General features: G+C 67.4%; 53 protein-coding genes and 1 pseudogene. 6 read left to right on the forward strand and 48 right to left on the reverse strand.

The window, feature by feature from the left end; genetic code table 11:
• Window positions 1–252: 252 nt before the first annotated feature.
• The 3 genes from ACFWGJ_RS10220 to ACFWGJ_RS10230 all read right to left on the reverse strand — a co-directional run bounded on the left by ACFWGJ_RS10220 (window position 253) and on the right by ACFWGJ_RS10230 (window position 2,114).
• Entirely contained in the window at window positions 253–624 is a 372-nt protein-coding gene (locus ACFWGJ_RS10220; protein ID WP_381832499.1) for a holo-ACP synthase, read from the reverse strand.
• Window positions 625–657: 33 nt separating this feature from the next.
• A complete protein-coding gene (locus ACFWGJ_RS10225) occupies window positions 658–1,611 on the reverse strand; it encodes a hypothetical protein (RefSeq protein WP_387322362.1) in 954 nt (317 codons plus the stop codon).
• An 80-nt stretch (window positions 1,612–1,691) separates the two neighbouring features.
• Window positions 1,692–2,114: an ATP-binding protein gene (locus ACFWGJ_RS10230; protein WP_381832493.1), complete on the reverse strand. Its 423-nt coding sequence runs from the start codon at window positions 2,112–2,114 to the stop codon at window positions 1,692–1,694.
• A 234-nt stretch (window positions 2,115–2,348) separates the two neighbouring features.
• Here ACFWGJ_RS10230 and ACFWGJ_RS10235 point away from each other — a divergent pair, with 234 nt between their 5' ends.
• Genes ACFWGJ_RS10235 through ACFWGJ_RS10245 form a run of 3 tightly spaced genes read left to right on the forward strand, consistent with a single transcriptional unit; the run spans window position 2,349 to window position 3,612 of the window.
• Window positions 2,349–3,200 (forward strand): helix-turn-helix domain-containing protein, encoded by an 852-nt coding sequence (locus tag ACFWGJ_RS10235; protein WP_387322363.1) that lies wholly within the window; start codon window positions 2,349–2,351, stop codon window positions 3,198–3,200.
• Window positions 3,201–3,208: 8 nt separating this feature from the next.
• A complete protein-coding gene (locus tag ACFWGJ_RS10240) occupies window positions 3,209–3,394 on the forward strand; it encodes a DUF397 domain-containing protein (protein WP_387322365.1) in 186 nt (61 codons plus the stop codon).
• Window positions 3,391–3,612, forward strand: coding sequence for a DUF397 domain-containing protein (locus ACFWGJ_RS10245; RefSeq protein ID WP_387322367.1), 222 nt, complete (start codon window positions 3,391–3,393; stop codon window positions 3,610–3,612). Before ACFWGJ_RS10240 ends, ACFWGJ_RS10245 begins: the two co-directional genes overlap by 4 nt.
• Here ACFWGJ_RS10245 and glmS read toward each other — a convergent pair.
• Window positions 3,573–5,420 (reverse strand): glutamine--fructose-6-phosphate transaminase (isomerizing), encoded by a 1,848-nt coding sequence (gene glmS / locus ACFWGJ_RS10250; protein ID WP_387322368.1) that lies wholly within the window; start codon window positions 5,418–5,420, stop codon window positions 3,573–3,575. The two genes, ACFWGJ_RS10245 and glmS, sit on opposite strands and share 40 nt — an antisense overlap.
• A gap of 127 nt (window positions 5,421–5,547) precedes the next feature.
• A complete protein-coding gene (locus tag ACFWGJ_RS10255; protein WP_387322369.1) occupies window positions 5,548–5,799 on the reverse strand; it encodes a hypothetical protein in 252 nt (83 codons plus the stop codon).
• Window positions 5,800–5,964: 165 nt separating this feature from the next.
• Here ACFWGJ_RS10255 and coaA point away from each other — a divergent pair, with 165 nt between their 5' ends.
• Both coaA and ACFWGJ_RS10265 read left to right on the forward strand, forming a co-directional pair.
• Complete coding sequence (gene coaA / locus ACFWGJ_RS10260) at window positions 5,965–6,954, forward strand: type I pantothenate kinase (protein WP_387322371.1); 990 nt, start codon at window positions 5,965–5,967, stop codon at window positions 6,952–6,954.
• A gap of 84 nt (window positions 6,955–7,038) precedes the next feature.
• Window positions 7,039–7,962 (forward strand): DUF389 domain-containing protein, encoded by a 924-nt coding sequence (locus tag ACFWGJ_RS10265; protein ID WP_387322372.1) that lies wholly within the window; start codon window positions 7,039–7,041, stop codon window positions 7,960–7,962.
• A gap of 163 nt (window positions 7,963–8,125) precedes the next feature.
• Here ACFWGJ_RS10265 and glmM read toward each other — a convergent pair whose 3' ends face one another.
• The 3 genes from glmM to rplM form a co-directional block, all read right to left on the reverse strand.
• Window positions 8,126–9,484: a phosphoglucosamine mutase gene (gene glmM / locus ACFWGJ_RS10270; protein WP_387322373.1), complete on the reverse strand. Its 1,359-nt coding sequence runs from the start codon at window positions 9,482–9,484 to the stop codon at window positions 8,126–8,128.
• Between the two features lie 386 nt (window positions 9,485–9,870).
• A complete protein-coding gene (gene rpsI, locus ACFWGJ_RS10275) occupies window positions 9,871–10,395 on the reverse strand; it encodes a 30S ribosomal protein S9 (protein ID WP_107022214.1) in 525 nt (174 codons plus the stop codon).
• A 45-nt stretch (window positions 10,396–10,440) separates the two neighbouring features.
• Entirely contained in the window at window positions 10,441–10,884 is a 444-nt protein-coding gene (gene rplM, locus ACFWGJ_RS10280; protein WP_381833791.1) for a 50S ribosomal protein L13, read from the reverse strand.
• A gap of 379 nt (window positions 10,885–11,263) precedes the next feature.
• On the opposite strand from rplM, the gene ACFWGJ_RS10285 reads away from it, so the two are divergent.
• Window positions 11,264–12,133, forward strand: coding sequence for a hypothetical protein (locus ACFWGJ_RS10285; RefSeq protein ID WP_387322375.1), 870 nt, complete (start codon window positions 11,264–11,266; stop codon window positions 12,131–12,133).
• Between the two features lie 124 nt (window positions 12,134–12,257).
• On the opposite strand, the gene ACFWGJ_RS10290 is transcribed toward ACFWGJ_RS10285, so the two are convergent.
• The 40 genes and pseudogenes from ACFWGJ_RS10290 to ACFWGJ_RS10485 all read right to left on the reverse strand — a co-directional run bounded on the left by ACFWGJ_RS10290 (window position 12,258) and on the right by ACFWGJ_RS10485 (window position 44,355).
• Complete coding sequence (locus ACFWGJ_RS10290) at window positions 12,258–13,010, reverse strand: polyprenol monophosphomannose synthase (RefSeq protein ID WP_381834434.1); 753 nt, start codon at window positions 13,008–13,010, stop codon at window positions 12,258–12,260.
• Window positions 13,011–13,014: 4 nt separating this feature from the next.
• The gene (locus tag ACFWGJ_RS10295) at window positions 13,015–14,319 is read right to left on the reverse strand and encodes a UDP-glucose dehydrogenase family protein (RefSeq protein WP_387322376.1); all 1,305 of its coding nucleotides are present in this window, start codon (window positions 14,317–14,319) and stop codon (window positions 13,015–13,017) included.
• A 108-nt stretch (window positions 14,320–14,427) separates the two neighbouring features.
• Window positions 14,428–16,308, reverse strand: coding sequence for an ArnT family glycosyltransferase (locus ACFWGJ_RS10300; RefSeq protein WP_387322378.1), 1,881 nt, complete (start codon window positions 16,306–16,308; stop codon window positions 14,428–14,430).
• Window positions 16,308–17,333 (reverse strand): glycoside hydrolase family 26 protein, encoded by a 1,026-nt coding sequence (locus tag ACFWGJ_RS10305; protein WP_387322379.1) that lies wholly within the window; start codon window positions 17,331–17,333, stop codon window positions 16,308–16,310. Before ACFWGJ_RS10305 ends, ACFWGJ_RS10300 begins: the two co-directional genes overlap by 1 nt.
• Window positions 17,333–18,943 (reverse strand): glycosyltransferase family 2 protein, encoded by a 1,611-nt coding sequence (locus ACFWGJ_RS10310; RefSeq protein ID WP_387322380.1) that lies wholly within the window; start codon window positions 18,941–18,943, stop codon window positions 17,333–17,335. The genes ACFWGJ_RS10305 and ACFWGJ_RS10310 overlap by 1 nt, the downstream gene beginning before the upstream one ends.
• A gap of 310 nt (window positions 18,944–19,253) precedes the next feature.
• Entirely contained in the window at window positions 19,254–20,111 is an 858-nt protein-coding gene (gene truA / locus ACFWGJ_RS10315) for a tRNA pseudouridine(38-40) synthase TruA (RefSeq protein ID WP_387322382.1), read from the reverse strand.
• A gap of 145 nt (window positions 20,112–20,256) precedes the next feature.
• The gene (gene rplQ, locus ACFWGJ_RS10320) at window positions 20,257–20,772 is read right to left on the reverse strand and encodes a 50S ribosomal protein L17 (protein ID WP_387322383.1); all 516 of its coding nucleotides are present in this window, start codon (window positions 20,770–20,772) and stop codon (window positions 20,257–20,259) included.
• 179 nt (window positions 20,773–20,951) lie between these two features.
• On the reverse strand, window positions 20,952–21,974 hold the full coding sequence (locus ACFWGJ_RS10325) for a DNA-directed RNA polymerase subunit alpha (RefSeq protein WP_003966937.1): 1,023 nt from the start codon (window positions 21,972–21,974) through the stop codon (window positions 20,952–20,954).
• Window positions 21,975–22,119: 145 nt separating this feature from the next.
• Window positions 22,120–22,524, reverse strand: coding sequence for a 30S ribosomal protein S11 (gene rpsK / locus ACFWGJ_RS10330; protein ID WP_003956432.1), 405 nt, complete (start codon window positions 22,522–22,524; stop codon window positions 22,120–22,122).
• 69 nt (window positions 22,525–22,593) lie between these two features.
• Window positions 22,594–22,974: a 30S ribosomal protein S13 gene (rpsM, locus tag ACFWGJ_RS10335; RefSeq protein ID WP_107022207.1), complete on the reverse strand. Its 381-nt coding sequence runs from the start codon at window positions 22,972–22,974 to the stop codon at window positions 22,594–22,596.
• Window positions 22,975–23,190: 216 nt separating this feature from the next.
• Complete coding sequence (rpmJ, locus tag ACFWGJ_RS10340; RefSeq protein WP_003998809.1) at window positions 23,191–23,304, reverse strand: 50S ribosomal protein L36; 114 nt, start codon at window positions 23,302–23,304, stop codon at window positions 23,191–23,193.
• A gap of 57 nt (window positions 23,305–23,361) precedes the next feature.
• On the reverse strand, window positions 23,362–23,583 hold the full coding sequence (gene infA / locus ACFWGJ_RS10345; protein WP_003948620.1) for a translation initiation factor IF-1: 222 nt from the start codon (window positions 23,581–23,583) through the stop codon (window positions 23,362–23,364).
• Window positions 23,584–23,924: 341 nt separating this feature from the next.
• Window positions 23,925–24,761 (reverse strand): type I methionyl aminopeptidase, encoded by an 837-nt coding sequence (map, locus tag ACFWGJ_RS10350; RefSeq protein WP_387322384.1) that lies wholly within the window; start codon window positions 24,759–24,761, stop codon window positions 23,925–23,927.
• Between the two features lie 101 nt (window positions 24,762–24,862).
• On the reverse strand, window positions 24,863–25,552 hold the full coding sequence (locus ACFWGJ_RS10355) for an adenylate kinase (RefSeq protein ID WP_387322385.1): 690 nt from the start codon (window positions 25,550–25,552) through the stop codon (window positions 24,863–24,865).
• Window positions 25,552–26,868 (reverse strand): preprotein translocase subunit SecY, encoded by a 1,317-nt coding sequence (gene secY, locus ACFWGJ_RS10360; protein WP_107022204.1) that lies wholly within the window; start codon window positions 26,866–26,868, stop codon window positions 25,552–25,554. Before secY ends, ACFWGJ_RS10355 begins: the two co-directional genes overlap by 1 nt.
• A 248-nt stretch (window positions 26,869–27,116) precedes the next feature.
• Window positions 27,117–27,572, reverse strand: coding sequence for a 50S ribosomal protein L15 (gene rplO, locus ACFWGJ_RS10365; RefSeq protein WP_107022203.1), 456 nt, complete (start codon window positions 27,570–27,572; stop codon window positions 27,117–27,119).
• Window positions 27,573–27,574: 2 nt separating this feature from the next.
• Complete coding sequence (rpmD, locus tag ACFWGJ_RS10370) at window positions 27,575–27,757, reverse strand: 50S ribosomal protein L30 (protein ID WP_033319647.1); 183 nt, start codon at window positions 27,755–27,757, stop codon at window positions 27,575–27,577.
• 2 nt (window positions 27,758–27,759) lie between these two features.
• Window positions 27,760–28,362, reverse strand: coding sequence for a 30S ribosomal protein S5 (gene rpsE, locus ACFWGJ_RS10375; protein ID WP_055513610.1), 603 nt, complete (start codon window positions 28,360–28,362; stop codon window positions 27,760–27,762).
• A gap of 43 nt (window positions 28,363–28,405) precedes the next feature.
• Window positions 28,406–28,789 (reverse strand): 50S ribosomal protein L18, encoded by a 384-nt coding sequence (rplR, locus tag ACFWGJ_RS10380; protein WP_189776125.1) that lies wholly within the window; start codon window positions 28,787–28,789, stop codon window positions 28,406–28,408.
• Between the two features lie 3 nt (window positions 28,790–28,792).
• Window positions 28,793–29,332 carry a 50S ribosomal protein L6 gene (gene rplF / locus ACFWGJ_RS10385; protein WP_387322386.1) on the reverse strand — a complete coding sequence of 180 codons (540 nt, stop codon included), beginning with the start codon at window positions 29,330–29,332 and terminating at the stop codon, window positions 28,793–28,795.
• A gap of 24 nt (window positions 29,333–29,356) precedes the next feature.
• Window positions 29,357–29,755, reverse strand: a complete 399-nt coding sequence (gene rpsH, locus ACFWGJ_RS10390; protein WP_055614920.1) for a 30S ribosomal protein S8 — start codon at window positions 29,753–29,755, stop codon at window positions 29,357–29,359.
• Between the two features lie 235 nt (window positions 29,756–29,990).
• On the reverse strand, window positions 29,991–30,176 hold the full coding sequence (locus tag ACFWGJ_RS10395) for a type Z 30S ribosomal protein S14 (RefSeq protein ID WP_003948630.1): 186 nt from the start codon (window positions 30,174–30,176) through the stop codon (window positions 29,991–29,993).
• A 5-nt stretch (window positions 30,177–30,181) separates the two neighbouring features.
• The gene (gene rplE, locus ACFWGJ_RS10400; protein ID WP_107022199.1) at window positions 30,182–30,739 is read right to left on the reverse strand and encodes a 50S ribosomal protein L5; all 558 of its coding nucleotides are present in this window, start codon (window positions 30,737–30,739) and stop codon (window positions 30,182–30,184) included.
• Window positions 30,739–31,062, reverse strand: a complete 324-nt coding sequence (gene rplX / locus ACFWGJ_RS10405) for a 50S ribosomal protein L24 (protein ID WP_107022198.1) — start codon at window positions 31,060–31,062, stop codon at window positions 30,739–30,741. The genes rplE and rplX overlap by 1 nt, the downstream gene beginning before the upstream one ends.
• Before the next feature lie 2 nt (window positions 31,063–31,064).
• Window positions 31,065–31,433, reverse strand: a complete 369-nt coding sequence (rplN, locus tag ACFWGJ_RS10410; protein ID WP_003992364.1) for a 50S ribosomal protein L14 — start codon at window positions 31,431–31,433, stop codon at window positions 31,065–31,067.
• A 102-nt stretch (window positions 31,434–31,535) separates the two neighbouring features.
• Entirely contained in the window at window positions 31,536–31,823 is a 288-nt protein-coding gene (gene rpsQ / locus ACFWGJ_RS10415) for a 30S ribosomal protein S17 (RefSeq protein ID WP_107022197.1), read from the reverse strand.
• On the reverse strand, window positions 31,823–32,047 hold the full coding sequence (rpmC, locus tag ACFWGJ_RS10420) for a 50S ribosomal protein L29 (RefSeq protein ID WP_003998824.1): 225 nt from the start codon (window positions 32,045–32,047) through the stop codon (window positions 31,823–31,825). The genes rpsQ and rpmC overlap by 1 nt, the downstream gene beginning before the upstream one ends.
• Window positions 32,047–32,466: a 50S ribosomal protein L16 gene (rplP, locus tag ACFWGJ_RS10425; protein ID WP_010986348.1), complete on the reverse strand. Its 420-nt coding sequence runs from the start codon at window positions 32,464–32,466 to the stop codon at window positions 32,047–32,049. Before rplP ends, rpmC begins: the two co-directional genes overlap by 1 nt.
• A 5-nt stretch (window positions 32,467–32,471) precedes the next feature.
• A complete protein-coding gene (gene rpsC / locus ACFWGJ_RS10430; protein ID WP_107022196.1) occupies window positions 32,472–33,323 on the reverse strand; it encodes a 30S ribosomal protein S3 in 852 nt (283 codons plus the stop codon).
• Window positions 33,323–33,670 carry a 50S ribosomal protein L22 gene (gene rplV, locus ACFWGJ_RS10435; protein ID WP_030619142.1) on the reverse strand — a complete coding sequence of 116 codons (348 nt, stop codon included), beginning with the start codon at window positions 33,668–33,670 and terminating at the stop codon, window positions 33,323–33,325. The genes rpsC and rplV overlap by 1 nt, the downstream gene beginning before the upstream one ends.
• Before the next feature lie 42 nt (window positions 33,671–33,712).
• Window positions 33,713–33,994 (reverse strand): 30S ribosomal protein S19, encoded by a 282-nt coding sequence (gene rpsS / locus ACFWGJ_RS10440; protein WP_006376029.1) that lies wholly within the window; start codon window positions 33,992–33,994, stop codon window positions 33,713–33,715.
• A 12-nt stretch (window positions 33,995–34,006) separates the two neighbouring features.
• A complete protein-coding gene (gene rplB, locus ACFWGJ_RS10445) occupies window positions 34,007–34,843 on the reverse strand; it encodes a 50S ribosomal protein L2 (protein WP_028805741.1) in 837 nt (278 codons plus the stop codon).
• A gap of 39 nt (window positions 34,844–34,882) precedes the next feature.
• On the reverse strand, window positions 34,883–35,299 hold the full coding sequence (rplW, locus tag ACFWGJ_RS10450) for a 50S ribosomal protein L23 (RefSeq protein WP_107022195.1): 417 nt from the start codon (window positions 35,297–35,299) through the stop codon (window positions 34,883–34,885).
• Entirely contained in the window at window positions 35,299–35,955 is a 657-nt protein-coding gene (gene rplD / locus ACFWGJ_RS10455; protein WP_366782590.1) for a 50S ribosomal protein L4, read from the reverse strand. The genes rplW and rplD overlap by 1 nt, the downstream gene beginning before the upstream one ends.
• A gap of 7 nt (window positions 35,956–35,962) precedes the next feature.
• On the reverse strand, window positions 35,963–36,607 hold the full coding sequence (rplC, locus tag ACFWGJ_RS10460; RefSeq protein WP_210882045.1) for a 50S ribosomal protein L3: 645 nt from the start codon (window positions 36,605–36,607) through the stop codon (window positions 35,963–35,965).
• A 16-nt stretch (window positions 36,608–36,623) separates the two neighbouring features.
• Window positions 36,624–36,932 carry a 30S ribosomal protein S10 gene (rpsJ, locus tag ACFWGJ_RS10465; protein WP_003948644.1) on the reverse strand — a complete coding sequence of 103 codons (309 nt, stop codon included), beginning with the start codon at window positions 36,930–36,932 and terminating at the stop codon, window positions 36,624–36,626.
• A 481-nt stretch (window positions 36,933–37,413) separates the two neighbouring features.
• Window positions 37,414–38,136 carry a hypothetical protein gene (locus tag ACFWGJ_RS10470; RefSeq protein ID WP_387322389.1) on the reverse strand — a complete coding sequence of 241 codons (723 nt, stop codon included), beginning with the start codon at window positions 38,134–38,136 and terminating at the stop codon, window positions 37,414–37,416.
• 574 nt (window positions 38,137–38,710) lie between these two features.
• A pseudogene (locus ACFWGJ_RS10475) lies at window positions 38,711–39,739 on the reverse strand (putative T7SS-secreted protein); the annotation flags it as partial.
• Between the two features lie 105 nt (window positions 39,740–39,844).
• Window positions 39,845–40,387: a hypothetical protein gene (locus ACFWGJ_RS10480; RefSeq protein WP_381832424.1), complete on the reverse strand. Its 543-nt coding sequence runs from the start codon at window positions 40,385–40,387 to the stop codon at window positions 39,845–39,847.
• Window positions 40,388–40,392: 5 nt separating this feature from the next.
• Entirely contained in the window at window positions 40,393–44,355 is a 3,963-nt protein-coding gene (locus ACFWGJ_RS10485) for an RHS repeat-associated core domain-containing protein (RefSeq protein ID WP_387322391.1), read from the reverse strand.
• Between the last annotated feature and the right edge of the window lie 30 nt (window positions 44,356–44,385).

The raw sequence follows: 44,385 nt of genomic DNA on the forward strand, positions 1-44,385 counted from the left end.
ATGTCCCGTCGCGCCCCCGAACCCGAGGACGAAACCCCCGCCCCCACCCACCCAGGGGCGCGGGGAACTGCGCGACCAGCCCCCACCGGCCCGCACTCCGAACGCGACAGCCACCCCCACCCCTCAGGGGCGCGGGGAACGGCGCAATCCTTTGTCTTCCGCCCAGATAGGGGCAGCGCCCCTGAAGGGGCGCGGGGAACTGCGCGGCCAGCCACGACGCACCCGCAGACGAACACCACCCCCGCGGAGCGGCTACCCCTCCGCGATCACCACCGCGGACGCCACCCCCGCATCATGGCTGAGCGATACGTGCCAGGACCGCACCCCCAACTCCGCCGCCCGCGCAGCAACGGTCCCCGAAACCCGAAGCCGAGGCTGCCCACTCTCCTCGACAAAGACCTCCGCATCGGTCCACCGCAGCCCCCCGGGCGCCCCCAACGCCTTGGCCAGCGCCTCCTTCGCGGCGAAGCGAGCGGCAAGAGAGGCAATCCCTCGCCGCTCCCCACTGCCCAGCAGCAGCTCGCTCTCCAGAAACAGCCGCTCGGCCATCCCCGGCGTCCGCTCCAACGACGTAGCGAACCGCTCGATCTCGGCCACATCAATACCGACCCCGATGATGCTCATCAGGGCACCCTATGGCCAGGTCGGCTACTTCCGTCAGCCCTGTTCTGGAGTGCTCGACGGGACCTCCAGGTCCTCGGAGAACAGATCCGCGACCCGCTCGGCCGTAAGGGAACGCTGCAGCCAAGCGTCCATTTGGTCGAGATCGATGCAGCTGGTGATGCGCTCACGCACGCTGTCCGGTACGGGAATGCCGCGAACCTCAAGCACGGACAGAATGCTCTTGGCCTCACCCTCCGCGATGCCTGCGGCCTTGCCTTCCGCCTTGCCCTCCGCCTTGCCCTCCAAGTACGCCGTCTCACGGACGGTCCCCCGGCCCGGGAAGTAGCTGACGAACGTCATGTCTTTCCTCCATTGATCTCCGGCTGGGGAGTTCCCCAGGGTGATGTCCAGGAACTCGGCGAAGTACCCGGCGGTTACGGGGTCCGTTTGGTGAAGTTCCTGAACGGCGCGGGCGATCGCCTTCAGTATGGCGCCGCCCTGCGGGCCGCGGGCGTGTGCCACGGCTGAGAACACTGCCAGCGCGAGGTTCTTCGACGCGGTCCTCGCATCAGTGATCACCGGCAAGTTGTCCGGCCCGGCGACCAGCGGATACGTCCGCTGAGCGGTCCAGCCACGCGTGCCGCAGTCGAAGGGGCCGACCGCCCACTTGGCCGTGGCCCTGTCCTGGCAGACCACCACGAGCAGCACGGGCAGACCGAACTTCGACTGCAGGTACGCGACGTAGTACGCCCAACTCGCCGCCTTCTCCTTGTTCTTGCCCGACTGCGACTCGATGGCGAGCAGGAAGTCCTCGCCGTCGGAGGGCCCGATACGCAGGACGGTGTCCACGCGGCGTTCCAGTGGCCGGGCCTCCGTCACGTCCGTGGTGACAGCGTCCACGGTCGCCTTCGGGGCGAACGGGACACCCAGCACCCCGAACACGGGTGCCAGGATCTCGGGCCGCTCCTGGAAGATCCGGTGCATGCCCTCGTGAGCTGATGTGACCATGTGTCCAACCTTGATGGAGTAAAAGGCTGAAGATCCAGACAATTGAGCTGCGTTCACTCATTCGAGCTGCGATGAAACGTTCACGCCGTAGAGGCCAGCTCGCACCACACGTACTTGCCGCCGTTGCCGTTGGCCGTCAGGGGGTGCCAGCCCCAGGTGTCGGCGCAGGACTTGACCAGGGCCAGCCCGCGGCCCTCTTCCGAGAGGTCCAGCAAGTCGCCCGTCGGGCACGGCGGTTCCGGCGGGCCGGGGTCCGCGTCCCAGGCACCGATCCGGAGTACGCCGGCCGCCCAGCGGACGCGGAGGGCGGCGGGGCCCTTGGTGTGGCGTACGGCGTTGCTCACCAGCTCGGCGGCGAGGAGTTCGGCCACGTCGACGTGCCGGATCAGGCCGTGCATGGTGAGGATCAGCCGAAGGGTACGGCGGCTGACCGTGACCGCTCTGAGGTCGTTGGGGATGTAGAGGGAGTACTCCCACGGCACGTCGGTCTCGATTCCAGGCATGCGTCAACTCCGGCTCAATGGTGGGGTTTCGGAGATCTGCGGCCGATCACGGGCGGTGGGCATGCCGCAGCCGTCCCGGCAGGACGGAGTGGTGCACTTCCGGAGCCCCGGAGTGGCGCAGAGTGTGCGTCGCGTGACTGAAGGTAGGCCTTAGATTTAAGCTTTTGCAACTGGACCACGTAATCTGACCCCGAACGAGTCACAGCAGCAGGCGCCTTGCGCCGAGGAGCAGCCATGAGTGCACGACGCGAACCAACAGCACGACAGATGCGCTTGGCGGTCGAACTGCGCAGACTCCGTGAGGCAGCAGGACTCAGCGCCCGCGAGGCAGGAGCACTGCTCGGCGTGAACTCCGTCCAGATCAGCCAGATCGAGCTGGGCACTTCCGGGGTGAGCGAGAAACGACTCCGCCGCCTCGCGTCCCACTACGCGTGCACGGACACGGAGTTCATCGACGCCCTGGTCGCCATGGCCACGGACCGGACACAGGGCTGGTGGGAGGAGTACCGGGGCCTACTGCCCACGTCGTTCCTGGACCTGTCCGAGCTGGATCACCATGCCCGATGCCGACGCGACGTGGCCGTCCTGTTCGTCCCGGGACCACTTCAGACCGAGAACTACGCCCGCGCGATTTTCTCCAACCGGATCCCCGAACTCACCGAGGACGAGCGGGAGCTGCGCGTCCGCCATCGCATGGCCCGCCGGGTGATCATCGAGGGCCCCAGCCCCGTCTCGTACGAACTGGTGATCCACGAGGCTGCGCTGCGCATCATGGTCGACGACCGGGCCACCACAAGGGCCCAACTCTCGCGGCTCCTCGATCTCTCAGAAGCCGATCACATCACGGTCCGCGTCCTCCCTTTCACCCTGGAAGGCTTCGCCAGGGCCGGAAGCACCATGACGTACGTCGGTGGCCGCGTTCCCAAGCTCGACACCGTGGTGCGCGACGTGCCCCACGGCTCGGTCTTCATCGATTCCGAAGCCATGCTCGGCGTCTTTCGAACGCGCTTCCGTAAGATTGAGGAAGTCGCACTCGCCCCGGACCGATCGCGCGACTTCATTCACGAACTGGCCAACGAACTGTGAGGCACCCGGTGACCACCCCCCTCAACTGGCGCAAGTCGTCCTACTCCGACGGCGACGACGGCAACGACTGCGTGGAAGTTGCGAACTGCCCCGCCCACATCTCCGTACGCGACTCGAAGACCCCTGACGACGGCACCCTGACCTTTCCCACGCAGGCCTTCACCGCCTTCGTCGACGCCCTGAAAAACACATGACCGCCCCCGGCGCCTGGCGGAAGTCCTCCTACTCGGGCGAGGGCGACGGCAACGAGTGCGTGGAGGTCGCCACCACCCCCGCCCACATAGGCGTCCGAGACTCAAAAGCCCCGGCCAGGGGAACCCTCACCTTCACGGCCGAGGCCTACACCCCCTTCGTCGACGCCCTCGCGCAGCGCTACTCCACCGTCACCGACTTCGCCAAGTTGCGCGGCTGATCCACCTCGTTGCCGCGGGCGGTCGCCAGTTCGCAGGCGAAGACCTGGAGCGGCACCGTCGCGACCAGCGGCTGCAACAGCACCGGTGTCGCGGGGATCCGGATCAGGTGGTCCGCGTACGGGACCACCGTCTCGTCCCCCTCCTCCGCGATCACGATCGTCCGCGCACCCCGGGCCCGGATCTCCTGGATGTTGGAGACGATCTTGTCGTGCAACACCGAGCGCCCCTTCGGCGACGGCACCACCACGACCACCGGCAGGTCGTCCTCGATCAGGGCGATCGGCCCGTGCTTCAGCTCGCCCGCCGCGAAGCCCTCGGCGTGCATGTAGGCGAGTTCCTTGAGCTTGAGCGCGCCCTCCAGGGCGACCGGGTAGCCCACGTGCCGGCCCAGGAACAGCACGGTGTTCTTCGCGGCCAGGGAGCGCGCCAGCTCCCGTACCGGCTCCATCGTCTCCAGGACCTGCTCGACCTCCTCGGAGATCCGGGACAGGTCGCGTACGACGGCCCGGATCTCGTCGCCCCACTTCGTGCCGCGCACCTGGCCCAGGTACAGGGCGACCAGGTAGCAGGCCACGAGCTGGGTGAGGAACGCCTTCGTGGAGGCGACCGCCACCTCGGGTCCGGCGTGCGTGTACAACACCGCGTCCGACTCGCGCGGGATCGTCGAACCGTTCGTGTTGCAGACGGCCAGGACCTTCGCGCCCTGCTCCCGCGCGTGCCGCAGCGCCATCAGCGTGTCCATGGTCTCCCCGGACTGGGAGATCGCGATGACCAGCGTCTGCGCGTCCAGGATCGGGTCCCGGTACCGGAACTCGCTCGCCAGCTCCACCTCGCACGGGATCCGCGTCCAGTGCTCGATGGCGTACTTGGCGATGAGCCCGGCGTGGAAGGCGGTCCCGCAGGCCACCACCACGACCTTGTCGACCTCCCGCAGCGTCCCGGGCGCGATCCGCACCTCGTCGAGCGTCAGCGATCCGCTCGCGTCGATGCGGCCGAGCAGCGTGTCGGCGACCGCCTTCGGCTGTTCGGCGATCTCCTTGAGCATGAAGTAGTCGTAGCCGCCCTTCTCGGCGGCGGACACGTCCCAGTCGACGTGGTACGAGCGGGTCTCGGCCGGCGAGCCGTCGAACCCGGTGACGTGCACGCCGTCACGCCGCAGTTCGACGACCTGGTCCTGCCCCAGTTCGATCGCGGACCGGGTGTGCGCGATGAACGCGGCGACGTCCGAGGCGAGGAAGGCCTCACCCTCCCCGACGCCCACGACGAGCGGCGAGTTGCGCCGGGCGCCCACGACCACGTCCGGCTCGTCGGCGTGCGCGGCCACCAGCGTGAAGGCGCCTTCGAGGCGCCGGCACACCAGCCGCATGGACTCGGCGAGGTCGGCGCACGCGGAGAACTCCTCGGCGAGGAGGTGCGCGACGACCTCGGTGTCCGTCTCGGAGGAGAGCGCGTGTCCCCGCTCGGCCAGTTCGGCCCGCAGCTCCGCGAAGTTCTCGATGATGCCGTTGTGGACGACCGCGACCCGCCCCGCGTTGTCGAGATGCGGGTGCGCGTTCGCGTCCGTCGGGCCGCCGTGCGTGGCCCAGCGCGTGTGTCCGATCCCGGTCGAACCGGCCGGCAACGGCCGCTCGACCAGCTCTTTCTCCAGGTTGGCGAGCTTGCCGGCCTTCTTCGCCGCCGCCATCCCGCCGTCCGCGAGCACCGCGATGCCCGCCGAGTCGTACCCCCGGTACTCCAGCCGCTTCAGTCCGGCGACCACGACATCGAGCGCCGACTGCGACCCCACGTATCCCACGATTCCGCACATGACGGCAGCCTAGGTGCCGACCGGCGCCCGGCCGAGGCACCGCGTGCCCGATATCGGAAATTGCCGGGCCACGGGCCGGGGCGCGGGCCGGGGCGCGGGCCGGGGCGCGGGCCAAGGCGTTCGCCGGCTACTGCTCCCCGCGCTCGATCCGGTCGATCGCGTCCTGCACCATCCCGAGGTACTCGACCTCCTCGCAGCGCGGTTTGCTGCCCATCCGGTAGAGGTCGATGCAGTCGTAGAGGTACTCCCCCAGGTCCTCGTCCGGCAGATCGAGCGCCAGTTCACTGCACACCTGGCCCGCCACGTCGGCCGGAGCCGGCCCGCCTCGGCGGCCGGCTCTTGGACCCGCCAGGCCACGCACTCGGAAACGTACGGTCATGCCGACCATCCCCACCACCGGCGTCCCGGAAGGCGGCTCGCTCCCGGGTGGGCGGCACGCTATGCCCATGCGCCCCACCGGTCCAGGGTTCGGACGCGCTCGAACACAGGCACGGCGTGACGGACTCCACCCGACGGTTCGTTCAAACTCCCGTAACAATGGACTGTGATCTCATCGGTCTCCTCGTTGCCGCGGAGCGCCCACCGGCCCAGGCCGGAGGCGACTCCCTACGTCGACCTCACCCGTGCCCAGTGGAGCGCGCTGCGTGAGAAGACACCTCTTCCGCTGACCGCCGAGGAGGTGGAGAGACTGCGCGGTCTCGGCGATGTCATCGACCTCGACGAGGTACGGGACATCTATCTGCCGCTGTCCCGGCTCCTCAATCTCTACGTGGGCGCGACCGACGGCCTGCGCGGCGCCCTGAACACCTTCCTGGGCGAGAAGGGCTCGCAGTCCGGTACGCCGTTCGTGATAGGCGTGGCGGGTTCGGTCGCCGTCGGCAAGTCCACCGTCGCCCGCCTCCTCCAGGCCCTGCTGTCCCGCTGGCCGGAGCATCCACGGGTCGAGCGGGTCACCACGGACGGTTTCCTGCTCCCCACGAAGGAACTGCAGGCGCGCGGTCTGATGTCCAGGAAGGGGTTCCCGGAGTCGTACGACCGCCGGGCGCTGACCCGGTTCGTCGCCGACATCAAGGCGGGCAAGGACGAGGTGACGGCCCCGGTCTACTCCCACCTCATCTACGACATCGTCCCGGACGAGCGCCTCACCGTCCGCCGCCCGGACATCCTGATCGTCGAGGGCCTGAACGTCCTGCAGCCCGCCCTCCCCGGCAAGGATGGCCGCACCCGCGTCGGCCTCGCCGACTACTTCGACTTCAGCGTGTACGTGGACGCGCGCGCCGAGGACATCGAGAGCTGGTACCTCAACCGCTTCCGCCGGCTGCGCGAGACGGCGTTCCAGAACCCGTCCTCGTACTTCCGCAAGTACACGCAGGTCTCCGAGGAGGAGGCCCTCGACTACGCCCGTACGACCTGGCGGACCGTCAACAAGGTCAATCTCCTGGAGAACGTGGCCCCCACCCGGGGCCGCGCCACCCTCGTCGTCCGCAAGGGCCAGGACCACAAGGTCCAGAAGCTCAGCCTGCGCAAGCTCTGACCGTCACCCCGTCCCCCCTTACCCGGTCGCCCCGTCACTGCCACCGCCACCGGTCGCCGTCACCGGCACGGCTACCCTGCCCCCATGCTGCACCTGCGCCTGATCACCCCGCCCGACCGGACCGAGGCGGTGATCCGCCTGATCGAGAAGACCGTCGGCACGACCCATCTGGCGGTCGTGCCGGGTGCCGCCCGCAACCCCGCCGGTGACCTCGTGCTCGTCGACGTGGCACGCGAGGCGGGCGACGAACTGATCGGCGGGCTGCGCGAGCTGGAGATCGACACGGACGGTTCGATCGCCGTCGAGGACATCGACCTGTCGCTGTCGAAGCGCGCGGACCAGGCGGAGGCCGACGCACCCGGCGAGGGCGTCGACGCGGTCCTGTGGGAGCAGCTGACGGACGCGACGCACGAGGAGTCGACGCTCTCGGTCACCTACCTGGCGTTCATCACGCTCGCCACGATGATCGCGGCCTGCGGTGTGGTTCTCGACAACGCGATCCTGATCGTGGGCGCGATGGCGGTGGGCCCGGAGTTCGGCCCGCTGGCGGGATTCAGCACGGCCGTGGTCCGGCGCCGGCCGCGCCTGGCGCTGCGCTCGCTGACCGCCCTGCTCGTGGGCTTCGCGGTGGCGATGGCCGTGACCGTGCTGTTCAGCCTGCTGATGGACGGGCTGGGCCTGTTCACCGAGGAGATGCTGGAGGGCGACCGGCCCAACACGGCCTTCGTCTACGCCCCCGACGCGTTCTCGTTCGTCGTGGCGGTCCTCGCGGGCATCGCCGGCACGCTCTCCCTGACCTCGGCCAAGTCGGGCCTCCTGGTGGGCGTGGCCATCTCCGTCACCACGGTCCCGGCCGCCGCCAACGCGGCGGTCGCCCTCAGCTACGGAGACACGTCCCAGACAGCCGGCTCCACGAACCAACTCCTCCTGAACCTGGCAGGCATCATCCTGGCAGGCACCCTGACCCTCCTGACCCAAAAATGGCTCTGGTCAAGACAGAGACGCTAAGGGCTCCAGAAAGGGGCGCGGGGAACGGCGCAGTCTTTTGCCTTCGGAGGGGCGCAGCCCCTTCAGGGGCGCGGGGAACGGCGCGACCAGCCACAACGCACCCGCACCCCGCAACACCCCCCAAGCCCCCACCCCGGGACCGGGCCCAAAAAAGAACCCCGGTTCACCCGAGCGCGGACTTCACCGCATCAGCAAGCCGCCCCGCCACAGACCGAGCCTGATCGATATCAGCGGCCTCCACCATGACCCGCACAAGCGGCTCGGTCCCGGAAGGCCGCAACAGCACCCGCCCGGTCGCCCCGAGCTCCCGCTCGGCCTCCCCCACCGCCGCGGCAAGCTCCGCGGACGTCGACACCCGCGACCGATCGACATCGGGCACATTGATCAGCACCTGCGGCAGCCGCTCCATCACGGACGCCAGCTCCCGCAACGTACGCCCGGTCTGCGCGACCCTGGCCGCCAGCAGCAGCCCGGTCAGCGTCCCGTCACCGGTCGTCGCGTGATCCAGGATGATCACGTGCCCGGACTGCTCGCCGCCGAGCGCGTAGTTGTGGTTCTTCATCTCCTCCAGCACGTACCGGTCACCGACCCCGGTCTGTACGAGGGACACGCCTTCACGCTCCATGGCCAGCTTGAACCCGAGGTTCGACATGACCGTGGCGACAACGGTGTCGGACCGCAGCTCCGACCGCTCCCGCATCGCGAGCGCGAGCACGGCCAGGATCTGGTCCCCGTCGACCTCCGCGCCGGTGTGGTCCACGGCGAGGCACCGGTCGGCGTCACCGTCGTGCGCGATGCCGAGATCGGCGCCGTGCTCGATGACGGCGGCCTTCAGCAGCCCGAGGTGGGTGGAGCCGCAGCCGTCGTTGATGTTGAGGCCGTCGGGCTCGGCGCCGATCGTGACGATCTCGGCGCCCGCGCGCGTGAAGACCTCGGGCGAGACCCGCGCGGCAGCGCCGTGCGCCTCGTCGAGGACGATCTTCAGACCGTCCAGCCGGTTCGGGACGGCGGCGAGGAGGTGGGTGACGTACTTCTCGAAGCCCTCCTCGTACGAGCGGACGCGTCCGACGCCGGAGCCGGTCGGCCGGTCCCAGGGGGCGCCGGTGCGGTGCTCCTCGTAGACGGACTCGATCCGGTCCTCCAGCTCGTCGGCGAGCTTGTGGCCGCCGCGGGCGAAGAACTTGACGCCGTTGTCGGGCATGGCGTTGTGGCTCGCGGAGAGCATCACACCGAGGTCGGCGCCGAGGGCGCCCGTGAGGTACGCCACGGCGGGGGTCGGCAGGACGCCGACGAGCAGCACGTCCACGCCGGCGCTGGCGAGGCCCGCGACCACCGCGGCTTCCAGGAACTCCCCGGACGCTCGCGGGTCCCGTCCGACCACCGCCGTCGGCCGGTGGCCTTCGAAGGTTCCCGCTTCGGCCAGTACGTGCGCCGCCGCCACGGAGAGGCCGAGCGTGAGCTCTGCCGTCAGATCCGCGTTGGCGACACCACGTACGCCGTCCGTCCCGAAGAGTCGTCCCACTGGTGTCCTCCGAACTTGCTCAGGCTCGATCAGTCTTGATCAGAATGTGCGACACGGCGTGCAACACAACGTGCTGCACGTACGCCACGTACGCCACCATGTGCGGCTCGGCCGGAGGTCCCGTCCCGGCCCGGCACACGTCAGGTATATCCCCCGGGCCTGTATATCTCCCACGCCTGTTCCAAGGCTGTGGCCGAAAGGCCGCGGCACGCGGCTGCGACACCCGATCACGGCACGCGACGCGTACCGCACCGAGTACCCCACAGCCTCTGACCCACAAGCGGTGCCACAGGTTGTGCCACAGATCGCGATAAACGAACGCCCCGGCGACACAGAACGTGCCGTCGGGGCGATTCGTGCAGAAAGCGAGCGAAAATCGCTGGGATTTAGCGCTTGCTGTACTGCGGGGCCTTACGGGCCTTCTTGAGACCGGCCTTCTTGCGCTCGACCGCACGGTCGTCACGCTTGAGGTAACCGGCCTTCTTGAGGGCGCCGCGGTTGTTGTCCACGTCGGCCTCGTTCAGCGCGCGGGCCACGCCGAGGCGCAGGGCACCGGCCTGACCGGAGACGCCGCCGCCCGAGATACGGGCGACCACGTCGTAGCGGCCGTCGAGTTCGAGCACCTTGAAGGGCTCGTTGACTTCCTGCTGGTGCACCTTGTTCGGGAAGTAGTCCTCAAGCGTGCGCCCGTTGACCTTCCACTTGCCGGTGCCCGGGACGATCCGGACGCGGGCGATCGCGTTCTTGCGACGGCCCAGGCCGGCGGCCGGCTGCGGGTCGCCGAAGCGGCCCGCGAGCGACTCCGAGGTGTACTCGCCCTCGACGACGGGGGCCTCGGACTCGGTGGTGTAGCTCTCGATGTCGACAGCCTCGGTCTCTTCGACCGGCTGCTCAACGGTGGTCTCGGCCACGATTCTCCTCAGATTCTGTTCAGTCTTAGGGGGTGGTGGCCGGAACTACTGCGCGACCTGGGTGATCTCGAACGGCACCGGCTGCTGTGCAGCGTGCGGGTGCTGGTCGCCCGAGTAGACCTTCAGCTTCGAGAGCACCTGACGGCCCAGGGAGTTCTTGGGGATCATGCCCTTGATGGCCTTCTCGACGGCCTTCTCGGGGTTCTTCGCCAGCAGCTCGTCGTAACGGACGGAGCGCAGACCACCCGGGTAACCGGAGTGGCGGTACGCCAGCTTCTGGGTCTTCTTGTTGCCGGAGAGGTGCACCTTGTCGGCGTTGATGATGATGACGAAGTCACCAGCGTCGACGTGGGGGGCGTAAATCGGCTTGTGCTTGCCCCGCAGAATGTTCGCGGCAGTGGTGGCCAGACGACCCAGGACGACATCCTGGGCGTCGATGACGTACCACTGGCGAGTGATGTCGCCGGGCTTGGGGCTGAACGTACGCACGGTCATGCCTTCGCTTCTTCAGTGAGTGGGTCCTGACAATGGGCCACCACGGACGATGTACGACAGCCCTGGCGGACATCGGGACGCAACCGAGTCCTGCCGCTGGTCATCGGCCCGGTGGACCGGTGTAAGGGCCCCTCACGTGAGAATGAGCAAGCCAATACACATAACGAACCGCAAGAATACCTTCGGTGGCCCGTACGGGTCAAAACGCGTGCCGGAGGGCAGGCGCGCACCGGGTTCGAGCGTACCCGAGCCCTCTGAGATGCCCCCTTGCTCTCATTTTGCTCTCATTCGGGCTTGACACATCGGCGCTTCGAGTGCTGCGGGAGAGGACCAGCGGATCCCTTGTCCCCTTGTCCCGTCTAAGATGCGGCCCATGAGCTTTGGGCAGGGGGGACCCCAGTGGGGTTCCGGGGGATCGGGTTCTCAGCCGCCGCAGTGGAGCAGTCAGTCTCCCGACTGGGCGGCACTGGCGGAGGCGTCCGAGACGCGCAACCGGCGCCGCAGGTGGCTGCTGGTCGGCGGCGGCGCCCTGGCCACCATCGCCGTGGGCGCGGCCGTCGCGGTGGCCGTGGTCTCGGCGGACGGCAAGGACCAGGCGTCGAACAAACCCGCCTCCGAGCTGCCCGCCTCCGCGGACATCCCGTCGGACACCGCAGGGACCGGCCCGTCCTTCGAGGCGACCTCCGCGCCGCCGCCGCTGGACCCGAAGGACTTCATATCCGATGTGAAGAAGGACACCGCGCCGCTCGCGCCGGACACCCTCTTCCCGGGCACCCAGCTGACGATGGGCGAGACGGTCTACAAGAAGGGCGCGCTGGCGTCCACGAAGAACTGCGCCTCGGCCGCCCAGGGCACGCTCGGCCCGGTCCTCACGAAGAACGACTGCACCCGCCTCATGCGCGTCACGTACGCGAAGGACGGGGTGGCCGTCACCGTCGGGGTGGCCGTCTTCGACAACGAGGCCAAGGCGCTCAGGGCGAAGACCGACGCCGACAAGCAGAGCGTCGTCCAGTCCCTGACCGGTGAGGGCGTCCCCGTCTTCTGCCGCTCGGCCATCTGCCGCTCGACGACGAACTCGTACGGCCGCTACGCCTACTTCACGGTCGCCGGCTTCACCAACGGCAAGGACGTCACGGAGAAGGACGCCAAGGTCTTCACCACGGGCGACGACCTGGCCGAATTCACCTTCCGCCAAATCCGCCGCAGAGGCGAGGCCCAGGCATCGGCAGCGGCCAACGGATAAGGGGCGCGGGGAACGGCGCAATCTTTCAGGGGGGCGCAGCCCCCCGAGGGGCGCGGGGAACGGCGCGACCAGCCCCCACCGGCCCGCAGCCAACGACCCACCCCCGGCCCCCCCCGACCGGAGGTCAGTCCCGCTTGAGTCGCAACCTGACCGGCACCAACGCCGACTCAAGCTGCGTACGAAGAGTCATCTTCGAAACCCCTTCGGTCCGCTCCTCGAACCGAATGGGAATCTCCACCGCACTGTGCCCGGCCCGAACGGCCTTGTACTTCAGCTCGACCTGAAAGCTGTACCCCGCGCTGTCCAGCGAGTGCAGATCCACATCGTTCAACGCCCGCGCGGACCACAGATTGAACCCCGCGGTGATGTCCCGGATCTTCGTCCCGAGCACAGTCCGCGCGTACCGGTTCGCGAACCGCGACAACAGCACGCGATGCGCCCCCCAGTCCTCGTCGAGCGAGCCCCCCTCGACGTACCGGCTCCCGATGACCAGCCCGACCCCCGAGGCCACGGCGGTGCCCAGCATGCGCGGCACGGCCTCCACGGGATGACTGCCGTCGGCGTCCATCTGCACGACGTACTGCGCGCCCTCGTCGACCGCCGCGCTCATGCCCGCCACGTACGCGCGCCCGAGCCCGTCCTTCTCGGTGCGGTGCAGCACGCTCATCCGGCGCCGCCCGTCCGCGTTGTACTTCTCGGCCAGCTCCTCGGCGATCCGGCCCGTGCCGTCCGGGCTGGAGTCGTCCACCACCTTCAGGTGCAGCCCGTTCAGGGGCAGTTGGAGCACCGCCTCGGCCATTCTCGGCAGATTGGCGGCCTCGTTGTACGTGGGCATCACGATCGTGACGTCCACGTCGTCGAATGTCTCGTACGTCATGTCCTTACCCCTCCCCACCGGGCGCGGGTCTGCCCAGCGCCCGGAACTCCCAGCCCGCCGCGGCCCAGGTGGCCCCGTCGAGCGTCCCCCTGCCGTCCACGATCCGTGGACGGGAGACCAAGGCGCGGGCACGCTCGGGAGCGAGCTCGCGGAACTGCGGCCATTCGGTCAGGTGCAGCACGAGATCGGCTCCGCGCAGCGCCTCCTCGGCCGACAGCGCGTACCCGAGCAGCGGAAACGCCTTGCGGGCGTTGTCCATCGCCTCCGGGTCGTAGACCGTGACATCGGCGCCGTCGAGGCGCAGGCGCGCGGACACGTTCAGCGCGGGCGAGTCGCGGATGTCGTCGGAGTCCGGTTTGAAGGCCGCGCCGAGCACGGCGATCCGCGCGCCGAGAACCGCGCCCCCGCACAGTTCGCGGGCCAGCTCGACGACCCGGTCGCGGCGCCGCATGTTGATGGCGTCGACCTCGCGCAGGAACGCCAGGGACACCCCCAGCTCGTCGGCGCGGTGGGCGAAGGCCCGGATGTCCTTGGGCAGACAGCCGCCGCCGAAGCCGACGCCGGCCCGCAGGAACTTCTTGCCGATGCGGTCGTCGTGGCCGATCGCCTCCGCGAGTACGGAGACGTCGCCGCCGGTGGCCTCGCACACCTCCGCCATGGCGTTGATGAACGAGATCTTGGTGGCGAGGAACGCGTTGGCGGCCGTCTTGACCAGTTCGGCGGTCGGGAAGTCGGCGGTGACCACGGGGGTTCCCGCGTCGATGACAGGCGCGTACACCGCGCGCAGCAACGTTTCGGCACGGTCGGATCCGATGCCGAGGACCAGCCGGTCGGGCCGCAGGGTGTCCTCGACGGCGAAGCCCTCCCGCAGGAACTCCGGGTTCCAGGCGATCTCCACACCGGTGTGGGTGTCCGCGAGGCGCCGGGCCGTGCCCACGGGCACGGTCGACTTGCCGACCAGGAGCGCGCCCTCGCCCGCGTACCGGGCCAGCGACGCGAACGCCGAGTCCACGTACCGCAGGTCGGCGCCCTCGGAGTCCTTGCGCTGCGGGGTGCCCACGCAGAGGAAGTGCACCTCGCCGAAGGCCGCGGCCTCCTCGTAGGACGTGGTGAAGCGCAGGCGCCCGCTCGCGGTGTGCCGGGCGAGCAGCTCCGGCAGCACGGGTTCGTGGAACGGCACCCGCCCCGCCTGCAGCGCGGCGACCTTGTCCGGGTCGACGTCGACCCCGAGCACCTCGTGCCCGAGCTCCGCCATACAGGCGGCGTGGGTGGCACCGAGATAGCCGGTGCCGATGACAGTGAGCCGCATGGCACTGCCTTTCGTACGGAAGATTCAGCTGGTGGACCCAGCGCGGAAAAGCGGGACACGGAAAACGGCCGTGTTCCGGACGTGACGGCGATCAGGACATGACGTCCTTCAGGACGTCTTGATCCAGATGCGGTAGGTCCCCGTGCCGCTGGAGTTGCGCCACGGCACGTCGGCGAGCAGCCGGTAGTGCGGGTTGCCCCTGACGGCCCCGGCGACGACGTCGTCGATCCGCGGGTTGGTGATCCCGTCGAGGACGATCAGGTCGAACTCGCCGTCGCGCAGCGCCGCGCGATAGGCCTCGTCGCCGGTGTAGTACTTACCCTTCTTGCCCTTGTAGTCCATGCCGAAGACGCCCTGCCACTGACTGTGGTCGGTCTTCTCGCGCAGGTAGTAGACGGGCACCTCGGGCGTGGAGCTGAGGTAGTGCCCCTTGGAGTCCACGTGCGACTGGATGGTGCGGATCATCTTCGAGGAGTCCGGCCAGACGCCGAAGCGCCAGTCCGCCTGCGAGATGCCCAGGCACAGCACGGCCGTCCACAGCATGATGCCGAGCTGCGGGTAGCGGAAGTGCGCGCCGACGAGCCGCGTCACGCCCACGCCGGCCATCGGGGCGGCGAAGAGCAGGCCGAAGCCGACGTGCTTGAACAGCGAGACGACGGTGCCCAGATGGATCTGGTACGCCGACGCCAGCACGGCCGTGCCGCACAGGAGCAGCCCCATCAGGGCGCGCCAGCGCCAGCCGGGGTTGCCGAGCCGCTGCGCCAGCGGGGATTCGTTCATCCGGCTGCGCCGGACGTACGAGATCGCGCCGCCGACCGCCGTCAGGAACATCAGCCCGCCCCACTCGGCCGAGCGCTGCAGCAGGAACTGCGCGCTGTCGGTGCCGTGCGCGCGGTTGGTGGTGGTCTGCTGGATGCCCGCGAGCAGATCGGTGGTGTACATCCCGATCCCGGCCAGCGCGCCCATGCCGAGCCCGAGCAGCAGCATGCGCAGCACGGCCGACTTCGCCCCGCGGTACGGCCAGGCGGTGAGCAGCGCGAGCACGACGAGGGTCGGCAGATAGAGCGCCGCCGCGTACTTCACCCCGACCGCGAGGACCGCGACGGGCGCGGCGAGCAGCACCGCGTAGGCCGGCGCCCGGTTCGTGCGGACGACGATCCAGACGGCGAGGGCCAGCAGGAACACCGCCGCCGCGTCGTAGGTCGCGAAGAAGCCCATGACGACAGTCGACTGGACGACTGAGAACAGCGCGGCGGCGGCGAGCGCGGCCCGCTCGTTGAACATCCGCCGCGAGAACGAGTACAGCAGCCCGGTGGTGAAGAGCATGAAAACCAGGCTGAGCACGCGCGCGCCGGTGAGTCCGAACTGGCCGTCGACCAGAGCCGCGAGCACCGGGTAGAGCTGCGGCGACCCCGAGAAGTACGCGGCGTAGTCGATGGGCAGCGGGGTGCCGTTGAGCAGGTGGTCCAGTTCCGCGTGCCCGGCCGCCAGATACAGCGCCTCGTCCTGGAACGCCGTGTTGGACAGCCGCAGCGACAGCACCGTCTGGATCAGCAGGATGCACAGCAGCACGGCCCGGCTGACCCAGGCCCGCCGCCGGCTCGCCGCCATGTCCCAGCCCGCCTCGGGCGTGACGGGGATGCGGTACGAGGGCTCGGCGGGCGTCTCCTCGACGGTGTGCAGCGCGTACGTCGGCTGGTCCTCGCGCTGCCGCTGCTCGGGAATCCCCGGCGCGTACCGCTGCTGCTCCTGCTCCTGCGGGTACGCGGCCTGCGTGCCGTACCCGTAGCCCTGCGCGGGCTGCCTGCTGCCGTTGGAGTTGAACCAGGAGGCCGAGTCGCTCTCCCCGTAGGGATCGGTGTACGGATCGCCGTACTGCTCCCCGAACTGGTCCCCGTACCGCTGGTCCCCGTACCGCCGGCCGTCGTACTGCTGCTCGCCGTACGGGCCCTGCGGCTGCGGCGGACGAGGATTCTGGCTGCGATTCATCACGGCTTCCGAACGTCGAAGCCGAACACGTCGGCGGCGGCCAGTCGCTTGAACTCCTTGAGGGCCAGCGGGCTGACCTTCAGACGCCAGTCGGCGCGCTTCTTGTGGTCGAACCACACGAACCCGAGCATGTCGTCGTCCGCCTCGACCCCGGCGAACAGGTTCCGGACGTCGGCCCGGCGGCGCTCGCCCGGCTCGGCGGCCGTCTCCAGGATCAGCGTCGGCTTCTTCGTGAAGGTCCGGATCTCGTCCAGGGTCGGCCCGAAGACGCTCTTGTAGGCGTTGTCCTCTTCGAGCGTGAAGTAGCCGATCACGCCCACCCAGTCGACATAGCCGTCGCCCGGGTAGTACGGCTCCAGCTCGACGCTCTTGACCGGGTTGACGATGTTGGGCGACCAGGCCCAGATGACGTTGGAGGCGCCGGCGTCCGTGAACGTGTCGTGGATGTGCTTCCACGCGGCCACGTACTGCTTGGGCGTGACGTTCTTGGTGCCCCACTTCTCCCAGTGGCCGTTCATCTCGTCGGCGAAGGAGATCACGACGGGCAGGTTCAGCTTGCGCACCGAGGCCGCGTACTTCTTGAGGTACGCGTCCTTCTCACCGGCCGCGATGTCGGCGAGCGTGACGTCGAACGGCTCCCAGGAGACCAGGGTCAGCGCGCCCTCGGCCCAGGCGTTGCGCACGCCCCGGGCGTCGAAGCCGTCGCCCCAGGCCGCGTAGTACTCGATGAGGTTCGGCTGCTTGCCGGTCATCGCCGTGTAGGCGTCGACGCCCTTCATCGAGTTCGGCGCCCCGTCGACGGCCGCGCCGAAGTACTTCTTCTCGGGCTTGAGCAGAGGCGTCACGTCGTAGGGGATGTCGGCGTCCGTGCCTCGGGCGTCCTCGCCCGCGCCCTGCGAGCCGCCGCCCTCGGACGACGCCGTCGTGCCGGAGTCGTCCAGCAGGGAGCAGCCGCTCAGCGTGAACAGCGCGGACAGGGCCAGCGCACAGCCGGCCGCGGTGGTACGTACACGTGTCAGGAACATCAGACGGCGCTCTCCGATCGGGGCTGCACCAGGACCCGGCCCACGACGAGGGCGTAGAAGAGTCCGGTGGAAAGGATGAGGGCGAAGTCGGGGGCGTTCATCGTGAACAGCCGCCACACCGCGGCGCCCACCCAGATCAGGGCGGTTCCGCCGCCCCAGACCCACATGCCGATCCAGAAGCGGCGGGTCTTGTTCTTCTTCGCGCCGGCGGAACCGGTGGGCTGCCAGCCCATGCGGTTCTTGCGCAGGATGTCCCAGATCGCGAAGAAGTGCGCCCAGCCGTACATCATGCGGGCCGCCCACGCCTCCAGGCGGTAGGGGGCCTTGTGCCACATCGGGAAGATGATCGTGGTGTAGAGGATGCTCGGCAGCACCAGGAGCAGATGCTCGACCTTCAGCTTCTCCGGCATCATCAGCAGCAGCACGACGGGGATCACGGGCGCCGCGAACGTGAACAGCGCCGTGTGGATGTAGTAGAAGAAGCCCGACATGTAGCAGAGCCGACTGGAGAACTTGATCTTCCGCTGCCAGAACTTCCTGCTGCCCAGCAGGCTCATCGACCCCGAGCACCAGCGGTACTGCTGGTTGAAGAAGGCGCCCGCGCTGTCCGGGCAGACCCCCGTGGACACGGCGACGGGGATGTACCGCAGGTCCCAGCCGAGGCCGCGCAGGTCGAAGCCCGTGTGGACGTCCTCGGAGTGCTCGATCAGCGTCGTACCGCCGTTGTCGTTCAGGGCCGCCCGCCGGTAGATGGCGCACGAGCCGACGCAGATCGCGCCGTCGCTGCCCTGCCGGGAGACCTGCACGGAGCGGTAGAACAGCTCCTGCACCGCGCCGGCGCCGCGCTCGATCCAGTTCTGCGAGTCCAGGACACGGAAGTACTGCGGCGACTGGACGATCCCGGTCTTCGGGTTCTCGTCCATGTACGGCAGCATCTCTTCGAGGAGGTCCGCACGCGGGGTGAAGTCGGCGTCGAGGATGAGGATGAACTCCCCGTCCGACTGCTCGAAGCCGAAGTGCATGTTGCCGGCCTTCTTGAACCAGCCGCGGTTCTCCCGGGTCCCGTAGCGGAAACCGAAGTCGTGGGCCATCGCCTCAAGGTCGGCACTCGCGCCGTCGTCGAGCACGAAGGGCACGCAGACGCCGGGATAGCGGTCGGCCATCGCCCGTACATGGGTCCAGGTGTTGTGCAGGACCTCGATGGGCTCGCCGCACACCGGCAGGAAGACGTCCACCGACGGATACGTCTCGGGCCGCCAGTTCGCCACCAGCGACCGGTGGTGCTTGATGTCGAAGTCCCGGGTGAATCCGTTCACCCGCAGCGAGATCAGGTAGTAGATCACCGTGAAGACGAGGAGCGGTGTGTAGATCCACAGCACGGGAGTGGACTGCGCGAGCTTGAACTGGCTCATGATCAGACAGCAGAAGCTGATCAGCGAGCTGATCGTCAGGATCCACAGGTGCCGTCTGGCGTAGGAGTACTTCTCCCTCTCCGTCGGCGGCAGAGGCAGCAGCCCGAGCGATGCCTGGCCGCCGCGCCCAGCCCTCCGTTTCCCGGTCTGGCGCGTGCTGCGCCGCCCCCCGGTCCGCACAGGACCTACTGATGTCATGAAAAAACCCACCCCCGGGCATGCAGCAGCCCGATGATCCCCGCCCCTTGCCCGGCCACCCCATTCGAACAACAGGCCGGGCCGCGAAACTATAACCGAGTTTCAAGAGGTTCGTAAGATTCGCGTGAGGAAGTAAGTCAGACATGACGCCTTACGTCCGATATAAGGCGCCAACATCCGTGTTACGGCTTGATTTCACCGAGGCCGATAAGGGGTGGTTTGCGAAGGGTGGGACGGAGGCGGGGGCAGGCCGGGGCCAGGGGCGGGGACAGGGCCGGGGGCGGGACTTCTCAGCACCGCCCGAGGGTGTTCAACAGCACGCGGCTCCCGGCAGGGTCCGCTTGTTCCGCGCCTCCTTGTTCCGCGCGGCGAGCAGTTCGTCGGCCGGATAACCGACCTCTTCCAGGGTCAGCCCGTGCGGTCGCACCACATGCACGGCGGAGTCCCGCACCCCCGCGGCCAGCACCTTCGCCGGCCAGTCGGGCCCGCGGTGCCCGTCCCCCACGAAGAGCAGCGCCCCGATCAGCGAGCGCACCATGTTGTGGCAGAAGGCGTCGGCCCGCACGGTGGCGGTGATCACCCCGTCACTCCCCCGTTCGAGCCGCAGCTCCTGGAGCGTACGGATGGTCGTCGCGCCCTCCCGCTTCTTGCAGTAGGCGGCGAAGTCGTACTCGCCGAGCAGCCCCCGGGCCGCCTCGTTCATGGCGTCGACGTCGAGGGGCCAGTCGTGCCACAGGACATGGCCGCGCAGCAGCGGGTCGACCCCGCCGGGGTTGTCGGTGACGCGATACGCGTACCGCCGCCACATCGCCGAGAAGCGCGCGTTGAACCCGCTCGGCGCCTCGGCCAGGGCCCACACCCGGACGTCCTTGGGCAGCCGCCCCGCCATCCGCTTGAGCAGCTTCTCCCGGTGCTCGGCCCACAGCTCCGCGGGCAGATCGACATGCGCGACCTGCCCCCGGGCGTGCACGCCCGCATCGGTCCGCCCGGCCACGGTCAGCTCGTAGTTCGTCCCGCCCGACCGCGTGACGGTCCGCAGCGCGTCCTCGATCTCCCCCTGCACGGTCCTGCGGCCACTGGCCTGCTTGGCCCACCCGGAGAACTCGCTCCCGTCGTACGAGACGTCCATCCGGACCCGCACATGCCCGGCCGCCACTTCGTCACTCACCCAGAAATCCTCTCAGGAACACGAAAGCGGGCCCGCTCCTGAAAAGGAACGGGCCCACCAAAGCCCCAAAGGGGCGCGCGCGGGGAACTGCGCGACCAGCCACGACGAAACCGCAGCCGCCAACGAACAGCCCCCGGCAGAACGCTTACGCGTCCTTGGACTCCTCGGCAGCCTCGTCACCCTTGGTCGTGTCGACCTTGGCGTCCTCGACCTGAGTCTCCTCGGCCTTGGTCTCGACCTCGGCGTCCTTCGCGGAGCGCTTCGTCGCCGCCTCGGCCTCACCGGTGGCCTGCTGGGCCACGGTCAGGGCCTCCACCAGCTCGATGACAGCCATGGGCGCGTTGTCGCCACGACGGTTACCGATCTTGGTGATACGGGTGTAGCCACCCGGGCGGTTCTCGTAGCGCGGGCCGATCTCGGTGAAGAGCGTGTGCACGATGCTCTTGTCCGTGATGACCGACAGCACCTGACGGCGGTTGTGAAGGTCGCCCTTCTTCGCCTTGGTGACCAGACGCTCGGCGTACGGCCGCAGACGGCGGGCCTTCGCCTCGGTGGTCGTGATCTTGCCGTGCTCGAAGAGCGACTTCGCGAGGTTCGCGAGAAGCAGCTTCTCGTGCGCGGCACTGCCGCCCATACGGGCACCCTTGGTGGGCTTCGGCATGGTCTTTCTCCTTGATGTCTGCCCCGGCCGTATCAGGTACCGAGGTCAGTATCCGAGCAGACGGTTGTCTGTCGAAGATCCAGGGCGGCCTCGAAGAGGCGCCCTGGAAGGGGCGCGGGGAACTGCGCGACCAGCCACAGCGCACCCGCACCCTGGAACCGGCAGTCGGTCCCGAGCTCTTAATACTGCTCGGTCTCGACGAACCCGGCATCCGCGTCGTCGTCCGCACCGAACGCGTCCGCCGCAGCGGTCGGGTCGAACCCGGGAGGCGAGTCCTTGAGCGCAAGACCCATGCCCGCGAGCTTGGCCTTGACCTCGTCGATGGACTTCGCACCGAAGTTACGGATGTCGAGCAGGTCCGCCTCGGAGCGGGCGACGAGCTCACCCACGGAGTGGATGCCCTCACGCTTGAGGCAGTTGTACGACCGAACGGTGAGCTCAAGCTCCTCGATCGGCAGGGCGAGATCGGCGGCGAGAGCGGCGTCCGTCGGGGACGGACCCATGTCGATGCCCTCGGCGTCGATGTTGAGCTCGCGCGCCAGACCGAACAGCTCGACCAGGGTCTTACCGGCCGACGCCATGGCGTCACGGGGACGCATGGCCTGCTTGGTCTCGACGTCGACGATCAGCTTGTCGAAGTCGGTGCGCTGCTCGACACGAGTCGCCTCGACCTTGTACGTGACCTTGAGAACCGGCGAGTAGATCGAGTCGACCGGGATGCGCCCGATCTCCTGACCGACCTGCTTGTTCTGCACGGCGGAGACGTAACCGCGACCGCGCTCGACGGTCAGCTCCATCTCCAGCTTGCCCTTGCCGTTGAGCGTGGCGAGGACGAGGTCGGGGTTGTGCACCTCGACACCGGCGGGCGGGGCGATGTCAGCGGCGGTGACGAGACCGGGACCCTGCTTGCGCAGGTACATCACGACGGGCTCGTCGTGCTCGCTGGAGACGACCAGCTGCTTGATGTTGAGGATGAGGTCGGTGACGTCCTCCTTGACACCCGGCACGGTGGTGAACTCGTGCAGGACGCCGTCGATCCGGATGCTGGTGACAGCGGCACCGGGGATCGAGGAGAGGAGCGTACGACGGAGGGAGTTGCCGAGGGTGTAGCCGAAGCCCGGCTCCAGCGGCTCGATCACGAACCGGGAGCGGAATTCGTCGACGACCTCTTCGGTCAGCGACGGACGCTGAGCAATAAGCATGGTGATCCTTCGGTCAGGGGCACCCACTATTTGATGCCCTTGCCACCGGGCGGCAGCCCGATGTGTTACTGCTGCAAGGGTACGGGCGGCACGCCTCCGAAGAGCCGTACCGCCCGAACCCAGGAAAAACTAAGACAACCGTGCGTCAGACGCGACGGCGCTTGGGCGGACGGCAGCCGTTGTGCGGCGTGGGCGTCACGTCCTGGATCGAGCCGACCTCAAGGCCGGTCGCCTGCAGCGAACGGATGGCGGTCTCACGACCGGAACCCGGACCCTTGACGAAGACGTCGACCTTGCGCATGCCGTGCTCCTGCGCGCGGCGGGCGGCCGACTCGGCGGCCATCTGCGCGGCGAAGGGGGTGGACTTGCGCGAGCCCTTGAAGCCGACGTGGCCGGCGGAGGCCCAGGAGATCACGTTGCCCGAGGGGTCCGTGATCGAGACGATGGTGTTGTTGAACGTGCTCTTGATGTGCGCGTGGCCGTGAGCGACGTTCTTCTTTTCCTTGCGGCGCACCTTCTTGGCAGCGCCCTGACGACCCTTGGGGGGCATCTATAACTCCTACGGGGAGGTGGTCGGTCCTACAGCGAAGACCGCTGATGAAGCGTTGTCCGCTGAGGACTACTTCTTGCCCGGCTTCTTCTTGCCGGCGATGGCGCGACGCGGGCCCTTGCGGGTACGAGCGTTCGTGCTGGTGCGCTGGCCGTGGACGGGCAGGCCACGACGGTGGCGCAGACCCTGGTAGCAGCCGATCTCCACCTTGCGGCGGATGTCGGCCTGAACCTCACGGCGGAGGTCACCCTCGGTCTTGAAGTTGTTGTCCACGTACTCGCGGATCCGGACCAGCTCCTCCTCGGAGAGGTCACGGACGCGGGTGTTGGGGTTGACGCCGGTGTCGGCCAGCGTCTTCTGCGAGAGGGTCCGGCCGATGCCGAACACGTAGGTGAGGGCAACCTCCACGCGCTTTTCGCGCGGGATGTCAACACCGGAAACGCGTGCCATTCAATGGCTCCAGTTGTCGTTCGGAGGTCTTCCACAGAACCGGCTCCCGCCCGCCGTCCTCTTCCGAGGTGAACACCTCGAAGATTCGGTACGAACCGGGTCCCCGGCCTCCGACCGGGGGTGTCGGATCGCTGCGCACAGTCGATCCGGGCTCTGCGTATGAACATGTTCGTGCGTCGCGCGAAGTTCTGCGGGTGCAGAAGGTGCGGTCGTGCGTCAGCCCTGGCGCTGCTTGTGGCGCGGGTTTTCGCAAATGACCATGACCCGGCCGTGACGGCGGATCACCCTGCACTTGTCGCAGATCTTCTTGACGCTCGGCTTGACCTTCATTGGTGAGGTTCTCCGGGTCAGTGCCACCACCCCGCGGAAGCGGGGCACAGGCAAGATCTACTTGTACCGGTAGACGATCCGGCCACGCGTCAGGTCGTACGGAGACAGCTCCACCACGACCCTGTCGTCAGGGAGGATGCGGATGTAGTGCATACGCATCTTGCCGCTGATGTGTGCCAGAACCTGGTGGCCGTTCTGGAGCTCAACCTTGAACATGGCGTTCGGAAGAGACTCGACGACAGTGCCCTCGATCTCGATGGCACCTTGCTTCTTGGCCACGCTTCGCCCTTCGAATCGACTACCTTGATCGACTCCGCGCTTACCACATGCAGACATGCGGATGCACGAGAGCCGACGAGTCAGTCTACGCCAGGGCCCCCGGAAAGACGAATCGAGAAAGTCTGCCCCACGTTCAAGATCCCTAAGCGAAACACGCCCCCGCAGGGCGACGCTTTCAGGGGCGCGGGGAACGGCGCGGTCTTTTGCCGTTGGAGGGGCGCAGCCCCTGAAGGGGCGCGGGGAACGGCGCAATCTTTTAGGGGCGCGGGGAACTGCGCGACAAGCCCCCACCGAACCCGCACCCGACACCCACCCCACAGACCCCCGCCCCGGAGGGCGACCTACGCCAGAGGATCAGGCGCAGCAGTGATCCCATACTCGGCGAGCTTCGCGCGACCCCCGTCAGGAGACGTAAGGACGAGCGGCCCCTCATCCGTCAGAGCGACAGAGTGCTCCCAGTGCGACGACCACGTACCGTCCGTCGTGATGACGGTCCAGTCGTCGGACAGCACCTCCGTCCGAGGCGTCCCCAGCGAAACCATCGGCTCGATGGCAAGACAGAACCCGGGCACCAGCTTCGGCCCCTTGCCCCGCCGCCGCTCGACATAGTTCAGCAGATGCGGATCCATGTGCATCTCGGTCCCGATGCCATGGCCGCCGTAGTCCTCGACGATCCCGTACTTGCCCCCGCCGGGCTTCGGCTGACGCCGGATGTACGTCTCGATCGCCCGGGAGACGTCGACGAGCCGGTTCCCCAGCTTCATCGCCGCGATCCCGGCCCACATCGACTCCTCGGTCACCCGGGACAGCTCAAGGAGCTCCGGAGCGTGACCGGAGCCCACGAAGGCCGTGAACGCCGCGTCCCCGTGCCAGCCGTCGATGATGGCACCGGCGTCGATCGAGATGATGTCCCCGTCCTTCAGGACGACGTCGTCGGTCGGGATGCCGTGCACGACGACCTCGTTCACCGAGGTGCAGATCGTGGCGGGGAAGCCGCCGTAGCCCAGGAAGTTCGACTTCGCGCCGTGCTCGTCGAGCACCTTGCGGGCGACCTGGTCGAGGTCCCGGGTCGTGGCACCGGGTACCGCGGCTTCCCGCGTCGCGCTGTGGACGGCGGCGACGACCAGGCCCGCCTCACGCATCTTGGCGATCTGCTCGGGGGTCTTGATCTGCACCATGGGGGCCCGCGCTCTCCGTCTTCTCTGCCTACTGGGTTACGTACACAACAGTAAGGCCGCGGCGCCCCTGGAGGGCACCGCGGCCGAACCGGTCGGGACGGCTACTTGCCGTCGTCGCCCCGGCTGTCGTTCTTGCCCTCGGCCTGACCCTTGAGGGCGTCCATCGCGCGCTTGGTGACCTCGTCCACCTTGCCGAGCGCCGAGATCGTCACCACGAGGCCCTGGGCCCCGTAGTAGTCGATGATCGGCTCGGTCTGGGTGTGGTAGACCTCCAGGCGCTTGCGGACGGTCTCCTCGGTGTCGTCGTCGCGCTGGTACAGCTCGCCGTCGCAGACGTCACAGACGCCTTCCTTCTTCGGCGGGCTGTACGTCACGTGGAAGACGTGACTCGAATCGTTGCGGCAGATGCGGCGGCCGGCGATGCGCTTGACCACCTCGTCCTCGGGGACCTCCAGGTCGAGCACCCCGTCGAGTTCCACACCATCGGCCTTGAGGGCCTGGTCCAGCGCCTCGGCCTGCGAGACGTTCCGCGGGAAGCCGTCGAGCAGGAAGCCGTTCACGGCGTCCGGCTGCTCCATGCGGTCCTTGGCCATCGCGATGGTGACCTCGTCCGGTACGAGGTTGCCCTCGTCCATGTACGACTTCGCCAGTTTGCCCAGGTCGGTCTGCTGGCTGATGTTCGCACGGAAGAGGTCGCCCGTGGAGATGTGCGGGATCAACAGGTTCTTGGCGAGGAACGCGGCCTGCGTTCCCTTGCCCGCCCCGGGCGGCCCGACGAGGACGATTCGCATCAGCGGAGGAACCCTTCGTAATTGCGCTGCTGGAGCTGGCTCTCGATCTGCTTCACCGTCTCAAGACCGACACCCACGATGATCAGGATGCTGGTACCACCGAACGGGAAGTTCTGGTTTGCCCCGAAACCAACCAACGCCATCGTCGGTACGAGAGCGATCAGGCCCAGATACAGCGAACCCGGCCAGGTGATCCGGTTGAGTACGTATCCCAGGTACTCAGCGGTCGGTCGGCCGGCCCGGATGCCCGGGATGAAGCCACCATACTTCTTCATGTTGTCCGCGACTTCTTCGGGGTTGAAGGAGATGGCCACGTAGAAGAAGGCGAAGAACACGATCAGCAGGAAGTAGGTGGCGATGTAGATCGGGTGGTCGCCCTTGGTGAGGTTCTGTTCGATCCAGGTCTTCCAGCCCGCGGTCCCACCTGCGAACTGGGCCACCAGCGCCGGGATGTAGAGCAGCGACGAGGCAAAGATCACAGGGATGATGCCCGCCTGGTTCACCTTCAGCGGGATGTACGTGGACGTACCGCCGTAGGACCTGCGGCCGATCATGCGCTTCGCGTACTGAACGGGAATGCGGCGCTGAGCCTGCTCCACGAAGACCACCAGGCCGACCATGACGAGGCCGACCGCGATGACGGTGCCGAACTCGATCCAGCCGTCCGCCAGGTTGCCCTGCACCTTGATGGCCCACAGTGCCGACGGGAACGTGGCGGCGATCGAGATGAACATCAGGATCGACATGCCGTTGCCGATGCCGCGGTCGGTGATGAGCTCACCGAGCCACATGACGACGGCCGTACCGGCGGTCATGGTGATGACCATCGTGATCGTGACGAAGATCGACTGGTCGGGCACGATCTGGGTGCCGACCGTGCACCCGGTGAACAGGGCGCCGCTGCGGGCGGTGGCCACCAGGCCGGTGCCCTGCAGGATGGCCAGCGCCACCGTCAGGTAACGGGTGTACTGCGTGATCTTCGCCGTACCTGACTGGCCCTCTTTCTTGAGGGCCTCCAGGCGCGGGATCACCACGGTCAGCAGCTGCAGGATGATGCTCGCCGTGATGTACGGCATGATGCCGAGGGCGAAGATCGTGATCTGCAGCAGCGCGCCACCACTGAACATGTTCACCAGGCCGAACAGACCCTGGTTCCCGGAGCTCGCCTGATCGATACAGGCCTGGACGTTCGTATAGTCGACTCCCGGGATCGGGATGTGCGTACCCACCCGATAGACCACGATGATGCCGAGCGTGAAGAGCAGCTTCTTGCGCAGGTCGGGCGTCTTGAACGCCCGGGCGAACGCGGTGAGCACGGTGCCTCCTGCGACCCCCGCGCAAGTGCGCCAGAGGTGACGGTCTTGAGGTTCGACGAATAAGTAACGGACAGCTAACTAACAGTCAGAAGCCACCTGGAGTTCCCTGGCGGCACACCGGGCGAAAATTAGCAGCGCAGGCCACCTTACCGGCGACACCGCTCCCCTAGGAACGACCAACCGGGGATGCCCCTTTTGTGGGGCATCCCCGGTCGGGATCGCTCAAGTCATCGAATCGCCTGAAGAGATCAGATCAGCTCGGTGACGGTACCGCCAGCGGCGGTGATCTTCTCCTTGGCGGAGCCGGAGACGGCGTCGACCGTCACCTGCAGTGCCACGGAGATCTCGCCCTGGCCGAGGACCTTGACGAGGCTGTTCTTGCGAACCGCACCGTTGGCGACGAGTCCCTCGACGGTGACCTCGCCACCCTCCGGGTACAGCGACGCCAGCTTGTCGAGGTTCACGACCTGGTACTCGGTCTTGAACGGGTTCCGGAAGCCCTTGAGCTTCGGAAGACGCATGTGGAGGGGCATCTGGCCACCCTCGAAGCGCTCCGGAACCTGGTAACGGGCCTTCGTGCCCTTGGTACCACGACCGGCCGTCTTACCCTTGGACGCTTCACCACGACCGACTCGCGTCTTCGCGGTCTTGGCGCCCGGGGCGGGACGGAGGTTGTGGATCTTGAGCGGGTTGTTCTCCGCCATGATCAGTCGACCTCCTCAACCGTCACGAGGTGGCGGACGGTGTGCACCATTCCGCGGAACTCGGGGCGGTCCTCCTTGACGACCACATCGTTGATCCGCTTGAGGCCAAGCGAACGAAGGGTGTCACGGTGGTTCTGCTTGCTGCCGATGTACGACTTCGTCTGCGTGATCTTGAGCTGAGCCATGATTACGCACCCGCTCCCGCACGTGCACGCAGGAGAGCCGCGGGGGCGACGTCCTCAAGGGGCAGACCGCGGCGGGCCGCGATCTCCTCGGGACGCTGCAGGCCCTTGAGGGCCGCCACGGTCGCGTGCACGATGTTGATCGCGTTGGACGAGCCGAGCGACTTCGACAGGATGTCGTGAACGCCGGCGCACTCCAGGACAGCACGCACCGGGCCACCGGCGATGACGCCGGTACCGGGAGAAGCAGGCTTGAGCAGGACGACGCCCGCAGCCTTCTCGCCCGTGATCGGGTGCGGGATGGTGCCCTGGATACGGGGGACCTTGAAGAAGTGCTTCTTGGCCTCTTCAACACCCTTGGCGATCGCGGCCGGCACCTCCTTGGCCTTGCCGTAACCGACACCGACGGTGCCGTCACCATCGCCCACCACGACCAGCGCGGTGAAGCTGAAGCGACGACCACCCTTCACAACCTTGGCGACGCGGTTGATCGCGACAACGCGCTCAACGTACGCGGTCTTCTCGGCAGCTGCGCCGCCGTCACGGCCCTTCCGGTCCCGCCGCTCGCCGCCACCGGCACCGCTTCCGCGGCGCTGGGGTCCAGCCATTGGAATTACCTCTCTCTGTTTCCGCTAGCTACGGAACCAAGACTCAGAACTTGAGTCCGGCTTCGCGGGCGGCGTCCGCCAGAGCGGCAATGCGCCCGGCGTACTGGTTTCCACCACGGTCGAATACGACAGCCTCGACACCGGCGGCCTTGGCGCGCTCGGCGACCAGGGCGCCGACCGACTTGGCCTGCTCGGACTTGTCGTTCTCGCCGCCGCGGATGGACGTGTCCAGGGTGGACGCCGACGCGAGGGTGTGACCCTTAACGTCGTCGATCACCTGGGCCACGATGTGGCGGTTCGAGCGCGTCACGACCAGGCGAGGCCGCTCAGCCGTACCGGAGATGTGCTTCCGGATGCGGATGTGACGACGCTTGATGGCAGCACGCTTGTAAGCGTCGCCCTTAGCAATCTTGACACCGTATGCCATGGCTTACTTACCCGCCTTTCCGACCTTGCGCCGGACGACTTCGCCCTCGTACTTGACGCCCTTGGCCTTGTACGGGTCGGGCTTGCGCAGCTTGCGGATGTTGGCCGCAACCTCGCCGACCTTCTGCTTGTCGATTCCCTCGACCGAGAAGTGCGTCGGGTTCTCGACCTTGAAAGAGATGCCCTCGGGCGCCTCGACCGTGATCGAGTGGCTGTAGCCGAGCGAGAACTCCAGGTTGGAGCCCTTCGCCAGGACGCGGTAACCGACACCGCTGATTTCGAGCTTCTTCACGTAACCCGCGGTCACGCCGGTGATCATGTTCGCCACCAGCGTGCGGGACAGGCCGTGGAGGGCCTTGTTCTGACGCTCGTCGTTCGGGCGGGTGACATTGAGAATGCCGTCCTCGCCCTTCGCGATCTCGATCGGCGCCGCGATGGTGTGGGAGAGAGAGCCCTTGGGGCCCTTCACCGAAACCGTACGGCCGTCGATGGTGACGTCCACGCCGGCGGGAACCGTGATGGGGAGCTTGCCAATACGCGACATAGCTGTTTCCTCCGTTCCCTTCCGCTACCAGACGTAGGCGAGAACTTCTCCGCCTACGCCCTTCTTGCCGGCCTGCTTGTCGGTGAGGAGACCGTGCGACGTGGAGATGATCGCCACGCCGAGGCCACCGAGCACCTTGGGCAGGGAGGTGGACTTCGCGTACACACGCAGACCCGGCTTCGAGATCCGCTTGATGCCCGCAATGGAGCGCTCACGGTTCGGGCCGAACTTCAGCTCAAGGACGAGCTTCTTGCCGACTTCGGCGTCCTCGACCTTCCAGCCGGTGATGAAGCCCTCCTGCTGGAGGATCTCCGCGATGTGCGACTTGATCTTGCTGTGGGGCATCGCGACATCGTCGTGGTACGCCGAGTTCGCGTTACGCAGACGAGTAAGCATGTCTGCGATGGGATCAGTCATGGTCATGAATTGGCCTTCGGCCTCTCTCGCCGGGGTTTCCTGTATGCGCCATCCCTCTCCCCACTCAGTGGCGGGACGGGTGCGGTGCGGGGACCTACGGCGTAGTAAGCGTTAACTAGTGGGCTGTACCCACGTGCGTCCGGGCGGCAGACGCCCAACCCTCCTAGCCTAAGCCATGGAGGGGAGAGCCTCTGCCAACCCACTGCTTACCGAGAGCGTCCGGTCGTCCCTGTTAAGGGGACTACCAGGAGCTCTTGGTCACGCCCGGGAGCTCTCCACGGTGAGCCATCTCACGAAGGCACACGCGGCAGAGACCGAACTTGCGGTACACGGAGTGCGGACGGCCGCAGCGCTGGCAACGGGTGTAGCCACGCACACCGAACTTGGGCTTACGAGCAGCCTTGGCAATCAGAGCCTTCTTCGCCATCTCGCTTACGCCTCCTTGAAGGGGAAGCCGAGGTGACGGAGAAGGGCACGGCCTTCGGCGTCGTTGGTCGCCGTGGTCACCACGGTGATGTCCATACCCCGGACGCGGTCGATCTTGTCCTGGTCGATCTCGTGGAACATGACCTGCTCGGTGAGACCGAAGGTGTAGTTGCCACGACCGTCGAACTGCTTGGGAGACAGACCGCGGAAGTCGCGGATGCGCGGCAGCGCGAGCGACAGGGTGCGGTCCAGGAACTCCCACATGCGGTCGCCACGAAGCGTGACGTGCGCACCGATCGGCTGGCCCTCACGCAGCTTGAACTGCGCGATGGACTTGCGGGCCTTGGTGACGGCCGGCTTCTGACCGGTGATCGTGGTGAGGTCGCGGATGGCGCCCTCGATCAGCTTGGAGTCGCGGGCGGCGTCGCCCACACCCATGTTGACCACGATCTTGACGAGACCCGGGGTCTGCATGACGTTCTCGTACGAGAACTCTTCCTGCAGCTTGCCCGCGATCTCCTCGCGGTACTTCGTCTTGAGACGCGGAATGGTGGTGGTAGCCATCAGATGTCCTCACCCGTCCGCTTGGCAACGCGGATCTTGTTGCCCTCGTCGTCGAAGCGGAAACCGACGCGCGTGACGACCTTGTTGCCGTCCTTCTCAACGACCAGCTGGACGTTGGAGACGTGGACGGGCGCCTCGGTCGTGACGATGCCACCGGCCTGCGAACCGCGGGCGGTGGGACCGGCCTTCGTGTGCTTCTTGACCCGGTTGACACCCTCGACCAGGACGCGCTCCTCGCGCGGGAAAGCGGCAATGACCTTGCCCTGCTTGCCCTTGTCCTTACCGGTGATGACCTGAACCAGGTCGCCCTTCTTGATCTTCATGCTTACAGCACCTCCGGCGCGAGCGAGATGATCTTCATGAACTTCTTCTCGCGCAGCTCACGGCCGACAGGGCCGAAGATACGGGTGCCACGAGGGTCGCCGTCGTTCTTCAGAATGACGGCGGCGTTCTCGTCGAAGCGGATGTACGAGCCGTCGGGACGGCGACGCTCCTTGACGGTGCGAACGATGACCGCCTTGATGACGTCACCCTTCTTCACATTGCCGCCGGGGATCGCGTCCTTGACGGTGGCGACGATGACGTCACCGATGCCCGCGTAGCGGCGACCGGAGCCACCGAGCACACGGATGCAAAGGATTTCCTTCGCACCAGTGTTGTCGGCGACACGCAGTCGCGACTCCTGCTGGATCACGTCTATCTCCTGATTGTCTGCCGGTTCCCGGCAGGGGCTCCTTCACGGAAACCCCTGCCGAGCCTGGCGGAACCAACCTGCGGGAAACCCCTCAGGTACTTACTACTTCGCCTTCTCAAGGATCTCGACGATGCGCCAGCGCTTCGTCGCGGAGAGCGGACGGGTCTCCATGATGACAACCCGGTCGCCGACGCCCGCAGCGTTCTGCTCGTCGTGCGCCTTGAGCTTGTTCGTACGGCGGATGACCTTGCCGTACAGCGCGTGCTTGACGCGGTCCTCGACTGCGACGACGACGGTCTTGTCCATCTTGTCGCTGACGACCAGACCCTCACGGGTCTTGCGGAAGCCGCGGCTCGTCTTGGTCTCTTCGGTCACGTTGTTCTCGCTCATCAGGCGCTCTCCACCGTCTCGATGCCCAGCTCGCGCTCACGCATCAGGGTGTAGATCCGCGCGATGTCCTTGCGGACGGCCTTGAGCCGACCGTGGTTTTCGAGCTGACCGGTCGCCGCCTGGAAGCGGAGGTTGAACAGCTCTTCCTTGGCTTCGCGAAGCTTCGCAAGAAGCTCCTCGTCACCCAGTTCGCGCAGCTCGGACGCCTTGGTACCGGCCGACATCACGCTTCACCTGCCTCGCGCTTGACGATCCGGCACTTCATCGGCAGCTTGTGGGCTGCGCGAGTGAGGGCCTCACGGGCGATCTTCTCGTTGGGGTAGGACAGCTCGAACATGACCCGGCCCGGGTGCACGTTCGCGATCCACCACTCGGGGGATCCCTTACCGGAACCCATGCGGGTCTCGGCGGGCTTCTTGGTCAGCGGGCGGTCCGGGTAGATGTTGATCCAGACCTTGCCGCCACGCTTGATGTGGCGGGTCATCGCGATACGAGCCGCCTCGATCTGGCGGTTCGTGACGTACGCCGGCGTGAGGGCCTGAATGCCGTACTCGCCGAACGAAACCTGCGTACCGCCCTTGGCCTGACCACGGCGCTTCGGGTGGTGCTGCTTGCGGTGCTTGACCCTACGAGGGATCAGCATGTCGGTCAGGCCTCCGTTCCGGTGCTCTCGGCCGGAGCGGCAGCGGCGGCGGGAGCGTCGGCCTTGGGGGCCTCGGCAGCCGGCGCGGACTGCTGCTGCGGCTTGCGGCCGCGGCCGCCACGCTCGCCACCACGGCCACCACGGGCCGGGCGGTCGCCGCCGCCACCGGCTCCACCACGGGCCGGGCGGTTACCCGCACGGGCCGCGGCGTTCTCGGCGCGGACCTCGGCGATGTTCTTGACGTCGCCCTTGTAGATCCAGACCTTCACACCGATGCGGCCGAAGGTCGTCTTGGCCTCGAAGAAGCCGTAGTCGACGTTCGCGCGGAGCGTGTGCAGGGGCACACGGCCCTCGCGGTAGAACTCCGAGCGGGACATCTCGGCGCCGCCGAGACGGCCACCGCACTGGATCTTGATGCCCTTGGCGCCGGCCTTCATCGTGCCCTGCATGCTCTTGCGCATGGCGCGACGGAAGGAGACGCGGGAGGACAGCTGCTCGGCGACGGCCTGGGCCACCAGCTGAGCGTCCGTCTCCGGGCTCTTGACCTCAAGGATGTTCAGCTGGACCTGCTTGCCGGTCAGCTTCTCCAGGTCACCGCGGATGCGGTCGGCCTCGGCGCCACGGCGGCCGATGACGATGCCCGGGCGCGCGGTGTGGATGTCCACACGGACGCGGTCACGGGTGCGCTCGATCTCCACCTTCGAGATGCCGGCGCGCTCCATGCCGGACGTCATCATCCGACGGATGGCGACGTCTTCCTTGACGTAGTCCTTGTACAGCTTGTCGGCGTACCAGCGGGACTTGAAGTCCGTGGTGATGCCGAGCCGGAACCCATGCGGGTTAACCTTCTGGCCCATTACCGGGTTCCTTCCTTGCTGCTGACGACCACGGTGATGTGGCTGGTCCGCTTGCGGATCCGGTAGGCGCGGCCCTGGGCGCGCGGACGGAACCGCTTCAGGGTCGGACCCTCGTCGACGTACGCCTCGGAGATGACGAGGCTGTCGGCGTCGGTGTGGTCGTAGTTGTGTGCGGCGTTGGCGATGGCGCTGTCAAGCACCTTGCCGACGGGCACGCTCGCGGCCTGCGGGGCGAAACGCAGGACCGCCTGAGCCTCCGTGGCATCCATGCCACGGATAAGGTCCACCACTCGGCGGGCCTTCATGGGCGTGACGCGGATGTACCGCGCCTGGGCCCTGGCTTCCATGGTTGTCCTTCCAGTGTCTGTCATGGTCGATTCCACCCCGCGTTAGCGGCGCTTCGACTTCCGGTCGTCCTTGACGTGACCCCGGAAGGTGCGCGTCGGCGAGAACTCGCCGAGCTTGTGGCCGACCATCGACTCGGTGACAAACACCGGAATGTGGGTCTTGCCGTTGTGCACCGCGATCGTGTGGCCGAGCATGGCCGGGATGATCATCGAGCGACGGGACCAGGTCTTGATGACGTTCTTGGAACCGGCTTCGTTCTGTACGTCCACCTTCTTGATCAGGTGGTCGTCGACGAAGGGCCCCTTCTTGAGACTGCGCGGCATCTAAACCCGCTCCTAGCGCTTCTTGTTCGTCTTGCGGCGGCGGACGATGTACTTGTTCGAAGCCTTCTTCGGCGAACGAGTACGACCCTCCTTCTGACCCCACGGCGAGACCGGGTGACGACCACCGGAGGTCTTGCCTTCACCACCACCGTGCGGGTGGTCAACCGGGTTCATCGCCACACCGCGAACGGTCGGGCGGACGCCCAGCCAGCGCTTGCGGCCGGCCTTGCCCCAGTTGATGTTCGACTGCTCGGCGTTGCCGACCTCGCCGACGGTGGCGCGGCAGCGCACGTCGACCAGGCGGATCTCTCCGGACGGCATGCGCAGGTGGGCCATCTGGCCCTCCTTCGCGAGCAGCTGCACGGAGGCACCGGCGGAGCGGGCGAACTTGGCACCGCCACCGGGACGGAGCTCGATCGCGTGGATCGTGGTACCGACCGGGATGTTGCGGAGGGCCAGGTTGTTGCCCGGCTTGATGTCGGCCCCGGGACCGTTCTCGACGCGGTCGCCCTGCGACAGGTTGCGGGGGGCGAGGATGTAGCGCTTCTCGCCGTCCGCGTAGTGAAGCAGCGCGATGCGCGCGGTGCGGTTGGGGTCGTACTCGATGTGCGCGACCTTCGCCGGCACGCCGTCCTTGTCGTGCCGACGGAAGTCGATCACTCGGTAGGCGCGCTTGTGTCCGCCACCCTGGTGGCGAACGGTCACACGACCGGCGTTGTTACGGCCGCCCTTGCTGTGCAGCGGGCGGACCAGCGACTTCTCCGGCGTGGACCGCGTGACCTCGACGAAGTCGGCGACGCTGGAGCCACGACGGCCCGGCGTAGTCGGCTTGTACTTGCGGATTCCCATTTCTCAGTCCTCGTCCGATATTCGGACCAGGGCGCTCCGTTAGGAGGCCTGGCCGAAGATGTCGATACGGTCGCCCTCAGCGAGGGTCACGATGGCGCGCTTGGTGTCAGCACGCTTGCCGAAGCCGCTCTTGGTCCGCTTGCGCTTCCCCTGGCGGTTGATCGTGTTGACCCCGGTGACCTTGACCGAGAAGACCGCCTGGACGGCCTGCTTGATCTGGGTCTTGTTGGCGCCCGGCGCGACGACGAAGGTGTACTTGCCCTCGTCGAGCAGCGCGTAGCTCTTCTCGGAGACGACCGGCTTGATGAGGACGTCACGGGGATCCGTGAAGCTCTTGCTCAGCGGCGTCTCAACGGTGTTCTTGCCCTCGGCCTCGTGGCGCTTCGCCTTGGCGATGCGCGCGGCCTTGGCGGCCTTGGCCGCCTTGGGGGCAATGCTCGGGTGACGCGTAGCCATCAGGCTTCGCTCCCTTCGGTGTCAGCGGCCTGGGGGCCAGACACGAAGGACTCGAAAGCGGCCTGGGTGAAGACCACGTCGTCCGAGACGAGAACGTCGTACGTGTTCAGCTGGCCCGGCTCCAGGATGTGGACCTGGGGCAGGTTGCGCGCGGAGAGCAGCGCGGCCTCGTCGGCACGGTCGATGACCAGGAGCAGGTTCTTGCGCTCCGAGATCTTGCCGAGCAGGACCTTCGCGGCCTTGGTGGAGGGGGTCTCGCCCTCGATCACGCCGGAGACGACGTGGATGCGAGCGTTGCGGGCCCGGTCGGTGAGGGCGTGGCGCAGGGCCGCGGCCTTCATCTTCTTCGGGGTCCGCTGCGAGTAGTCACGCGGCTGCGGGCCGTGGACGACGCCACCACCGGCGAACTGCGGGGCGCGGGTCGAGCCCTGGCGCGCGCGGCCGGTGCCCTTCTGACGGTAAGGCTTCTTACCGCCACCACGAACCTCGCCGCGGGTCTTGGTCTTGTGCGTGCCCTGGCGGGCAGCGGCCAGCTGGGCGACTACGACCTGGTGAAGCAGCGGGATGCTGATCTTCTCGACGTCGAAGATCTCCGCGGGGAGCTCGACCGTCCCGGTCTTGTCGCCTGCCGGCGAAATGATGTCAACAGTGCTCATCGGTACCTCAGGCCCCCTTGGCCGCGGTGCGGACCAGGACGAGGCCGCCGTTCGGACCGGGGACCGCGCCCTTGATGAGCAGCAGACCCTTCTCCGCGTCAACGGCGTGGACGGTCAGGTTCTGGGTGGTGACGCGCTCGTTGCCCATGCGACCCGCCATGCGGAGGCCCTTGAACACACGGCCCGGGGTGGCGCAGCCACCGATGGAACCGGGAGAGCGGTGCTTGCGCTGGGTGCCGTGACCGGCGCCGAGTCCCTTGAAGTTGTGACGCTTCATGACACCGGCGAAGCCCTTGCCCTTGCTCGTACCGGTCACGTCCACCTTGATGCCGGACTCGAAGGTCTCAGCGGTGATCTCCTGGCCGAGGACGTACTCGCTGGCGTCAGCGGTACGGATCTCGACGAGGTGACGGCGGGGAGTGACGTCGGCCTTGGCGAAGTGGCCCTTGAGGGGCTTGTTCACCTTGCGCGGGTCGATCTCGCCGAAGGCGATCTGGACCGACTCGTAGCCGTCGACGTCATTCGTACGGACCTGGGTCACGACGTTGGGGCTGGCCTTGACGACGGTGACCGGAACAACACGGTTGTTCTCGTCCCACACCTGCGTCATGCCGAGCTTCTCGCCCAGGATGCCCTTGATCTGCTTAGCCATTCTCAGACCACATCCCTTAGAGCTTGATCTCGATGTCGACACCGGCCGGGAGGTCGAGTCGCATCAAAGAGTCAACGGTCTTGGGGGTCGGGTCGAGAATGTCGATCAGGCGCTTGTGCGTGCGCATCTCGAAGTGCTCGCGCGAGTCCTTGTACTTGTGCGGCGACTTGATGACGCAGTACACGTTCTTCTCAGTGGGCAGCGGCACCGGGCCCGCGACCGACGCACCAGTGCGCGTCACCGTCTCGACGATCTTCTTCGCCGAGGAATCGATGACCTCGTGGTCGTAGGCCTTGAGCCGGATGCGGATCTTCTGTCCCGCCATGGCTACTCAGTAGTCCTTTGTCTAGTGAAACGCTCTGCAACCCGCGGGTTCGCGTCCTGTCTCCGACCCACGCGGTCGGGTGTGTCGCATCCTCGGCACGTGGATATCCACTATCGGATTTCCCTACCAGGGACGCGGCCCATCCCAAAGACGACCGCAGGACCGGGGGCCGAACACCCACCGGGTGCCTGGTCTGCACCCCGCTGACACTTCCCGGAAGATTCCCGTACGTCCGCTCCAGCGCTGCCCTGGGGCAGTTGGGGCGACGAGTACTGTGGGACTCGCTTCCGGTCCTCCCGGCGGGAGGCGCGCAGCATCGGCACTCAACCGAGCAACCCCGACAGTCTGCCATACGGGGCACCGACCTGGCGAATCGAGCCGGAGAGGATACCCCCGGGGGGACGCGCGTCAAACTCTTCGGGCGGACCGGCCCTGTCGGCGGCGTCGGCGGGGCCCTTCCAGGCATCGCCGCCCGGCACTCTCAGCTCCGGTGCTGCTCGTCGCGTTCGAGCGCGTCGTAGTCGATCGGCTGGTACCCCGGGGCGTAGTCGCGCAGGAACGCGGTCGCCTCCGCCGGCAGGGGCGGGGTGGCGATCACCGCGTACTCCAGTACGCGCTTGGGTGCGAAGTACTTCCAGAACTCGTACTCCGGCTCCCCCGCCGCGAGGCCCGGATACCGGTCCGTGACACCGAGGCCGTCCAACAGCTCGGGAAGCGTGGCGTCGGCGAGGTTCGCCAGCGGCTCCCCCGGGAGCACGATCCGCTCCACACCGGGGTCGAGGCGCGGCGGCTTCCCCTGCGCGATGGCCTCCATCTGGGGCCGGTCGAGCACGTACCAGGGCCCGGCATGCTCCTGTACGAGCCAGCTGTCCCGGGTGTCACTGCGGTGGACGGCACATTCGTCGCCCCGGAAGATCTCCTCGACGTACCCGAGACCGGGCTGGACCAGGGTCTGGGTCCCGCCGGCCGCCTGGAACGTGATCTCCCTCCCGTGCCCGGTCGCGATCCCCGCGAACTCGGCGGCGAACTCCGCCCGGGCGGGCGACGCCCGCAGGCAGGAGAAGTGCAGCGACCCGACGACGAACGCGTGCTCCTCCTGCCAGGTCGCCCGCATCAGCCGGTACGAGGGAACATCGCTGGCCCACCCGGGGATGTGCAGGACGAATTCCCCGCAGAAGACACACGAAGCGTAGTCACTACTCATTACGACTTTCCCTTTCCGCAGCGCGGCTCATGCCATGACATACGCATCGTCATCCCATTTTCACGGGAACGATGAACCCCAATGGATTCACAGGGCCACCCTCAGGATACGTCCCCTGAGGCAGCTCACGAATTCCGTCACCGTCGAAGAATCTCAGATTCCCGTCCCGGCTGACGACCACTTCCATATGATCCGACGCCTTGTACTCCAGGTCCCGCGACATACTGTTGGGCATTCCCTGCGCCTGCTCTATTCGATTGGGCGGCCCAGGAATTCGGTCTTCCGGGTGCGTATGGGCGATGAAGTCGTAATCCTGCCCCCTGAGGTCCCGCGGGATGGAGCTCGTCCGCTCCGTCCCCCGGAAGAGACGCAGGTCGCCCGCCGGGTTCTGGATGATGGCGTGCTCGACCCCGTGGAAGCTCTGGAGTTCGGAGAGATGGGAGACGTTCACCTCGCCGGGCCGGATGGGTATGTGCCCGTTCTCCAGCGCCCGGGTGAGCTGCCTGGCCTTGGGGGACAGCGCCCGGTAGGGGATCTGGCCACCTGGCATGCGGGCCGCGCCCTTGAAGACGCCGCTCATCCCGCGCACGCCTTCGGCCATGCCCTTCATCCCGGCCTTGAGCCCGTTCATGGTCCGGAGTCCCTTGAGCCCCTTGGCGAGCCCCCCGAGGGTGGTGAGCCCCTTCATCCCGGGTATGCAGTCCAGGGCGGCAAACGCCACGTCCCACAGGGACGCCTGCCCCTTCATATATTTGTTGAGGGTGTCGGCGAGGACGACGAGGGCGGCGATCAGCACGATCGCACCGAGAATCGGCCCCCCGATAATCATCGCGATAATGCCCAGCACCGCCACGACGACCTTGCAGACCGCGACGATGGTGTCCCAGTTGTCGACGAACCAGTCCCCAACTTCTTCGTACCACTTACGGTTCTGAATCCCCGCGTCGGAAGCGTCGTCCAGCTTGCGCTTCGCCTCCCCGGCCGCATCCTCACGCATCTGACGGGCGTCGGCGGCCATCTTCTTCGCCGCATCAAGGGCACTCTGCGCGGAGGTCACGTCGGATTGGGCGGCGGTGTGCGCGTCCTTGGCACTCTGGGCATCCCGGGTGGCGGCCCGCACCTTCGCCTCATCCGGCTTCTCGACATCCTTGCCGCCGGTCGGATCGTCCTTGTACTTGTCCGCTTCCTTGTTGGCCCGAGTCACCCACGAATCAGCCGACGACAGCTTGGACTTCGCGGACGACAGATCCGCCTGCGCCTCACGACCCTTCACGAGCGCCTTGTCGGCGAGTGTCTGGGCACGCTCAAGCTCGGGCCAGTACGCCGCGAGCGCATCGCCGGCCAGGTCGTACGACTTCTTCAGCTTCTTCAAGTTCTTCGGCACACCCGAGAACTCGTCCCGGAACACCTCGGCCGTCTTCCCCACCATCGTCAGGACGGCGTCTTCCTCAGCCATGCCCTTGACGAGCCGCAACGCATCCTGCACGTCATCAGCGAAGTCATGCAGGCTCTTGGCCAACGCCTTCACCCGAACCGGATCCCCCGGCGTCGGATCCTTCTCCAGATCCAGCACATGCCAGTCCGTCGGCCGATACCCCGCCATCGCACAACCCCCGTCGCACCAACCACGTCAACCACACGTACGCAGCAGCGAATTTACTAGGCACAGGCGTTCGGCGCGAAGAGTCCCTGAGGGCGTTGCCGGAGATCAGTCCCAGGGCTCACGCTCGGGCCTGCGTTTCCACCACTCCGCGAGTTCGGCCTCGGGCTTCTCCTTCGTCGGACGCACCCAGGGCCGCAGGGAACCGTCCGGATCCGGCACGCTCGCGGCCCGGAACCGCGCGTCCAGCCGCTCCAGCAGCCGGCCGAGCGCACCCGCACGTGCCTCCTCGGGCAGCGCCCGCATGACCTCGTCCAACGAGTCGCGGGAGTCCAGGTCGTTGCTGTACGCGCTGACCGGATAGAAGTCCTCGCTCGACCAGCCGGGCTCCATCCGGCGCACCACGCGTTCCCAGGAGGCGAACCGCTCCGCCACCGAGTACACGGGAGCCGTGATCTTCTCCCGCAGCTCCGGTGCCACCCGCGACCGTTCCACCGCCAGCCGCTCCGCGTCACACCGGGCGATCGCCGTGCGGACCGCCTCCGGCAGTTCGTCCCACACCGCCTTGCTCTCCGGTGCGGCCCGGAACACGTCGTACGGAAGCCGTTTCCTGCCTCGCCGAGTCCGGCCGCGTTCCACCTCGCCGGCCAACGCCCTCACTCCTTCAACTGTTTCAGGAAGTACTCGTAGCCGTCATCGGGCTGCATGAAGGTTCCATTGTCCCCCTCGCGGATCAGCATCGTTCCGGTTGCGTCGTCCCACCAGGCGAAACGGGCGTTGCCCGACGGCGTACTGCGCATACGGATGCCCGGCGAGTTGGTCATCAGGTCTTCCAGGTGTTCCGGTACGTCGAGGTCGTCGATGCCCGGGATTCCGCGATTCTTGATGTCACCGTGCGCGGCGATCTTGTCCGCGAGCATGGGCAGGTTGCCCACCTGGCTGGCCGGGTCCGGTTTGCCGATCTCGTAGAGCCCTAGCGGGTCGGCCGAGAGAAGAGGGTCGCGGACGTAGAGGAACGGATTGGGGGAAGGGCCCAGGCCGAGTGGATCAGGGCTGGCGTAGCGGGCCGTTTCCGGGTCGTAGTAGCGGTGGACGTTGTAGTGCAGACCCGTCTCCGGGTCGTAGTACTGCCCGGGAAAACGCAGTGGAGTGTAAGCACTGTTCTCGCTCTTCCAGGCCGTGAGACCCCACAACGTGCTCCGGCCCTGCCAGGCGACACGGCCGTCCTCGTGGAGCAGTTCGGTGGGCGAGCCCACCAGGTCGGTGGCCATGGCGAAGAACCGTGCGTCGATCTCCTCGTTCGAAGCCGTGAGGAGACGCTCGGTCTGGGCCACGGGCCGCAGCCCGTCGTGCTCCCAGGACAGTGCGACGGCGTGCGCCTGCGCGGCGTCGGTGGTGAGCTGTTCGCAGAGAGTGGTGCCGTCCCAGGTGAAGTCGGTCTGCTCCACCACGGTTGTGTCGTCCGCGCCCATGCGCTGCTTGGCGATGCGGCGCCCCATCGGGTCGTAGCGGTACCGCCACACCGTCCCGTCGGGAGTACGGACCGACGCCAGCCGGTCCTCGGCGTCCCAGGTGTACGCCCAGGTCTCCGCCTTGCGCGAGAGGCGGGTGCGATGCCGGTGCACCAGGCGGCCCTGGTCGTCGTAGCGGTAGCGGGTGCCGCCGGCCCGGGTCAGCCGGTCACCCTCGTAACCCCGTGTGCCCACGGACGTCTGGCCGGGGTGACGACTCGGCCAGGCAGCGGTCGTCTGCGCGCCGTCGTCGTCGTACGCGTAGGACTCCGTCCAGTTCTCCGCCCGGACGGCTGTCGTACGACCGGCTGCGTCCAGGTCGAAGGTCCGGCTCTCGCCGTTCGGTCCTTCGATACCGATGAGGTGGCCGTCCGCACGGTAGCGGTAGGAGCGGGCGCGCACGGTTCGTCCGTCATCGACGGCGACCGCCTGCGAGGTGACCCTCCCCACACCGTCGTACTCGCTTGTCAGTGCAAGGGCGTCGCCCACCCCCAGGGAGAGGAGCCGTCCTGCCGCGTCGTGGTCGAAGTCGAGAGTGCGGCCGGCGGTGTGTATCCGCGTGAGGTCACCCCGGCCGTCGTAGCTCCACGTGCTGGTCGCACCGGTGGGGGTGGTGCGGCTCAGCGTTCGCCCGGCGGCGTCATGGGTGAAGGTGACGCTTCTGCCGTTGACGGTCTCGCGGACGAGACGTCCTTGCGGATCTCGCCCCAGCGTGACGACGGCGTCGGGGCCCTCAGCCGCGCAGAGACGGCCGTTCAGGTCGTACGCGTAGGTGTACCTGTACGTGCCCGCCGCGCCGTCCGCGTCCTTGGCGACCATGCGCCCGAAGGCGTCCCGTGCGATGCGCACCGTCTGACCGGCGGCGTTCGTGCGCAGGATCACCTGGCCCTTGGCGTCATGACCGTACGACTGGGTGCGGCCGTCGAAGTCGGTCTCCGAAAGGAGCCGCCCCGCGGCGTCGTAGTGGTAGCTCCAGCTCCGTCCGTCCGGGCGGCTCACTCCGAGCAGGCGCAGCGAGGGGTCGTACTCGAAGGAATGGCGTACACCGTCGGGCCCGGTTCGCGCCGCGAGCAGGTTGAAGTGGGTGTACTCGAACCGGGTCTCGGCTCCGAGGGTGTCGGTATGACGGACCCTGTTGCCCTCGGCGTCGTAGGTCCAGGCCTCGACCTGTCCGTCCGCGGCGGTACGCCGGAGCAGTTCGCCGTCCGCTCCCCACTGCATGCGGCTCGTGTTGCCCAAGGGGTCGGTGACGGTCGCCACCCGCCCGAAAGCGTCGTGCGCGTACCGAGTGACGCCGCCCAGGGGGTCGGTGACGTGCTCGGCCAGACCGGCGGCGTCGCACCGTACCCGGGTGACGAGTCCTGTGGGATCGGTGACGGAGGACAGGTGACCGGCGTCGTCGTAGGCGTAACGGGTCGTGGTGCCGCCTGGTCTGGCGATCGTGACGCAATTGCCCCGGGAGTCGAATTCCCTGCGTTCGACGTGCCCGTCCGGGCGGGTGATCGTGCGCGGATTGCCCTCGGCGTCGTACTCGACCTGGACTCTCGCACCGTCGGGACGTGTGAGGACGAGGAGCCGGCCCAGGTCGTCGTAGGCCCTGCTCGTGGTGTGGCCGAGCTGGTCCGTCCAGGACGTCAGGTGGTGGTGTTCGTCCCAGGTGGTGCTGATCGTGCCGCCGAGCGGATCGATCTCGGCGACGATCTGGCTGTTGCCGTTGACGACGAACCTGCTGACCGCGCCCTCAGCGGTGGTGACCGTGGTGATCCGGGCATCGGGCCAGGCCGCGTCGATGCCGTCGTAGTCCAGTACGAGGCTGATGTGCCCGGCCTCGCCGCCCTCCGCCACGCAGCGGTCCGCGGTGTCGTAGGTGTAGAAGTAGCTGCGACCGTTGCGATCGGTCCACGAGGTGATCCGGTGCCGGTCGTCGTAACCGAACTGCATCGCCCGGCCTGCGGCATTGCCGACTGTGGTCAGGCAGTCGTCCGCGTAACCGTAGGTGCGCAATTGGAGGTCCGCGCCGTTCTCACCGGCCCCGGACAGGTGCAGGGCGGTCACGCGGCCGTCGGTGACCGTGAGCCCCAGGCGGTAGCCACCGGAGTGCCGGATGGCGAGCGGGGTCCCGTCCTCGGAGTAGTCGAAGTCGATCGTGTCGCCGTTGCGGTCGGATATGCGCTCCAGCAGGGCGATCCCGTCGACCGGGCAGGCGAAGCGGCGGGTGATCCCGGTGAGCCGGTCCTCGATCCGGTAGCCGCCGTTGTCGAGACGGGTCAGGGGGAGACGGGGCCCGGCCGCGGGAAACACCGGGCCGTGCGGACCGGTGGGGTGTGCGTAGGCGAGGAGCAGCCCGTCCTCCGTGACCCATACGACCCCGTGCTCGTCGGTCTCCAGACGCTCGTCGATGGTGGAGGACCAGGTCGGGCCGAACCACCAGCCGGTGCGGTGGTTGGAGGCGGCCCGGCGGGTGAAGGCGAGCGGCAGAGTGCCGGCCAGGGTGACGTCGGTCTCCGGCAGGAACATCGCACCGGTGGCCATGTCGATCGGGTCGCTGCCCTTGGAACGCACCAGGTTCTTGAGCCGGTTGTACGCCCCCTTCGCCCCGTCCGCGAGGGCTCCCCGAGCCGACTTGCCCAGACCCCGCACCCCTGCGGCCATGCCCTTCAACCCGGCCTTGAGCCCGTTCATGGTCCGGAGCCCCTTGAGCCCCTTGGCGAGCCCGCCGAGGGTGGTGAGCCCCTTCATCCCCGGAATGCAGTCCAGCGCGGCGAACGCCACATCCCACAGGGACGCCTGCCCCTTCATATATTTATTGAGCGTGTCGGCGAGAACGACGAGCGCGGCGATCAGCACGATCGCACCGAGAATCGGCCCGCCGATGATGAGGGCGATGATGCCGAGTACGGCGACGACGACCTTGCAGACCGCGACGATGGTGTCCCAGTTGTCGACGAACCAGTCCCCGACCTCCTCGTACCACTTACGGTTCTGAATCCCGGCGTCGGAAGCATCGTCGAGCTTGCGCTTCGCCTCCCCGGCCGCGTCCTCACGCATCTGACGGGCGTCGGCGGCCATCTTCTTCGCCGCATCAAGGGCACTCTGCGCGGAGGTCACGTCGGATTGGGCGGCGGTGTGCGCGTCCTT

The sequence above is a fragment of the Streptomyces sp. NPDC060205 genome, from assembly GCF_042728395.1.
In the GTDB taxonomy this organism is placed as follows: Bacteria; Actinomycetota; Actinomycetes; order Streptomycetales; family Streptomycetaceae; genus Streptomyces.

What these genes read in the sequence shown, in the direction of transcription:
- rpsM (WP_107022207.1), bottom strand. Translation starts at nt 22,974, where the DNA reads ATGGCACGCGTTTCCGGTGTTGACATCCCGCGCGAAAAGCGCGTGGAG.
- rplB (WP_028805741.1), bottom strand. Translation starts at nt 34,843, where the DNA reads ATGGGAATCCGCAAGTACAAGCCGACTACGCCGGGCCGTCGTGGCTCC.
- ACFWGJ_RS10325 (WP_003966937.1), bottom strand. Translation starts at nt 21,974, where the DNA reads ATGCTTATTGCTCAGCGTCCGTCGCTGACCGAAGAGGTCGTCGACGAA.
- ACFWGJ_RS10265 (WP_387322372.1), top strand. Translation starts at nt 7,039, where the DNA reads ATGCTGCACCTGCGCCTGATCACCCCGCCCGACCGGACCGAGGCGGTG.
- rplC (WP_210882045.1), bottom strand. Translation starts at nt 36,607, where the DNA reads ATGGCTAAGCAGATCAAGGGCATCCTGGGCGAGAAGCTCGGCATGACG.
- ACFWGJ_RS10305 (WP_387322379.1), bottom strand. Translation starts at nt 17,333, where the DNA reads ATGTTCCTGACACGTGTACGTACCACCGCGGCCGGCTGTGCGCTGGCC.
- ACFWGJ_RS10355 (WP_387322385.1), bottom strand. Translation starts at nt 25,552, where the DNA reads ATGCGAATCGTCCTCGTCGGGCCGCCCGGGGCGGGCAAGGGAACGCAG.
- rpsQ (WP_107022197.1), bottom strand. Translation starts at nt 31,823, where the DNA reads ATGAGCGAGAACAACGTGACCGAAGAGACCAAGACGAGCCGCGGCTTC.
- ACFWGJ_RS10295 (WP_387322376.1), bottom strand. Translation starts at nt 14,319, where the DNA reads ATGCGGCTCACTGTCATCGGCACCGGCTATCTCGGTGCCACCCACGCC.
- ACFWGJ_RS10470 (WP_387322389.1), bottom strand. Translation starts at nt 38,136, where the DNA reads ATGAGTAGTGACTACGCTTCGTGTGTCTTCTGCGGGGAATTCGTCCTG.
- rplO (WP_107022203.1), bottom strand. Translation starts at nt 27,572, where the DNA reads ATGGCGGAGAACAACCCGCTCAAGATCCACAACCTCCGTCCCGCCCCG.
- ACFWGJ_RS10310 (WP_387322380.1), bottom strand. Translation starts at nt 18,943, where the DNA reads ATGACATCAGTAGGTCCTGTGCGGACCGGGGGGCGGCGCAGCACGCGC.
- rpsJ (WP_003948644.1), bottom strand. Translation starts at nt 36,932, where the DNA reads ATGGCGGGACAGAAGATCCGCATCCGGCTCAAGGCCTACGACCACGAG.
- ACFWGJ_RS10395 (WP_003948630.1), bottom strand. Translation starts at nt 30,176, where the DNA reads ATGGCGAAGAAGGCTCTGATTGCCAAGGCTGCTCGTAAGCCCAAGTTC.
- rplW (WP_107022195.1), bottom strand. Translation starts at nt 35,299, where the DNA reads ATGGCTACGCGTCACCCGAGCATTGCCCCCAAGGCGGCCAAGGCCGCC.
- rplR (WP_189776125.1), bottom strand. Translation starts at nt 28,789, where the DNA reads ATGGCATACGGTGTCAAGATTGCTAAGGGCGACGCTTACAAGCGTGCT.
- rplE (WP_107022199.1), bottom strand. Translation starts at nt 30,739, where the DNA reads ATGGCTACCACCACCATTCCGCGTCTCAAGACGAAGTACCGCGAGGAG.
- rplX (WP_107022198.1), bottom strand. Translation starts at nt 31,062, where the DNA reads ATGAAGATCAAGAAGGGCGACCTGGTTCAGGTCATCACCGGTAAGGAC.
- ACFWGJ_RS10220 (WP_381832499.1), bottom strand. Translation starts at nt 624, where the DNA reads ATGAGCATCATCGGGGTCGGTATTGATGTGGCCGAGATCGAGCGGTTC.
- rpsS (WP_006376029.1), bottom strand. Translation starts at nt 33,994, where the DNA reads ATGCCGCGCAGTCTCAAGAAGGGGCCCTTCGTCGACGACCACCTGATC.
- rplP (WP_010986348.1), bottom strand. Translation starts at nt 32,466, where the DNA reads ATGCTGATCCCTCGTAGGGTCAAGCACCGCAAGCAGCACCACCCGAAG.
- rplD (WP_366782590.1), bottom strand. Translation starts at nt 35,955, where the DNA reads ATGAGCACTGTTGACATCATTTCGCCGGCAGGCGACAAGACCGGGACG.
- glmS (WP_387322368.1), bottom strand. Translation starts at nt 5,420, where the DNA reads ATGTGCGGAATCGTGGGATACGTGGGGTCGCAGTCGGCGCTCGATGTC.
- rpsH (WP_055614920.1), bottom strand. Translation starts at nt 29,755, where the DNA reads ATGACCATGACTGATCCCATCGCAGACATGCTTACTCGTCTGCGTAAC.
- ACFWGJ_RS10300 (WP_387322378.1), bottom strand. Translation starts at nt 16,308, where the DNA reads ATGAATCGCAGCCAGAATCCTCGTCCGCCGCAGCCGCAGGGCCCGTAC.
- ACFWGJ_RS10225 (WP_387322362.1), bottom strand. Translation starts at nt 1,611, where the DNA reads ATGGTCACATCAGCTCACGAGGGCATGCACCGGATCTTCCAGGAGCGG.
- map (WP_387322384.1), bottom strand. Translation starts at nt 24,761, where the DNA reads ATGGTGCAGATCAAGACCCCCGAGCAGATCGCCAAGATGCGTGAGGCG.
- ACFWGJ_RS10285 (WP_387322375.1), top strand. Translation starts at nt 11,264, where the DNA reads ATGAGCTTTGGGCAGGGGGGACCCCAGTGGGGTTCCGGGGGATCGGGT.
- ACFWGJ_RS10235 (WP_387322363.1), top strand. Translation starts at nt 2,349, where the DNA reads ATGAGTGCACGACGCGAACCAACAGCACGACAGATGCGCTTGGCGGTC.
- ACFWGJ_RS10245 (WP_387322367.1), top strand. Translation starts at nt 3,391, where the DNA reads ATGACCGCCCCCGGCGCCTGGCGGAAGTCCTCCTACTCGGGCGAGGGC.
- rplQ (WP_387322383.1), bottom strand. Translation starts at nt 20,772, where the DNA reads ATGCCGAAGCCCACCAAGGGTGCCCGTATGGGCGGCAGTGCCGCGCAC.
- rpmD (WP_033319647.1), bottom strand. Translation starts at nt 27,757, where the DNA reads ATGGCTCAGCTCAAGATCACGCAGACGAAGTCGTACATCGGCAGCAAG.
- ACFWGJ_RS10290 (WP_381834434.1), bottom strand. Translation starts at nt 13,010, where the DNA reads ATGACGTACGAGACATTCGACGACGTGGACGTCACGATCGTGATGCCC.
- rplV (WP_030619142.1), bottom strand. Translation starts at nt 33,670, where the DNA reads ATGGAAGCCAGGGCCCAGGCGCGGTACATCCGCGTCACGCCCATGAAG.
- rplF (WP_387322386.1), bottom strand. Translation starts at nt 29,332, where the DNA reads ATGTCGCGTATTGGCAAGCTCCCCATCACGGTTCCCGCCGGCGTGGAC.
- rpsC (WP_107022196.1), bottom strand. Translation starts at nt 33,323, where the DNA reads ATGGGCCAGAAGGTTAACCCGCATGGGTTCCGGCTCGGCATCACCACG.
- rpsK (WP_003956432.1), bottom strand. Translation starts at nt 22,524, where the DNA reads ATGCCCCCCAAGGGTCGTCAGGGCGCTGCCAAGAAGGTGCGCCGCAAG.
- ACFWGJ_RS10230 (WP_381832493.1), bottom strand. Translation starts at nt 2,114, where the DNA reads ATGCCTGGAATCGAGACCGACGTGCCGTGGGAGTACTCCCTCTACATC.
- rpsE (WP_055513610.1), bottom strand. Translation starts at nt 28,362, where the DNA reads ATGGCTGGACCCCAGCGCCGCGGAAGCGGTGCCGGTGGCGGCGAGCGG.
- ACFWGJ_RS10255 (WP_387322369.1), bottom strand. Translation starts at nt 5,799, where the DNA reads ATGACCGTACGTTTCCGAGTGCGTGGCCTGGCGGGTCCAAGAGCCGGC.
- rpmC (WP_003998824.1), bottom strand. Translation starts at nt 32,047, where the DNA reads ATGTCGGCCGGTACCAAGGCGTCCGAGCTGCGCGAACTGGGTGACGAG.
- rpmJ (WP_003998809.1), bottom strand. Translation starts at nt 23,304, where the DNA reads ATGAAGGTCAAGCCGAGCGTCAAGAAGATCTGCGACAAGTGCAGGGTG.